Source organism: Comamonas sp. FG99 (genome assembly GCF_057808605.1).
Map to the genome: position 1 here is coordinate 55,800 of NZ_JBMDII010000018.1, position 45,887 is coordinate 101,686.

The following is a 45,887-nucleotide window of genomic DNA, read 5'->3' on the forward strand; positions in this document are numbered from 1 at the left end:
GGCGACGTCGTCGCCATCCTGCTGGAAAACCATGTCCGCTATTTCGAGATCATCTGGGCGGCCTATCGCATCGGGCTGTACTACACCACGATCAGCCGCCACCTGAAGACCGACGAGGTGCGCTACATCCTGCAGGACTGCGGCGCGCGGGCGGTGTTCTGCTCGGCGCGCACGCTGCAGGACGTGGATGCCGGCGCGCTGCAGGCATTGCCTGGACTGTCGGTAGAGCGCATCCTGCTCGACGGCGCGCGCCCCGGCTTCACCAACTACGAGGCCTTCATCGCCTCGCAGCCGCCCGGCGTGGCGCTGCCGCAGACATTGCCGGGCATGGACTTCTGCTACTCGTCCGGCACCACGGGCCTGCCCAAGGGCATCAAGCGGCCGCTGGCGGATGCGAACAAGTTCTTCGCCGCCAAGGACGACCCGCGCATGCGCTGGAAGAACTTCGACGCCGGCACCGTCTACCTGTCGACCGCGCCCTTCTACCATACGGCGCCGGTGCGCTGGAACATGAACGTGATGAAGGTGGGCGGCAGCTGCGTGATGATGGAGCGCTTCGACCCGCTGGTCGCGCTCGAGGCCATCGACCACTACCGCGTGACCCACGCGCAGTGGGTGCCCACCATGTTCATCCGCATGCTGCGCCTGCCCGAGGAAGACCGCGCGCGCTTCAGCCTGGCGAGCCTGCGCTATGCGGTCCATGCCGCGGCGCCCTGCCCGGCGGCGGTCAAGCAGCAGATGATCGCCTGGTGGGGGCCGATCCTGTACGAGTTCTACAGCGGCACCGAGCTGGTGGGGCGTACCTCGCTCGACTCGCACGAATGGCTGAGCCACCCCGGCTCGGTCGGCCGGGCCGAGTTCGGCCAGGTGCACATCGTGGGCGAGCAGGGCCGGGAACAACCCGTGGGCACGCCCGGCGTGGTGTATTTCTCGGGCGGCGGCCGCTTCGAATACCACAACGACCCGGACAAGACCCGCCAGGCCTACAACGACCGGGGCTGGGCCACCTATGGCGACATCGGCTACCTGGACGCCGAGGGCTACCTGTACCTGACCGACCGGCTGGCCAACACCATCGTCTCGGGCGGCGTGAACATCTACCCGCAGGAGGCCGAGAACGTGCTGGCCGCGCACCCGGCGGTGGCCGACGTGGCCGTGGTGGGCGTGCCGCATGCGGAGTTCGGCGAGGAGGTCAAGGCCGTGGTGCAGCTGCAGGATGCGGCCGCCGCCAGCGATGCGCTCGCGGCCGAGCTGATCACGCACTGCCGCAGCCAGATATCGGCCATCAAGTGCCCGCGCTCGGTGGACTTCGTGGCCGAGCTGCCCCGGGCCGAATCGGGCAAGCTGCTCAAGCGCCTGGTGAAGGCCCGCTACTGGCCCGAGCAAAGCCAGATCGCATATTGAGATGAAACACCCCCTGAGTCGCTTCGCGCCTTCCCCCTCTCTGGCGCTTCGCGCCGGAGGGGAACCACGCCAGCGCGGCGGGGCGGCCCTTGCGCGGCGTGCGTCGATGGGTTGCGCCAGTTTCATGGATCACGGGCTGAGCCCAATGTCATGGATGAAAAGGAAAGAAATCACATGGTTAGCCAGTCCTCTGATCAGTCAATGAAGCGCACCGCGTTCTCGGCCGACCACGAGCTGTACCGCGCCAGCGTGGCCCGGTTCATCGCCGAAAAAATCACCCCGCGCCACCAGGCCTGGGAAGCGCAGGGACTGGTGCCGCGCGAGCTGTGGCGCGAGGCCGGCGCGGCCGGCCTGCTGCTGCCGGGCACCCCCGAGGAGTACGGCGGCGGTGGCGGCGACTTCCTGCACAGCGCCATCGTGGTCGAGGAAATCGCGCGCGCCTTGGCCACCGGCGTCACCGGCTTCACCACGCACTCCGAGAACGTGGCGCCCTACCTGCTGGAGTTCGGCAGCGAGGCGCAAAAGCGCCAGTTCCTGCCCGGCATGGCCCGCGGCGACATCGTGGGCTCGGTGGCCATGACCGAGCCCGGCGCCGGCAGCGACCTCAAGGCCATCCGCACCACGGCCGTGGCGGTGGACGGGGGCTTTCGGCTCAACGGCCAGAAGACCTTCATCACCAACGGCTACCACGCCGACCGGGTGCTGGTGTTCGCCAAGACCGACCCGGCAGCCGGTGCCAAGGGCATCAGCCTGCTGTGGGTGGACACGCGCAGCGAGGGCTTCAGCCGGGGCCGCCTGCTCGACAAGCTCGGCCAGAAGGCGCAGGACACGGCCGAGCTGTTCTTCGACAACCTGTTCGTGCCCCGCGACATGCTGGTGGGCGAGCTGAACCGGGGGTTCGCCTACGGCATGAGCGGCCTGGTGCGCGAGCGGCTGCTGATCGCGCTGCGCTGCGCGGTGGCGCTGGAGGTGGCGCTGCAGTGGACGGTGGACTATGTGAAGCAGCGCCAGGCCTTTGGCCACGCACTGGTCGAGAACCAGTTCATCCGTTTCCGGCTGGCCGACATCAAGGCCCAGACCTGGGCCACGCGGGCACTGGTCGACAGCTGCCTGCAGCAGTACCTGCAGGGCGAGCTCACGCCCGACGGCGCGGCCATGGCCAAGCTCTGGGCCAGCGAGGCCACGCGCGCCATCGACGAGCTGATGCAGTTCTTCGGCGGCTACGGCTACATGCGCGAGTACCCCATCGCGCGGGCCTACACCGACGTGCGGCCCAACCGGATCTACGGCGGGTCTTCCGAAATCATGCGCGAAGTGATCGCGCGGGCTTTGTAATGGGAGTGGAATACATGAGCCAATCGCTGTCCCGGTCCGTCGCCATCGCCGGCGTGGCCGAATCCGATCTCGGCAAGGTGCCGGGCAAGTCGGCGCTGGAGCTGCAGGCCCAGGCCGCCAGGCTGGCCCTGGCCGATGCGGGCCTCGCGCTGCGCGACGTGGATGCGGTGTTCGCGCACACGGACGACCGCTTCTCCAGCCTGCAGGTGTCCGAGTTCCTGGGCATCCGGCCCCGCTATGTGGACTCGACCAACGTGGGCGGCATGTCCAACCTGCTGCACATCCGCCGCGCCATGGCCGCGATTGCCGCCGGCATGTGCGAGGTGGCGCTGATCACCTATGGCAGCACCCAGCTGTCGGATGGATCGCGCAAGGGCGGCGCCGTGGCGGCCGATGCGCCGCACACGCCGCGTGGCCAGTTCATCCTGCCCTATGGGCAGCTGAGCCCCATCGGCTACTACGCCATGGTGGCGCAGCTGCACATGCACCGCTACGGCACCACGCCCAGGGATCTGGCCGAGGTGGCGGTGGCCGCGCGGCGCTGGGCCCAGCTCAACCCCAAGGCCTACCGGCGCGAGCCCACCAGCATAGACGAGGTGATGGCCTCGCCCGTGGTGGCCGAGCCGCTGCGCCAGCGCGACTGCTGCCTGGTGACCGATGGCGGCGGCGCGCTGGTGGTGGTGTCCGCAGCGCGCGCCCGCGACCTGCGCAGCAAGCCGGTCTATGTGCTGGGCGCGGCCGAGACCCATGCCCACCACTACACGCCCTTCAACACCGGCGACTGGCTCGACACCGGCGTGGCACCCACCGCCGGCGAGGCCCTGCGCATGGCCGGTGTCACGCGGGAGGACATCGACGTGGTGCAGATCTACGACCACTTCACCATCGGCGTGCTCCAGTCGCTGGAGGAGCTGGGCTTTTGCAAGCGCGGCGAGGGCGGGGATTTCGTTGCCGGCGGCGCATTGGGCCCGGGCGGGCGCTTTCCCATCAACACCTCGGGCGGCGGCCTGTCGTACGGGCACCCGGGCATGTTCGGCATGTTCGTGGCCATCGAGGCCGTGCGCCAGCTGCGCGGCGAGTGCGGCGAGCGGCAACTGCCCAAGGCCGAGCTGGCGCTGTGCCATGCGCCGGGCCTGGTTTTCTCCTGCAATACCACCATGATCCTGGGAGTCTAGAAATGACTGATGTTGTGCGCCCTTTGCCCCAGGCCACCGACCTGACCCGCCCCTACTGGGAGGCCGCCGCGCGCGGCGAACTGCAGATGCAGCACTGCAGCGCCTGCGGCCGCTGGCAGTTCTATCCGCGCCCCTTCTGCATCCATTGCGAGGCCGATGCGCTGCAGTGGCAGCCCGTGTCGGGCCGGGGCAAGGTCTACACCTATACCGTGAACCACCGCGCGCCCAACCCGTTCATGAAGGTGCGCCTGCCCTACGTGGTGGCGATGGTGGAGCTCGACGAAGGCCCGCGCCTCATGGCCAATGTGCTGGATGCGCAGCCCGGCGACATGGCCATAGGCCGGCGCGTCGAAGTCGTGTTCGAGCGCGTGTCAGGTGACATGGCGTTGCCGCAGTTTCGGCTGCTGGCCGAATAGCATCTGGTTTCTCAGCCTTTGTGTTCTCCAGGAGATGAATGCCATGACCCATCCGTTCTTCCCTACCGCATCCCTGCGCCGCCGCTCCCTGCTGCTGGGCGGCGGCACGCTGCTGGGCGGGCTTGCGCTGCCAGCACGGAGCCAGGAGATCGCGCGCATCTATGTGGGCTTTGCCGCCGGTGGCGTAACCGATCTGGCGGCCCGGATGCTGGCACCGGCGCTGTCGGAGGAGCTGGGCCAGACTTTCATCGTGGAAAACCGGACGGGCGCATCGAGCGCGCTCGCGATCAAGGCGGTGGAGGGCAGCGCACCCGCCAGCAACACTTTCGTGCTCTATCCCACGCTGGCGCTGCTGGGCTTTCTGCTGAACGGGCAGCAGCCTGCGCTTGACAGAATCACGCCGGTCTCGCTGCTGTACGAGCAGTTCGCCGTGCTGGCCATCAACCCGCAGGTAGCCGGCCTCGAGAATGTGCGCACGCTGCAGGACCTGCTGCAGGTGGCCAAGGTGAAGGCGGGCGCATTGACCTACACCAGCTCGGGCGTGGGCAGCACCGGGCACCTGGCCATGGAGTGGGTCTGCAGCCTGGCGGGAGTCAAGATGCAGCACGTGCCCTACAAGGGCGGAGCGCCCGCGGTGACCGACGTGCTGGGCGGCCATGTGGGCACGATCTTTGCCGACTCCACCATCATCGCGCCCCACGTCAAATCGGGAAAGGTGCGTGCCCTGGCCGTCAACTACCCGGCGCGCGTGCCGGGCTTTGCCGATGTGCCCACGGTGGCGGAGCAGGGCTTCAAGGAAGTCTCGGCCGTGCCCTGGGTGGTTCTGGCCGGTCCGCCCGGCATGTCCGATGCGGCGGCCGGCCGGGTGGCCGCCGCCGTGGGCCGGGCGGTGGCCCGGCCTGATATCGCCCGCTCCATGCAGGAGCAGAACATGGTGCCCAGACATTCGACGCCGCAGCAGACCCGCCAGCTCATGCAGCGCGACATGCTGGCCTGGAAGAAGATCATCGACGACAACGGCATCAAGCTGTGAGGCGCCACAGGCCTCTTGGCGCCACTCAATCGATCTTGATCCCCGCATCCCTGATCAGCGTGGCCCAGGTGTCGGACTGGCCGTCCAGCCATTGCCGGTAGTCGGCGGCGCTGCCGGGCTGGAACTCGGCCTTGAGCTGCGCCAGGCGCCGGGCCATGTCGGGCGTGCCCAGCACCTGGCCCACCGCGGCATTGATGCGGGCCACGGTGTCCGCCGGCGTGCCGGCGGGCGCGAACAGGCCCTGCGAGATGAAGGATTCGAATCCGGCCAGGCCGGCCTCGCCCATGGTCGGCACCTCGGGGGCGAATGGCGAGCGCCGGGCGGCGGCGATCGCCACCGCCTTGAGCTTGTGGCCCTTGATGTATTCGGACACCGCCGGCAGGCCGCTGAACATCATGTCCACATGGCCGCTGATGAGGTCGGAGAAGGCCGGGCCGCTGCCCTTGTAGGGCACATGCGTGAGCGAGAAGCGGCCCAGGCGCTGCATCATCACCGCGCTCAGGTGGGTGCTGCTGCCGTTGCCGGAGGAAGCGATGGTGAGCTTGCCGGGTTCCTGCTGCGCGGCGCGGATGATGTCGGCCATGCTGCCGAGGGGCGAGCCGGCCGGCACGACCAGCACATTGGCGAAGCGGGCGATATCGATCACCGGCTGCAGCTGGCTGCTCTTGTAGGGCAGGTGGGGGTAGAGGTGCGGATTGATCGCATACGCGGACGCATCCGACAGCAGCAGCGTATGGCCGTCGGGCTTGGCCTTGACCACATAGTCCGTGCCGATCACGCCGCCGGCGCCGGGGCGGTTCTCGACGATCACCGAAGCCTTGAGCGCCTCGGACAGGCCGGGCGCGATCAGGCGGGCGAACAGGTCCGAGCCGCCGCCGGGGTTGAACGGCACCACGATCTTGATGAGCGGCCTGCTGTCCTGCGCGGCGGCCGGGGCCGCCAGCGGCAAGGCGATGGCGCCCAGGCACAGCGCCGCCAGGCGCTGGAGCCAATGTATTTTCATGGTCTTGTCTCCTGAAACGAGCTTGGGTCAGTAGGCGGCGCCCGGCCGCGCGGCCACGGCGGGGCTGCCGCCGGCGAACTGGCCGCGCAGGCGGCGCGCGGCGCCCACGAACATCAGCACATCCACGCCCACGGCCACGAAGCTGCAGCCCAGGTCCAGGTAGCGCTGCGCCAGCGCCGGGTCGGAGGTCAGCGTGCCGGCGGCCTTGCCGCTGGCGATGATGGTCTTCATCGCGCCTTCGATGGCGGCCTGCACCTCGGGGTGGCCGGGGTTGCCGCGGTGGCCCATCGAGGCCGCCAGGTCGGCCGGGCCGATGAACACGCCATGCACGCCGTCCACCGCGCAGATGGCTTCGAGGTTGGCCAGCGCGGTGGTGGTCTCGGCCTGCACCAGCAGGCAGATCTCGTCATCGGCCACGGCCAGGTAGTCGGTGCGGCTGCTCCACTGCGAGGCCCGGCCCACGGCGCTGCCCACGCCGCGCACGCCGTGGGGCGGGTACTGCGTGGCGGCCACGATGGCGCGGGCCTGTTCGGCCGTATCGACCATGGGCACGAGCAGCGTCCTGGCGCCTATGTCCAGCATCTGCTTGATCAGGGCCGTGCTGCCTTCCACCACGCGCACCACCGGCTGGCCGGGGTGGGGGGCCACGGCCTGCAGCGCGGCCAGCGTGCCGCGCAGGTCGTTGGGTGCATGCTCGCCATCGATCAGCAGCCAGTCGTAGCCGCAGGTGGCGGCGGCTTCGGCCAGGTAGGGATCGGCCATGGACAGCCACAGGCCGATGCGGGGCTGGCGGGCGGCCAGGGCGGTTTTGAAGGGGTTGTGTGCGGGCATGGCGGATGGGGGAGGGGGTCAGAGCAAATGCCCGGCGGGCAGGGGCCTGCCGGCCAGGTGGTCGACGATGTTGGCGGCGGTGAGGGTGGCCACGCGCAGCGCGGCCTGGCGCGTCACGCCGGCCACATGCGGGGTCAGCAACACCTGCGGCAGCAGGGTGAGCGGGTGGCCTTGCGGCAATGGCTCGGTGTCGAAGGTGTCGAGCCCCGCGCCGGCCAGATGGCCGCCTTGCAGCGCGGCCAGCAGCGCGGCCTCGTCAACGACCGGGCCGCGCGCGGTATTGACCAGCAGGCTGCCGGGGCGCAGCAGCGCCAGCTCGGGCGCGCCGATCAGGCCGCGCGTGCGCTCGGTCAGCGGGCAGTGCAGGCTCAGAATGTCCAGCTGCGGCAGCAGCCGGTGCAGCTCGGGCTCGCAGGCAAAGCCATCGGCCTGGCCCGCGGGGCGCAGCACCAGCACCTTGGCGCCCAGGGCGGCGGCCAGCTGCGCGGTGGCGCGGCCAATGGCGCCATAGCCGACGATGCCCACCGTGGAGCCGCGGAAGTCGCGGCCCTGCCAATGGCTGCCGGGCCAGTTGCCGGTCCAGTCGCCGGCGCGCACCTGGCGGTCGAGCTGCGGCAGCTGGCGCACCAGGGCCAGCGTCAGCGCCAGCGCATGCTCGGCCACGGCCGGGGCATTGGCGCTCAGCGCCACGGCCACGGCCACGTCTTGGGCGCGGGCCGCGTCGATGTCCACGCTGTCCACGCCGGCACCGTTCTTGGCCACGATGCGCAGCGCCGGGGCGGCCTGCAGCACCCGGGCGGTCACGGGCTTGGAGCCGCGCAGCACCAGGGCCTGGGCGCCGGTCTGCGCCAGCCGCGCGGCCAGGCTGTCCTCGGTGATGGGCTCGGCCATGAATTCGATCCGCCCGCCGGCGGCCTGTACCAGGGCCTGGGCCTCGGGCGCCCAGTGCTCGGCGGTGACGAGGACCTGAAATGAAGGATGGCTGCTGCTCATGCTGGTGTGTCCGCCCAGTCCGGCTGCACGCGCACATGGCGGATGTGCTGGCGGAACACGGTATAGGCCAGGTGCAGCGCGCCATCGGCGCCCTGCCGGATCGAGGGATAGGAGTATTCGCGGTTGCGGCCGTGCTCGGAGTCGTTGCTCATGCACCAGCCGTCGCCCACTTCGAGCTTGCGCTGCCAGGGCCAGGTCAGGCCGTCGTCCGCCGACAGCGCCAGCGTCAGCGGTGCGCGCGGCGCACCCCAGAATGCACGGCGCTCGGCGGCCGATGCCGGCGCGGGCTTGGCCGAGGCATCGCCCAGCTCGTCGTACAGCGACTCGCGCCGCTCGGTGGCGTCGGCGGCGCTGCTGGCATTGAAGATCATGGCCAGGCGGCCATCGGCCAGGCGCAGCGCCTGGATGGACGAGTTGTTGTTCGGCAGCGTGGTGGGCTCGGGCGCTTGCCAGCTCAGGCCGCCATCGTCGCTGCGGCTGCGGTAGACATGGTCGGCCCAGCGGCTGCGAAAGAACGCCAGCAGGCCGCCGCTCGGGCCGGCATTCGATGCCGCCACGATGTTCATGTGCACGCAGCCCAGGCTGCCGGGCACGGCGATGCGCTGCCAGCTGCGGCCTTGGTTTATGGAGCGCAGCACGCCGCTGTCGTCATGGCTGCCGTCCCACGCCTCGCCGGGCCGGCTGCGGCAGTGGAACACCGGCAGCAGCCAGCTGCCATCCGCGTGCACATGGATGGGCTGGCGCACGAAGGTGCCGGCCGGCGCGTCGGCCAGCGTCTCGGTGGGGCCCCAGCTGTGGCCATGGTCGCGCGATATGCGCCGGCGCACCACCGAGGTGTCCTGGTGGCCCGAATGCTGCGCGGTGTGCAGCAGCCACAGCGCGCCGTCCGGCGCGGGGAAGAGCACGGGGTTCTGTTCGGAGCGTTCGGCGTCGTGCGACAGCTGCACCGGCTCCGACCATTGGCTGGCGCCGGGCGCGAGCCGCGACATGAAGACCGAGATGTCGGAGCGGCCCTCCATCGAGCCGCCGAACCACACGCAGCCGAGCGCGCCGTCGCCCAGCACCATCAGGTTGGCGGCATGGGCCTGCACGCAGGGCGAGGGCAGGCCGGCCACCTGGCGCGCCGGGTCTTCGGGATGCGGGCGCAGCAGTCCATCGAGCATGTGCATCTCCTCAATCCGCCTTGATCTTGGCGGCCTTGATCAGCTCGCCGACCCGCTGGTACTCGCCGGGGAGGAAAGCGCGCAGCTCGTTCGCATCGCCGCTGCCCGGGCTCACGCCCAGGTCGCGCAGCTTGGCGATCACATCGGGCTGCTTCAGGGCCTTGGCCAGTGCGTCCGAGAGCTTGGCGCTCACGTCGGCGGGCGTCTTGGCCGGTGCGAACAGCGCATACCAGGCCGAGAACTGGAACTGCGGGTAGCCGGCCTCGGCGAAGGTGGGCACGTTGGGCAGTTCGGGCAGGCGCGCGGGTGCGCCCACGGCCAGCGCGCGCACCTTGCCGCTGCGCAGCAGCGGCATGGAGTTGGTGGCGGTGTCGAAGATCACCGGGATGCGGCCGCCGATCAGGTCGACGATGTGCGCGTTGCCGCCCTTGTAGGGCACGTGCGTCATCTGGACCTTGGCGATGGACACGAACAGCTCGCCGGCCAGGTGCAGCGGCGAGCCGTTGCCCGAGGAGCCGTACATCACCGCTTGCGGGTCCTTGCGCGCCGCCTCCGCCACGTCCTTGAGCGACTTGTAGGGCGAGTCGTTGGCCGTGATGGCGATGATGGGCGCGCTGCCGATCATGCCGATGGGCTCGAAATCCTTGAGCGGGTTGTACTCGGCCTTGATCAGATGGGGGCTGGCGGCATGCGTGGCCAGCCCGCCTACCAGCAGGGTGTAGCCGTCGGCCGGCGCGCGCGCCACGATGCCCGCGCCCAGCAGCGCCCCGGCGCCGGGGCGGTTGTCCACGATGGTCGAGGCGCCCAGCACCTCGCCCATCTTCTGGCCCACCAGGCGCCCGAGCATGTCGTTGGCGCCGCCCGCGGGGTAGGGCACCACGAAGGTGATGGGCTTGCTGGGGAAGGACCCCTGCGCGTGCGCCAGCGGCATGGCGCCGGCCAGGGCCAGCGTGCCGATTGCGCCGAGCACGCCGAGCGCACCGAGGAAGGGGCGGCGGGTGAAGTGGTGGGGGTTGTTCATGCTTTTGTCTCCTGTTGTGAATGGTTCTGGCGAACGGGCCGTGTCAATCCAGCTGTCCCTGGCAGACGTACTTGGTGTGCAGGTAGTCGTCGAGCCCGTGGGTGGAGCCCTCGCGGCCGTAGCCCGACTCCTTGACGCCGCCAAACGGCGCGGCCTCGGCCGATATCGCGCCTTCGTTGATGCCGACGATGCCGGTCTCCAGCAGCTCGGCCACGCGCCAGATGCGGCGCACGTCCTGGCTGTAGAAGTAGGCGGCCAGGCCGAACGGCGTGTCGTTGGCGGCGGCCAGCACCTCGGCCTCCTCGTCGAACACGGTCAGCGGGGCCACCGGGCCGAAGGTCTCCTCGCAGGCGCAGGCCATGGTGGCATCGGCGCCGGTGAGCACCGTGGGCGCGTAGTAGTTGGGGCCGAGCCCGGGCAGCCGCCTGGCGCCGGCGAGCACCCGGGCGCCCTTGGCGATGGCGTCCTGCACATGGCGCTCGATCTTCTCTACCGCGCGGGCATTGATCATCGGGCCGATCTGCGCGGCCGGATCGCTGGCCGGGCCCACCTGCAGCGCGGCCACGCGCGCGGCGAGCTTGTGCGCGAACGCATCGAACACGGCGCGCTGCACGAAAACGCGGTTGGGGCACACGCAGGTCTGGCCGCCGTTGCGGAACTTGGCGGCCATGAAGCCTTCGACGGCCGCATCCACATCGGCATCCTCGAAGACGATGAAGGGCGCATTGCCGCCCAGCTCCAGCGAGAGCTTCTTGAGCGTATCGGCGCCGCGCCGCGCCAGGTGCTTGCCCACGGGCGTGGAGCCGGTGAAGGTGATCTTGCGCACGCGCGCATCGGCGAGCCACACGTCCACCACCTCGGGTGTCTTCTCGCGCGAGGCCGTGACGATGTTGAGCACGCCGGCCGGCACGCCGGCTTCGTGCGCCAGCAGCACCAGGGCGAGCGAGGTCAGCGGCGTGTCTTCGGCGGGCTTGCAGACCACGGTGCAGCCGGCGGCCAGCGCGGGCGCGATCTTGCGCGCGATCATCGCGGCCGGAAAATTCCACGGCGTGATGGCGGCCACCACGCCCACGGGCTCGCGCAGCGCGAACATGCGCCGGCCCGGCACGGGCGCGGGAATGATCTCGCCGTTCATGCGCGTGGCCTCTTCGGCGAACCATTCGATATAGCTGGCCGCATAGGCCACCTCGCCCCTGCCCTCGGCCAGGGGCTTGCCCTGCTCCAGCGAGATCAGCGTGCCCAGGTCCTCCTGGTGGGCGATGACCAGATCGTTCCAGCGCTTGACGATGGCGGCGCGCTGCTTGGCCGGCAGCCTGCGCCACGCGGGAAAGGCGGCGTGGGCGGCATCGAGCGCGGCGCGGGCCTCCCGGGCGCCGCTGTCGGGTACTTCGGCGATCAAGGCGCCGGTGGCCGGATCGGTCACGGCCAGGCGGGGGGCGGGCGCATCGCTCCACTGGCCGGCAATGAAGTTGGCGCTGCGAATCAGTTCGGGGCGGGTAAGGGTGAGTGGCATGGAATCGTCACATGGAATGGGGGAAGGGCCTCAGCTCACGATGCCCAGGTGCCAGGGCACGAACTCGTGGTCGCCCAGGCCGAGCAGCTCGCTCTTGGTGGCCTCGCCGCTGGCGTGGCGCAGGATCTGCTCGAAGATGCGCTGGCCCATCTCGGGCACGGTGCATTCGCCGTCCACGATCAGGCCGCAGTTGATGTCCATGTCTTCCGACAGACGCTGGTACATGGGCGTGTTGCTGGCCAGCTTGATGGTGGGCGCGGGCTTGCTGCCGAACATGGAGCCGCGCCCGGTGGTAAAGCAGATCAGCTGGGCACCGCTGGCGATCTGGCCGGTGGAGGCCACGGGGTCGTAGCCGGGCGAATCCATGAAGACGAAGCCGCTCTCGGTGATGGGCTCGGCATATTCGTACACCGCGCGCAGCGGCGTGGTGCCGCCCTTCATGGCCGAGCCCAGCGATTTCTCGAAGATGTTGGCCAGCCCGCCGGCCTGGTTGCCATGGCCCACCACGCCGTTGAACTGGGCGTTCTGGCCGGCGGTGTATTTCTCCCACCAGGCCAGGCGGTCCAGCAGCTTCTGGCCCACGGCCGGCGTGATGGCGCGGCGCGTGAGCATGAATTCCACGCCGTGGATCTCGGGCGTTTCGCTCAGGATCGCGGTGCCGCCGTGGCGCACCAGAATATCCATGGCCGCGCCCAGCGCCGGGTTGGCGGTGATGCCCGAGAAGCCGTCCGAGCCGCCGCACTCCAGGCCGATCTTGAGATGGCTGGCGCTCACCGTCTGGCGCCGCGCCTGGTTGGCAAGCGGCAGCATCTCCTCGATGGCCTTGATGCCGGCCGCGATGGTGGCACGCGTGCCGCCCACGTCCTGCATCACGAAGCTGCGCAGCAGCTTGCTTTCGTGCAGGCCCTGCGATTCCATCAGCCCATCGACCTGGTTGCGCTCGCAGCCCAGGCCCACGATGAGCACGCCCGCCAGGTTGGGGTGGCGCGCGTAGCCGGCCAGGGTGCGGCGCAGCACGTCGAAATGCTCGCTGGGCGAGGACATGCCGCAGCCGCTGGTCTGCGCGAAGGCGGCCACGCCATCCACGTTGGGAAAGGCCGCCAGCCGCTCGGGCGTGAAGTGCGCGGCAATGTTCTTGATCACCGTGGCCGAGCAGTTCACCGACGACAGGATGCCGATGAAGTTGCGCGTGCCCACGCCACCGCCCGCGCGCACAAAGCCCTGGAACGTGGCGCGCTGCTCTTCAGGCACATAGTCCACCGGCCGCACGTCGGCGCCGAAGGCCGGGTCGCGGTAGTAGTCCACCAGCTGCAGGTTGTGGCTGTGCACATAGTCGCCAGGCTCCAGCGCGCGCGTGGCCACGCCGATCACCGTGTCGTACTTCTTCACCTGCTCGCCCTGGGCGATGCGGCGCGCGGCGATCTTGTGGCCCGCCGGCACCTGGGCGCGCGCGCGCACGCTCAGCCCGGGAATCTCCTGGCCCAGCGCCAGCGCGGTCTTGGCGACGAGCACGTTGTCGTTGGGGTGCAGGTGAAGCAGAGGGGAGGCGGGGGGACGGGAGGTCATGTTCAACCCTTCATCAATTCACGCAGTTTCAGCCTGTCGATCAGCACCGTCTCCTTCTGGTAGACCGCGGCCACGTATTTTTCGTAGTCGGGGCCGTCCAGGTACATCACCGGGGCGTCGATCTTGTCGGTCACGGCCTTGAATTCGGGGCTGGCCACCGCCTGCCTGAAGGCTTCGCGCAGCTTGGCCAGGATGGCCGGCGGCACGCCCCGGGGCGCGCCGATGCCGTTGGGCGCATCGACCACCACGTTGTAGCCCAGCTCCTTGAGCGTGGGCGTGTCCTTGAAGCGCGGCGGGCGCTGCTCGCCCCAGGTGGCCAGCAGGCGCAGCTTGCCGGCCTCGACATGCGGGGCCCACGAGCTGGAGTCGGCCAGCGCATCCACATGCCCGCCCAGCACGCCGGCCAGCGCCTCGGCGCCGCCCTTGTAGGGCACCGGGTTCAGCTGGATGCCGGCCACGCCGGCGAACTCTTCCATGCCCACGTGGGTGGCGCCGCCCACGCCGGCATGGGCATAGGTCACCAGGCCGGGGCGGGCCTTGGCCGCCTCGACAAAGTCCTTCAACGTCTTGAAGGGCGAGTGGGCCGGCACCGCGATGCCGAAGGTCTGGCCCGAGGTGCGGGCGATGTAGCTGAAATCCTTGCGCGGATCGGCCGCCAGCATGCCCAGCTGCGAAAAGCGCGTCACCGAGATCGGTATCTGGCCGATGGTGTAGCCGTCGGGCTTGGCCGAGGCCAGCGCCTTGGTGCCGATCATGCCCGAGGCGCCGGCGCGGTTTTCCACCACGATGCCCTGGCCCAGCACCTTGCCGGCCACGGTGCACAGCGCGCGCATCGACTGGTCGGCCGTGCCGCCCGCGGGCCAGGGGCAGATGAAGACGATGGGCCGCTCGGGCCAGGCCTGCGCCATCAGCGGGCGCGCTGCCGCCAGGGTGGCGGCGCCGACGGCGGTGCACAGAAAATCGCGGCGGCTGGGCCGAAGGGGCTGCATGCGTGGGTCTCCTTGTTTTGTCGAACGCTTGTCGTACAGCCGTGATTGTTCAAAAATGCGCCATGACAATCCAATGAAAATGTGGACTGTCTTCATAACCAGAAGGTAATAAACCTACATCCGGCAGTTGACCGCTTGCTTTCCTCTTGGAGTCCACATGAATGCTTGCTTTTGTTGCTTTGTTCCCGTTCATCTGTGTGGCAGGCAGCGCTATGCGCCCGCCAGCACCGCTCTCGACGCGCCATGCTGTGTTGCTCCTCCTTGCAGGCAGAAGCCTGCCGCGTCGTCGCGCCTTGCCTGGCACACCGATAGCGGCACCGGCGAGTGCATCCAACTGCCGGATGTAGATTGATGAGCAAGATCGACCGCGTGCTGCGCAGCAACCTCAAGCTGCGCCACCTGCAGCTGCTGGTGGCGCTGGACCAGTTCCGCCATGTCGGCCGGGCGGCGGAGTTCCTGTCGGTCACGCAGCCGGCCGTCTCCAAGACCCTGGCCGAGGTGGAGCGCATGCTGGGCATGGCGCTGTTCGAGCGCAGCACGCGCGGCACCGAGCCCACCGCCGCCGGCGCGAGCCTGGTGCGCTTTGCACGCTCGGTGCTGGCGGGCTTCGAGCGCACCCGCGACGAGATCGCCGCCGAGGCCAGCGGCGCGCGCGGCCGCACCAGCGTGGGCGCCATGGTGGTGGCCACCCCGGTGCTGCTGGCCCAGGCGGTGGAGGGGCTCAAGGCCCGCTCGGCCCAGACCACGGTGCTGGTGGAAGAGGGCGACCTCACGCGCCTGCTGCCCAAGCTGCGCCTGGGCGAGCTGGATCTGTTCGTGGGCCGGCTCGAACCCGGCTACGCCGCGCCCGACCTGGAAACCGAGGCGCTGTACGAAGACCCGATGGTGGCCGTGGTGCGGGCCGGCCACCCGCTGGCGCGCAAGCGCCAGCCGTGCTGGGCCGACATCGCCGGCCAGCCCTGCGTGATGCCCCCGCCCTGGGCGTCGCTGCGCGTCAAGCTGGAGCAGCAGTTCTTCGCCCACGACCTGCATCCGCCGGCCGACATCGTGGAGTCGGCCTCGTTCCTGTCGCAGATCACCTTCCTGCACCAGCGCGGCGCCGTGGCCTTCATGGCGCGCACGGTGGCGCGGCATTTTGCGCAGCTGGGCATGGTGGCGGTGCTGAAGCTGCCGGTACGCATCGAGCTGCCGCCCGTGGGCCTGATCACGCTGCGCGGCCAGCCGATGACGCCGGTGACCGGGCTGCTGGTGGAGCGCCTGCGCGAGGTGGGGCAAGGGTTGCGCTGAGTGGCGGTGCGCAGCCGCCGCCGGATCGGCGCGCCCCGCCGCGCCTGCTACCATGTTGCATCGCAACATGGCTTGCGCAATGGAAATCATGCACCTCGACGACCCTTACCACGAACTTGGCCTGGCACCGGGCTCCAGCGATGCCGAGGTGAAGGCGGCGTGGCGCCGCCTGTCCGCGCGCTGGCACCCCGATCGCAACGACAGCCCGCAGGCGCTGCGAAAGATGCAGCGCATCAACCGGGCGCTGGAAGCGATCCGCCAGGCCCGCACCGAGCCGGAGGCTGAAGCCGAGGACTCCGCCCCCGGTGCGGAGGACTTCACCGTCGAGCACTCCGTGAGCCTCACGCTGGAGGAGGTGGTGAGCGGCTGCGCCCGGGAGGTGCGGGGCGAGGTGGTCGAAGACTGCGCCGACTGCGAAGGCAACGGCCTGCAGCCGCAGGCTGCCGAGTGCAGCGCATGCCATGGCGCCGGCCATATCCGGCAGCACCTCTGGTTCGCCTGGGTCTCGTCCACCACCGAGTGCACCGCCTGCCGGGGGCAGGGGAAGATGCGCCCAGCCTGCGCCGCCTGCGCGGGCAGCGGCAAGGCGCCGGCGCGCCAGTACCGCTGCCGGGTGCAGGTCGCGCCGGGTGCGCGCGCTGGCGACCTGCTCCATGCCATCGCCGGCGTGCAAGGCAGCCAGCGCAGGTTGGCGCTGCGCCTGCGCGTGGAACTGCAGCCGCACGAGTTCTTCGCGGCCGAAGCCGACGGCACCCTGAAGTGCGAGCTGCCGGTCGACGGCTTTGCATGGATGGCCAATCGCTGGATCGAGGTTCCAACCCCGCGCGGACTGCAACAGATGAAGCTGCGCCGGGGCGCGCTGAGCTATCGCATCAAAAATGCGGGCCTGCCGTGGACGGGCGCGGCAGAGGCCGCGGACTGCATCGTCACCGTCGTGCCGATGTTTCCGCAAGAGTTCAGCCCCGAGCAGGAGGCCGCGATCGACCAGCTGGTGAGCAGCAACTCCGGAGCGGCCGGCACCTCGGCCGGCGACCGCATGGCGGCATGGGCACGGTTGCTGGACCGCTGGCGGGAGCGGCGCGGGTGAGGCCCCTGAGCGCCATTGGATGGCAGGCGGATGATGGCCCGCCTTGGGTCGGAAGCGGCTGGGGCCGAGGCGTGCTCATGGCCCCAAGCGGTCTTCCACCCCGTGCAATAGCAGCCATCCCAAGCATCACCAGTCGATAAAAAAGCCACCTTTCGGTGGCTTGGTGTGCTTGCTTAGCAGCGCCTAGGCGTTGGCCTGCCTGCGCCTCCAGCGCAGCCCCAGAGCCGTCAACACCGCAGCCATCAAGTTCAGCAGCACGATGCCCAGCGCGCTCAGCGATGGAACCGGTGTTGGCGCCGTTGAACACGGCTTACGGCAATCTGCGCAAGCTGCTCAATCCCGCCCAGCAAAATTCGCTGAAGACGGGGCAGGTGGCGTGGATCAAGGAGCGCGACGACCAGTGCAGCTACGAAAAGCCGAATGGCTACTACGTCAACCTGACTTGCGCTGTGGCCCTGACCCGGCTGCGCCTGGATTTCCTCAAGGAGCGCGAGCGTGAATGCCGCAGCACCGGCTGCGAGGATGGCAAGCTGGGCGGGCAGTAAGCCCGGCCCTGGTCGCATGCCACGGCATTGCGGCATGCGCCGGCTCGTCCCATTTCGGGCGGGCCCATTCGGCGGGTGCCCGCTTCGGGATGGCGCTGCCGAACCCATATGGGCAGTGGCCGCGCGAATGACACGCCGACCAGCAGCCCAGCAGGCGCCAGGAGCCCGATCGCAGCGACAGGCGCCGCGATCCCCGCGGAGCCACGTCCGGCCGGATGGCTCGGACCTGCCATGTGCTATGGCCTATGCCTGGCTGGCCGCCTTCAAGGCAGCGTGCAGCCGCGCGGCGGCTGGGGAAAGCAGGCGGTCGTTGCGCGTGATGAGGCCGTAGTCATCCATCTGGCAAGGCATGGGCAGCGGCAGGATGGTAACCAGGCCATGCGCCGCATAGTACTGGGCGACGTCGGCGGCCAGCACGGCGAGCATGTCGCTGCGCTCCAGCAACCGGGTGATGAATAGCGGTGCCGAAGTCTCGACCACGCGGGTGGGTGGGCGCAGGCTGGCGCGCTGGAACATCAGTTCGAAGCGATGGCGCAGCACGGAGCCGGTGGGGGGCACGATCCAGGTGGAGTGTTCCAGCTGCCCCAGTGTGAGCGCCGCATGCTCCAGCAGCGCATGGCCGGGCCGGGCCACGGCATTCACGGGCTCAAAGGTCAGCGGCTCGTAGTTCAGGGCCAGCTTGTCGTGCTCGACCGATAGCCGGCCGATGACGAGGTCGAGCCTTTCCTGTGCCAGGCGCTCCAGCAGCAGGTTGCTGCTTTCCACCTCGACCGTGACGGTCAGGTTCGGCCACTGGTGCTTGAGCCGGGCCACCACGTCGGGCAGCAGGCACACGGCGGGCGAGGTGATGGCGCCCACGCGGACATGGCCGGCATGTCCGTCCTTGAGCCCGGCGATCTCGTCCTGGGCCTGATCCAGGCTTTCGACCAGCAGGCGCGCATGGCGGATCAGCGCCTGGCCGTAGTCGGTGGGTCGCACGCCGCGCGGCAGGCGCTCGAACAATGGCACGTCCAGCATCTGCTCCAGCTCGCGCAGCATCTTGGATGCGGCGGGCTGGGTCATGGACAGCACCTCGGCGGCACGGTGGATATTGCCTTCGTCCGCCAGGGCTACGAGCAGCAGCAGCTGGCGGGTCTTCAGGCGCGAGCGGATATACCGGGTGCCAGGGGTATTCATAGGGTTTTCATCGATATCGAAATTGATATCAAAAACGGTTTGATTTTCATTAGAAGAATAACAAAAGAATATCTACAGTAGCGCCATCCACCGCATGAGCGGCACCTGTAGACCCCACGGAGGCATCACGATGAACGACCAGCAAAAGCCCAGGCTGCGCTCCACAGAATGGTTTGGAACCAACGACAAGAACGGCTTCATGTACCGCAGCTGGATGAAGAACCAGGGCTTGCCGGACCATGCATTCGACGGCCGCCCGGTGATCGGCATCTGCAATACCTGGTCGGAATTGACGCCCTGCAATGCGCACTTCCGCAAGATCGCAGAGCACGTCAAGCGCGGCGTGTATGAGGCAGGCGGTTTCCCGGTCGAGTTTCCGGTGTTCTCCAATGGCGAGTCGAACCTGCGCCCCACCGCCATGCTCACGCGCAATCTGGCGGCCATGGATGTGGAGGAGGCCATCCGCGGCAATCCGATCGACGCCGTGGTGCTGCTGTGCGGCTGCGACAAGACCACGCCGGCCCTGCTCATGGGGGCCGCCAGCTGCGATGTGCCGGCCATCGTGGTGACGGGTGGCCCCATGCTCAACGGCAAGCTCGATGGCAAGAACATCGGCTCGGGCACGGCCGTGTGGCAGCTGCACGAATCACTGAAGGCCGGTGAGATCAATCTGCACAAGTTCCTCTCGGCCGAAGCGGGCATGTCGCGCTCGGCGGGCACTTGCAACACCATGGGCACGGCCTCGACCATGGCCTGCATGGCCGAGGCGCTGGGCACCAGCCTGCCGCACAACGCAGCGATCCCGGCGGTGGACTCGCGCCGCTATGTGCTGGCGCACATGTCGGGCATGCGCATCGTCGAGATGGCGCTGCAGGGCTTGACGCTGTCGAAAATCCTGACCCGCGAGGCCTTCGAGAACGCGATCCGCGTCAATGCCGCCATCGGCGGCTCGACCAATGCGGTGATCCACCTGAAGGCCATTGCCGGGCGCATCGGCGTGCCGCTGGAGCTGGAAGATTGGAGCCGCGTGGGCCAGGGCATGCCGACGATTGTCGACCTGATGCCGTCGGGGCGCTTCCTGATGGAGGAGTTCTACTACGCGGGCGGCCTGCCCGCCGTGCTGCGCCGCATGGGCGAGGCCGGGCTGCTGCCGCATCCGCAGGCGTTGACGGTCAATGGCCAGTCGATCTGGGATAACGCCAGGCAGGCCCCGATCTACGACGACGAGGTGATCCGTACGCTGGACAAGCCGCTGATCGCCGATGGCAGCATTCGCATCCTGCGCGGCAACCTGTCGCCGCGCGGCGCCGTGCTCAAGCCCTCGGCGGCCACGCCCGAGCTGCTGCGGCACCGGGGGCGCGCGGTGGTGTTCGAAAACCTGGAGCACTACAAGGAGCGTATCGTCGACGAGAGCCTCGACGTCGATGCCGACTCGGTGCTGGTGCTCAAGCACTGCGGCCCGCGCGGCTATCCCGGCATGGCCGAGGTGGGCAACATGGGGCTGCCCCCGAAGCTGCTGCGGCGCGGGGTCAAGGACATGGTGCGCATCTCCGACGCGCGCATGAGCGGTACCGCCTACGGCACCGTGGTGCTGCATGTGGCGCCCGAGGCCTCGGCGGGCGGGCCGCTGGCCATCGTGCGCGACGGCGACTGGATCGAGCTCGACAGCGATGCCGGCCGCTTGCACCTGGACATTCCCGAAGACGAATACCAGCGTCGCATGGCCGAGGTCCAGAAGAATGCCGCGCCCGCCGATGGCGGCTACCGGCGCCTGTATGTCGATCATGTGCTGCAGGCCGACGAAGGCTGCGATCTGGACTTCCTCGTCGGCTGCCGCGGGTCGGCAGTGCCGCGCCATTCCCATTGACTGCGGAGACTGCAGATGACGATCACCGGATCACTCCTCATCGCCGGCCAGGCCCGGCGTGGCCTTGGAGCCGAGTTTCAAGCCATGGATGCTGCCAGCGGCCAGCCTGTTGCGCAGCCTCTGTTCGCCAGTGCCACGCGGGACGACGTGGAGCAGGCCGCGCATGCCGCCCAGCAGGCCTTCGATGGCTACCGCAACACTGGCCTGCAAGCCAGGGCGGCCTTTCTTGACGACGCGGCTGCACGCATCGACGCATTGGGCGATGCGCTGACCGAGCGCGCCATGGCCGAGACCGGCTTGCCGCGCGCCCGGCTCGAAGGCGAGCGGGCCCGCACCGTGGGGCAGTTGCGCATGTTCGCCGCGCTGGTGCGTAGTGGCGATGCACTCGATGCCCGCATCGAGCCCGCCTTGCCCGAGCGCCAGCCGCCGCGCAGCCTGCTGGCAATGCAGCGCATCGCCATCGGGCCGGTGGCGGTGTTTGGCGCCAGCAATTTTCCGCTGGCCTTTTCCGTGGCTGGCGGAGACACCGCTGCCGCCCTGGCCGCGGGCTGCCCGGTTGTCGTAAAGGCGCATCCGGCCCATCCGGGCACGTCGGAAATGGTGGGGCGCGCCATCCAGGCGGCCGTGGCCGCGGCGCAGCTGCCCGCCGGAGTGTTCTCCATGCTGACCGAGGCCGGGCATGAGATGGGCGCCGCGCTGGTGGCGCACCCGGCCATTCAGGCGGTAGGCTTTACCGGTTCGCGTGCGGGCGGCCTGGCGCTGATGCGCATTGCCGCCCAGCGGCCGCAGCCGATCCCAGTCTATGCCGAGATGAGCAGCATCAACCCGACCATCTTTTTGCCCGCCGCGCTGGCCGCCCGCACCGAAGCCCTGGCGCGCGAGTATGTTGCATCGCTGACGATGGGCTCGGGCCAGTTTTGCACCAATCCGGGCCTGGCACTGGCGCTGGCCGGGCCTGAGCTCGACCGCTTCCTGGCGGTTGCGGCGGATGCCGTGGAGGCATGCGCGCCCGGTGTCATGCTGACGGCGGGCATTGCGCGCGCTTTCGAGGCGGGCGTGCAGCGCGAGGCCAGCCAGCCAGGGGCCGAGATCATCGCGCGCGGCGCGGCTCAGGCCGGCCGCGCGCAGGCGACCTTGATTCGCCTGCGCGCCGCCGATCTGCTGCAGGGCGGGCGTTTGCCTGAAGAGGTCTTCGGCCCGCAGAGCAGCTTCGTCGTCTGCAGCAGCCCGCATGAACTGTGCGCCGTGTTGCAGATGCTGGATGGCCAGCTGACGGCCACCATGCAGATGGACACCGGCAATGCGGCGGACCTGGCGCTGGCCGGCGCTCTTTTGCCCATCCTGGAGCGCAAGGTGGGCCGCATTCTGGTCAACGGCTTTCCCACGGGAGTCGAGGTCTGCGATGCGATGGTGCACGGCGGCCCGTTTCCCGCCACGTCCGACGGGCGCAGCACGTCGGTGGGCACGGCTGCGATCGAGCGCTTCCTGCGCCCGGTCTGCTACCAGAACCTGCCGCAGCAACTGCTGCCGCCTGCGTTGCGGGATTCCAACCCTTTGCACTTGCGCAGGCGCATTGCGGGCCGCAGCACCACCTGAGCCTGCGGCCGGAACACAAACCACAACAGGAGACTTTCCATGAGCATTTCCGCATCCGGCGGCCAGATGGCCACGCCCGTCGCAGCCGAGCGCAGCAAGGAGCAACGCATCATCGCGATGCTGGTGCGCAAGCTGCTGCCGTTTCTGGCGCTGATCTATGTCGTTGCCTATGTCGACCGCGCCGTGGTCGGCTTTGCCAAGCTGCACATGAATGCCGACCTCGGCATCAGCGAGACCGCCTATGGCGTTGGCGCGGGCTTGTTCTTCATCGGCTATTTTCTCTTCGAGGTGCCCAGCAATCTGGCGCTGGACCGGTTTGGAGCGCGGCGCTGGTTCGCGCGCATTCTGTTCACCTGGGGCGCGATCACCATGGCCATGGCCTTGATCCACGACGCCACCACGTTCTACATCGCGCGCTTTCTGCTCGGCGCGGCCGAGGCGGGGCTGTACCCGGGCATCCTGTACTTTCTGACCAAATGGTTTCCGCTGCGCCACCGTGCACGCATCATCGGCCTGCTGGTATTGGCCCAGCCGATTGCGCTGATCGTTACCGGGCCATTGGCTGGCATGCTGCTGCAAAGCGGGGGCTGGCTGGGCATGTCGGCATGGCAGACGCTGTTTGTCGTCAGCGGCCTGCCCGCCGTGCTGCTGTGCCTGCCCACGCTGCGCATCCTGCCCGAGTCGCCGGCCAATGCGCGCTGGCTGGCGGCCGAAGACCGCGCCTGGATAGAGCGCGAGCTGGCCGCCGATGCCACCGAGCATGGCCTGCGTTCGCACGGCAATCCTTTGCGAGCCCTGGCGGACAAGCGCGTGCTGATGCTGGCGCTGCTGTTCCTGCCGTTTCCGCTGGCCATCTATGGCCTGTCCATGTGGCTGCCAACCATCATCAAGCAGTTTGGCGTGAGCGACATGGCCACAGGCTTCCTGTCCGCCGTACCCTATCTTTTCGCGGTGGCCGGGCTGCTCATCGTGCCGCGGCATTCCGATCGCCGTGGTGAGCGCTACTGGCATATCGCCATCGTCTCCTGCGCGGCGGCGGTGACCATGGCCGCGAGCGCCTGGTTCAGCGCACCTGCCCTGCAGTTCCTGTTCATCTGCCTGACGGCGTTCTCGATCTACTCGATCCAGGCCGTCGTCTGGGCGCTGCCGGGCCAATTCCTGACCGGCGCCAGCGCCGCCGTCGGCATTGCCATGATCAATTCGCTGGCCAACCTGGGCGGCTACATCGGGCCGTTCGGCATCGGCTATATCAAGGACGCCACTGGCAGCACGGCCGGCGGCCTCTACTTTCTCGCCGTCATGCTGCTGTTCGCGGTGTTCATGACGTTTGTCGTGCGCGCTTCGCTCGATGGCAAGCGCTGAGCTCATTCCATCCACCGAACCAGGAGATCCAGCCCCATGGCCCATCCAGCGACGCCGTATGGCGGCATTTTTCCCGTCGTGCCAACCACCTTCCATGAAGACGGGACGCTTGATCTCGCCAGCCAAAGGCGTGCACTCGACTTCATGATCGACGCGGGTGTTGACGGCCTTGCGCTTTTGGCCAATTTTTCCGAGCAATTCTCGCTGTCGGACGACGAGCGCGAGACCATCACCCGTACCGCGCTTGAACATGTGGCCGGCCGGGTGCCGGTGATCGTGACCACCTCGCACTACGCCAGCCAGATCTGCGCCGCGCGCAGCCGCCGCGCACAGGACATGGGCGCAGCCATGGTGATGGTGATGCCGCCGTACCATGGCGCCACTTTCCGCGTGCCCGAGGCGCAGATCAGCGAGTTCTACGCCCGCGTCTCCGATGCCATCGGCATTCCGATCATGGTGCAGGACGCACCGGCCAGCGGCACCGTGTTGTCGCCAGCCTTGCTGGCGCGCATGGCGCGCGAGATCGAACATGTCTCTTACTTCAAGATGGAAACGCCGGGCGCCGCCAACAAGTTGCGCGAACTGATCCGTTTGGGCGGCGAGGCCATTGAAGGCCCGTGGGACGGAGAGGAGGCCATCACCTTGCTGGCCGACTTGCATGCCGGTGCCACCGGCGCGATGACGGGCGGCGGCTTCCCCGACGGCATACGCCCCATCATCGAGGCTTACCGGCGGGGCGACGCCGATGGCGCCTTTGCTCAGTACCAGCGCTGGCTGCCGCTGATCAACCACGAAAATCGCCAGGCGGGCATGCTGGCAGCCAAGGCATTGATGAAGGCCGGTGGCGTGATCGCCTGTGAGGCGCCCCGCCACCCGCTGCCCCCCATGCATCCCGAGACCCGGCGGGAGCTGCTGGAAATCGCACGCCGGCTTGAGCCGCTGGTATTGCGCTGGGGGCGTTGACCAGCCCTGGCAGCCAGGCTTGCGCAATCAGCGCCGCGATTGTCTTGGTCCCGGCACGGGCAGGGCCCGTGGTCAGACCCGGATCCGGCTCAAAGCGGCCGCTCCAGCTCCGCCACGCCGGCCCAGGGCTCGCGCGAGAACGATTGCACCAGGTGCTCGATGAAGGCCTGCACGCGCGCGGGCCGGTTGCGGCCCGGGGGCGTCAGGATGTGCAGCGTGATCGGCTCTACCTGCCAGTCTTGCATCACCACCTCCAGCGCGCCCGTCTGCAGCTCCTGCCAGACCAGGAAGGCCGGCTGCAGCGCCACGCCGAGGCCTGCAAGCAGCGCGGGCGTCAGGGCCTCGGCATTGTTGGCCTGCATTTGCACCGCCATCGCTTGGCTGAATTCACCGTGCTGCGGATGCTTGAAGCGCCAATCGGTGCCGCTGCGCTGATAGCTGTACTGCAATGCCTTGTGGTGCACCAGGTCGCTGGGGTGGCGCGGCCGGCCGTGGCGCTTGAAATACTCCGGCGAGCCCACCAGCAGAATCCGCACCTTGCACAGCTGGCGCGCCCGCAGGCTGGAGTCTTCCAGCTGGGCGATGCGCAGGGCCAGATCAAAGCGGTCGGCGACCAGGTCCACCTGCTGGTCGTCGAACTGCACGTCCAGCTCCACATCGGGCTGGGCCTGCAGGAAGCCGGGCAGCGCCGGCGCCAGCCGTGCAAGGCCGAACGACATGGGGGCGGACAGGCGTATCAGACCCCGCAGGCTGGTGGAGTGCTCCGCTACCTCGGACTCGACGGCCTGGCCTTCTTCCAGGATGCGCCTGGCGCGCTCCAGGGCCGTATGGCCGTTGGCGGTCAGCGAGACGCGGCGCGAGGTACGGTGCAGCAGCGTGGCCTTCATGCGCGATTCCAGCCGCGAGATGGCCTTGGAAACCGTGGCCTGCGACAGCGAGAACTCGGCCGCGGTGCGTGCGAAAGAGCCGGTTTCCGCAACCTTGGCAAAGATCGCCCATGCCTGCAGATCTGGCAGTTTGTTCATTGAGGAAACGAGTTAGCCTAAACCCCACAATATGCCAGCTATGCGCTGCCGGGAGCATGCAAAAAATGGAAAAGCTGGAATTCCATTTCTTGTCTTCTCAATGCTATATCCGGCTTATAGACTGGCATTATCGTTTTCGATATTTCTATCAGAGAATTTGCTGAAGTGCGCCATTTACTGGCCGATGCCGCCAAGCCGCGCTGAGCCAAATGGGCGCTGGTCTCTTCAGCATGCCATCACATCGGAAGCGGGGGCTTTGCACGGCAGCCCTCGCAGTCTGGCCTGGCGCAGGGCAGTTCGGCTCCGCGCGGGCAGCAAGCCGCCGTTGTCTTTCCATCCCCAAAGAGAGAAACCATGTCCAGCAAGTACCTTGAAGTCCTGACGCCGCAAAACAGCCAGATCATCTTCATCGACCAGCAGCCGCAGATGGCCTTTGGCGTGCAGTCCATTGATCGCCAGGTGCTGAAGAACAACGTGGTCGGCCTGGCCAAGGCGGCCAAGGTTTTCGGCATTCCGGCCACCATCACCACGGTGGAAACCGAGGGCTTTTCCGGCTACACCTACCCTGAGCTGCTGGGCGTGTTCCCGGACCACAAGATCCTGGAGCGCACCTCGATGAACTCGTGGGACGACCAGAACGTGCGCGACGCGCTGGCGGCCCATGCCGCGCAGGGCCGCAAGAAGGTGGTGGTCTCCGGCCTGTGGACCGAGGTGTGCAACACCACCTTCGCGCTGTCGTGCCTGCATGACACCGACTACGAGATCTACATGGTGGCCGACGCCTCGGGCGGCACCTCGCTGGATGCGCACAACTACGCCATGGACCGCATGGTGCAGGCCGGCATCGTGCCCGTGACCTGGCAGCAGGTGCTGCTGGAGTGGCAGCGCGACTGGGCCCACAAGGACAGCTATGACGCGGTGATGAACATCGTGCGCGAGCACTCCGGCGCCTACGGCATGGGCGTGGACTATGCCTACACCATGGTGCACAAGGCCGCCGAGCGCGTGCAGCACGGCGAGCGCATCGGCCCCAACCCTGCCAAGTAAGGCCGAGGCCGCCCCGCTCCGGGGCCGGCCCGGCGCGCGGGCCTCGGGGCCATCCATTTCCCGATTCCCGAGGCAAGCAATGAAACTCTATGCGTTATCACTCGGCGCCGGCCTGCTGGTCGGCATCGTCTACAGCCTGCTGAGCGTGCGCTCGCCCGCGCCGCCGCTGGTGGCGCTGGTGGGCCTGCTGGGCATCCTGGTGGGCGAGCAGATCATTCCCGTCGGCAAGCAGCTGCTGCAGGGCACCGCCTTCAGCACCGCGTGCGAGAAGGAGCAGGCCACCAGCCATGTGCTCGGCCAGCTGCCGGGCCGCAATGCCAAGGCCAAGGACGAGCAGGCATAGCAGGCCTTACAAGAGAGGAACACACCATGTCCGAGCATCCCGACATCATTTTCCGCAACGGCCAGATCATGACGCTGGACCGCTCCAAGCCGGTCGCCAGCGCGGTCGCCATCCGCGCAGGCCGCTTCGTTGCCGTGGGCGACGACGAGGAGATCATGCCCCTGGCGGGCAGCAGCACCCGCATCGTCGATCTCAAGCGCCGGCTGGTGGTGCCGGGCCTGTTCGACAACCATACCCACGTGGTGCGCGGCGGCCTCAGCTACAACCTGGAGCTGCGCTGGGACGGTGTGCGCTCGCTGGCCGATGCGCTCGACATGCTCAAGCGCCAGGTGGCCATCACCCCGGCGCCGCAATGGGTGCGCGTGGTGGGCGGCTTCACCGAGCACCAGTTCGTCGAAAAGCGCCTGCCCACGCTGCAAGAGATCAACGCCATCGCGCCCGACACGCCGGTGTTCCTGCTGCACCTGTACGACCGCGCGCTGCTCAATGCGGCCGCGCTGCGCGCCGTGGGCTATACCAAGGACACGCCCGAGCCGCCCGGCGGCGAGATCGTGCGCGATGCCTCGGGCAACCCCACGGGCCTGCTGATCGCCAAGCCCAATGCCACCATCCTCTACGCCACGCTGGCCAAGGGCCCCAAGCTGCCGCTGGACTACCAGGTCAACTCCACGCGCCATTTCATGCGCGAACTCAACCGCCTGGGCGTGACTGGCGTGATCGACGCGGGCGGCGGCATGCAGAACTACCCCGAGGACTACGAAGTCATCCAGAAGCTGGCCGACGCGGACCAGATCACCGTGCGCATGGCCTACAACCTGTTCACGCAAAAGCCCAAGCAGGAGAAGGAGGACTTCCTCAAGTGGACCTCCTCGGTCAAGTACAAGCAGGGCGACGACTACTTTCGCCACAACGGCGCCGGCGAGATGCTGGTGTACTCGGCCGCGGATTTCGAGGATTTCCGCCAGCCGCGCCCCGACATGCCGCCGCAGATGGAGAGCGAGCTGGAGGACGTGGTGCGCGTGCTGGTGCAGAACCAATGGCCCTGGCGCCTGCATGCCACCTATGACGAAACCATCTCGCGCGCGCTCGACGTGTTCGAGAAGGTTCACCAGGAAACGCCGCTCACGGGGCTGAACTGGTTCTTCGACCATGCCGAGACCATCTCCGACAAGTCGATCGACCGCATCGCGGCGCTGGGCGGCGGCATTGCCGTGCAGCACCGCATGGCCTACCAGGGCGAGTACTTCATCGAGCGCTATGGCGCACGCGCGGCCGAGGCCACGCCGCCCATCAAGCGCATCATGGAAAAGGGCGTCAAGGTCTCGGCCGGCACCGATGCCACGCGCGTCGCTTCGTACAACCCCTGGGTGTCGCTGTCGTGGATGGTCACCGGCAAGACGCTGGGCGGCACGCAGATGTACCCGCAGCGCAACCTGCTCGACCGCGAGACCGCGCTGCGCATGTGGACCGAGAACGTCGCCTGGTTCAGCAACGAGGAGGGCAAGCGCGGCCGCATCGCGGTGGGCCAGCTGGCGGACTTCATCGTGCCGAGCAAGGACTACTTCTGCGTGCCCGAAGACGAGATCGCCTTCCTGAGCTCGCACCTGACCGTGGTCGGCGGCCGCGTGGTCTATGGCGAGGGCGAGTTCGCCGAGCACGACGACAACCCGCTGCCGCCGGCCATGCCCGACTGGTCGCCCACGCGCAGCTTCAAGGGCTATGGCGCCTGGGGCGAGCCCGAAGGCGCGGGCCGCAACTCGCTGCACCCGCTGAACTACCGCAATCTGGCCGCCTGCGGCTGCGGCACCAGCTGTGGGCTGCACGGCCACAGCCATGCCAACGCCTGGGCGTCCAGCGTGCCGGCCTCCGATCCGAAGAGCTTCTTCGGCGCGCTGGGCTGCTCGTGCTGGATGGCCTGAGGCCCCGGAGCGCTGCGATGACAAGCCTTCGCATGCAAGACCGCCTGTCGGCCATGGCACGCCCCGTTTTCGGCGCCGCCGCCGTGCGCTGGCTCGCCTATCTGGGCCTGTGCGCAGCCTACCTGCAGGGCGGCCTGGTCAAGCTCACCGATTTTCCCGGAGCCATCGGCGAGATGCAGCATTTCGGCCTGGCGCCGGCGCCCTGGTTCGCGGCGCTGGTGATCGCGCTGGAGCTGGGCGCATCGGCGCTGGTGCTGGCCGGGCGGCTGCGCTGGCTCGGCGCCCTGCTGCTCGCGGGCTTCACCTTGCTGGCCACGTTCCTGGCGCTGCGCTTCTGGGAGCTGCCCGTGGGCCAGGAGCGCTTCATGGCGGCCAATTCCTTTTTCGAGCATCTGGGCCTGGTCGGTGGCTTTATGCTGGTGGCCTGGCTGGATCTGCAGGACAAGGAGGTTTCGTGACGGCTGCCGGCAACGCATCTCCCTCTTCACCCCAAGCGCCCGCCCCGGGCCTGTGGGCGCAGTGCCGCGCCCCGGTGCTGCTCACCATCGTGGGCGGCGCCATCGACACCATAGGCTTCATCGCGCTGCTGGGCTTTTTCACCGCCCATGTGACCGGCAACCTGGTGCTGGCCGGCGCGGCCTTCGTCAAGGGCGGGGCGGGCCTGTGGATCAAGCTCGGCGCGATCCCGCTGTTCATCGCCACCATCATGCTCACCAAGGCCTGGATCGACCGCTGCAGCCAGCTCCACCAGCCGCACAAGACTCTGGGCTGGCTGTTCGTGGCCGAGGCGGTGTTTCTCGCCGCCTTCATGCTGGCGGGCCTGCGGCTTGAGCCGTTTCGCGACCCCAATGCCGGCGCGCTGGCGCTGACCGGCGGCCTGGGCCTGATGGCGCTGGCCATCCGCAACACGGCCAGCAAGACGCTGATCAAGCACATCAGCCCCAGCACCATGATGACGGGCAATACCACGCAGTTCGGCATCGACCTGTCCCACTATGTGCGCAGCCCCGGCCGCGAGCAGGCGCAAGCCCTGTTCAAGAGCGGCAGCATCGTCGGCGGCTTCGTGCTGGGCGCCTTTCTGGGCGCGGTGCTCTACATGCGCCTGGGCTTTTGGAGCGTGCTGCCCTTCATGCTGGCCATCCTGTACCTGGCCAGCCTGTCTTTTCGCAAGCAGTTCATCTGATGCAGGCCGCGGCCATGAACAAGAGCCGGCTGGAGTCCTTCAGCGACGGCGTCATCTCGGTGAGCCTGACGCTGATGCTCTACCAGATCCAGCTGCCGTCCGAATTCACCTGGAACGGACTGTGGAAGGAGGCGCACAACTTCTTCGGCTATGTGCTCAGCTTCATCTATGTCGGCATCTACTGGAACAACCACCACCACATGTTCCAGGTGGTGCGCGGCATCAACGGGCGGATCATGTGGGCCAACCTCAACCTGCTGTTCTGGCTGACCATGATCCCCATCACCACCACCTGGGCCGGCAAGTCGGGGCTGCTTGCCTTTCCGACGGCGCTGTATGCCGCGGTGCTGTTCATGTGCGCGGCCTCGTACTGGATGCTGGAGCGCGTCATCATCGTCTCGGAGGGCCGGGACTCGGCGCTCGCCAGCACCATCGGCAAGGACTTGAAGGGCAAGATATCCCTGCCCGTATACGCCCTGGCCATCGCCGTCAGCTTCTACAGCACCACGGCGGCGTTTACCATTTTCACCGCGATGGCCGCGCTCTGGTTCTGGCCCGATTCGCGCATCGAGAAATACCTGGCGCAGCAGGGCGGCAAGCAGCCCTGAGCGCCTTTTGCCCGGAGCCTTCATCCATGCCCGAAACCCGCGCCGCCCCCACTCCCTTGAGCCATCTGCTGGGCTTCAACGCCGGCTATGTGGATACCGCCGGCTTCCTGGCGCTGAACGGCCTGTTCACCGCGCATGTGACCGGCAACTTCGTCACCTTGGGCGCGGCGCTGATCCATGGCAGCGCGGGCGCGCTCTCCAAGCTGCTGGCGCTGCCGGTGTTCTGCGTGGCCGTGGCGCTGGCGCGCCTGGCCAGCAACGCGCTGGCGGCGCGGCAGAAGGCGCCGATGCGCAGCCTGATCGCGGCCCAGGTGCTGCTGCTGGCGCTGGCGGCGGCGCTGATGCTGGGCTTCGGCCCGTTCAGCGACAGCGACGCGCCGCCCGCGTTTGCCGCCGGCATGCTGATGGTCTGCGCCATGGCGGTGCAAAACGCCATGCAGCGCATGCACCTGCCCCAGCTGCCGCCCTCGACCCTGATGACGGGCAACACCACCCAGGTGATGATCGATCTGGCCGACCTGCTCAAGGGCCTGCCGGGCGATGCGCGCGGCGCCGCCACCGGGCGCCTGCGCAAGATGCTGCCCGCCATCGCGAGCTTTGCGCTGGGTTGCGCGCTGGCGGCCCTGGCCTATGTGGCCCTGGGCATGTGGTGCTTCGCGCTGCCGCCGCTGGTGGCGGCGCTGACGCTGCGCCACAGCGCGGCGGCCTAGCGCCGCGCCCTGTCAGCCCTGGGCGATCAGCGCCGCGATCGCTTCGCCCACTTGCGTGGTATTGGCCGTGCCGCCGAGGTCGGGCGTGCGCGGGCCGCTCTTGATGGCCTCTTCGATGGCGGCCACGATCGCGTCGTGCGCCTGGCGGCCGGCGCCCTGGCCCTGGGTCAGGAAGTCCAGCATCAGCGCGCCCGACCAGATCATCGCGATCGGGTTGGCGATGTTCTTGCCGTAGATGTCGGGCGCAGAGCCGTGCACCGGCTCGAACAGGCTGGGGAAAGTGCGCTCGGGGTTGAGGTTGGCCGAGGGCGCCAGGCCGATGGTGCCGGTGGTGGCCGGGCCCAGGTCGGAGAGGATGTCGCCGAACAGGTTGGTGGCGGCCACCACGTCGAAGCGGCCCGGCTGCAGCACGAAGCGCGCGGTGAGGATGTCGATGTGCTGCTTGTCCAGCGTGACCTCGGGGTAGGCCTGGGCCACCTCCTCGGCGCGCTGGTCCCACCAGGGCATGCTGATGGCGATGCCGTTGCTCTTGGTGGCCAGGGTGACATGCTTGCGCTGGCGGCTCTGGGCCAGGTCGAAGGCGTACTTGAGCAGGCGCTTGGCGCCGTGGCGCGAGTAGACCGATTCCTGGATCACGATCTCGCGCTCCGTGCCCTCGTACATGATGCCGCCCAGCGACGTGTACTCGCCCTCGGTGTTCTCGCGCACCACGTAGTAGTCGATGTCGCCGGGCTTGCGGCCGGCCAGCGGGCAGGGCACGCCCTCGAACAGGCGCACGGGGCGCAGGTTGATGTACTGGTCGAACTCGCGGCGGAACTTGAGCAGCGAGCCCCACAGCGACACATGGTCGGGCACGGTGGCGGGCCAGCCTACGGCGCCGAAGAAGATCGCGTCCATGCCCTGCAGCTGTGCCTTCCAGTCGTCGGGCATCATCTGGCCGTGCTCGGCATGGTAGTCGCAGCTGGCCCACTCGAAGTGGTGGAAGTCGAGCTGCAGGCCGAAGCGCCGGGCGGCGGCCTGCAGCGCGCGCAGGCCCTCGGGCATGACTTCCTTGCCGATGCCGTCGCCGGCGAGGACTGCGATCTTGTACGCGGTGGGATGGGTGGTGGTGGTGGACATGGGCGGTTTGCGTCGTTGAAAGTGCTGGGCGGTATTTTCAGACCAGCAGATATTGAAGACAATCCCGGATTGGTAGTCTGATTATTTACGATTTGTGTTTAAAAACCTGTTGCCCGAAGACCTGCGCGTCTTTCTTTCGGTGGTGCGCCGCGCCGGTTTTGCCGCGGCGGCGCAGGAGCTGGGCGCCTCGCCCGCCTATGTGAGCAAGCGCATACGCCTGCTGGAGGCGGAGCTGGGCGTGCAGTTGCTGTACCGCACCACGCGGCGCGTGGCGGTGACGGAAGACGGCGAGCGCGTGTTCCGCTGGGCGCAGCGCATCCTCGATGACATCGACCACCTGGTGCAGGACGTGAGCACCACGCCCGGCGAGCCGCGCGGCCTGCTGCGCATGAGCAGCAGCTTCGGCTTCGGCCGCAACGTGGTGGCGCCGGCCATGTCGCAGCTGGTGGCGCGGCATCCGGGCCTGCAGGTGCGGCTGGAGGTGTTCGACCGCCTGGTCGACGTGGCGGCCGAGGGGATCGATCTCGATGTGCGCGTGGGCGACGAGATCGCGCCGCACCTGATCGCCCGCAAGCTGGCCGAGAACCACCGCGTGCTGTGCGCCGCGCCCGCCTATGTCCAGCGCCGCGGTTGGCCGCGGGCCATCAGCGAGCTGGCCGCGCACGACTGCCTGGTCATCAAGGAGCGCGACCACCCGTTCGGCGTCTGGAAACTGCGGGCCGGCACCGAGGAGCGCACGGTGAAGGTGACCGGGCCGCTGTCGGCCAACCATGGCGAGATCGCGGTGCAGTGGGCGGTGGACGGCCATGGCATCGTGCTGCGCTCGGTCTGGGACGTGGCCGCGCTGCTGCAGTCCGGCCAGCTGCTGCAGCTGCTGCCGGAATGGCGGCAGCAGGCCAATGTCTGGGCCGTCTACCCCACGCGGCTCGACCGCTCGGCCAAGGTGCGGGCCTGCGTGGAGTTCCTGCAGGAATATTTTGCCCAGGCCATGCCGGCGCCGGCCGATAACTTGCAGATTCCTGCAAGTAAACATTGATATTTCACTATTTGACGAAGAAAGCTTCGCGCCCACAATCCGGGTACGACGCAATGCGGCCCGTGGCCGCAGCGATGCATTCCCAGGAGGTCACCATGAGCTTTGTGCAGATCGACGATTCCACCACCGCAGTGCGCCAGGACGCCGCCTGGCTGGATGCCCACTGGATGCCGTTCACCGGCAACCGCGACTTCAAGGCCAACCCGCGCATGATCGTGGGCGCCCAGGGCGCCTACTACACCGATGGCGAAGGCCGCAAGATCTTCGACGGCCTGTCGGGCCTGTGGTGCGCCGGCATCGGCCACGGCCGCCGCGAGGTGAGCGAGGCGGTGAGCCGGGCTGTGGCCACGCTGGACTATGCGCCGGCCTTCCAGTTCGGCCACCCGGCGTCGTTCGCGCTGGCCAACAAGATCAAGGATCTCACGCCCGCCGGGCTGGATTATGTGTTCTTCACCGGCTCGGGCTCCGAGGCCGCCGACACCGCGCTGAAGATGGCCCGCGCCTACTGGCGCGCCAAGGGCCAGGGCACGAAGACGCGCCTGATCGGCCGCGAGAAGGGCTACCACGGCGTGAACTTCGGCGGCATCTCCGTCGGCGGCATGGTGGGCAACCGCAAGACCTTCGGCCAGGGCGTGGAGGCCGACCACCTGCCCCACACCCAGCCGGCGATGGGCTCGTTCTGTAAGGGCATGCCCGAGCAGGGCGGCCGCGAGCTGGCCGACAAGCTGCTGGATGTGATCGCGCTGCATGACGCGAGCAATATCGCGGCGGTCATCGTCGAGCCCTTCTCCGGCTCGGCCGGCGTGGTGATTCCGCCCCAGGGCTACCTGCAGCGCCTGCGCGAGATCTGCACGCAGAACAACATCCTGCTGATCTTCGACGAGGTGATCACCGGCTTTGGCCGCTGCGGCGCCTGGACCGGCTCCGACGCCTTCGGCGTGGTGCCCGACGTCATGACCTTCGCCAAGCAGGTGACCAACGGCGCGCAGCCGCTGGGCGGCGTGATCGCCACCAAGGAGATCTACGGCACCTTCATGGCGCAGGGCGGCCCGGACTACATGCTGGAGTTCCCGCACGGCTATACCTACTCGGCCCATCCGGTGGCCTGCGCGGCCGGCCTGGCGGTGCTGGACATTCTGGAGAAAGAAGACATGCCCGGCCGCGCGCGCGCGCTGGCACCGTACTTCGAGCAGGCGGTGCACAGCCTCAAGGGCGCCAAGCATGTGCTGGACATCCGCAACTATGGCCTGGCGGCCGGCTTCACCATCGCGCCGCTGGCGGGCGAGGCGGCCAAGCGGCCCTACGAGATCGCGCTGAAGTGCTGGGAAAAGGGCTTCTATGTGCGCTATGGCGGGGACACCATCCAGCTCGCTCCGCCCTTCATCAGCGAACAATCCGAGATCGACCGCCTGGTGAATGCGTTGGGCGATGCGCTGGCCGAGACGGCATAAGACACCTTTCCAATCCGAGACATCCATGAACCACGACAAGAACGTCACCGCCACCGTCGGCCACCTGATCGACGGCAAGATTGTCCATGACAACGGCCGCTCGCAGCCGGTGTTCAACCCCGCCACCGGCCAGTCCTCCACCAGCGTCGAGCTGGCCGGCAAGGCCACGGTCGAGGCAGCCATCGCCTCGGCCGAGAAGGCCTTCCCGGCCTGGCGCAACACGCCGCCGCTCAAGCGCGCCCGGGTGATGAGCCGGCTCAAGGTGCTGCTGGAAGAAAACGCCGACAAGATCGCCGCGATGATCACCGCCGAGCACGGCAAGGTGCTGGCCGATGCGCATGGCGAGCTGCAGCGCGGCATCGAGAACGTGGAATACGCCAGCTACGTGACCGAGCTGCTCAAGGGTGAGCTCAGCCGCAACGTCGGCCCCGGCATCGACAGCTGGAGCGAGTTCCAGGCGCTGGGCGTCACGGCCGGCATCACGCCGTTCAACTTCCCGGCCATGGTGCCGCTGTGGATGTGGCCCATGGCGGTGGCCTGCGGCAACTGCTTCATCCTGAAGCCCTCCGAGCGCGACCCGAGCAGTGCGCTGTTCGTGGCCCAGCTGGCGCTTGAAGCCGGCCTGCCGCCCGGCGTGCTCAACGTGGTCAACGGCGATAAGGAGGCGGTGGATACGCTGCTGGCCGACCCGCGCGTCAAGGCGGTGAGCTTCGTCGGCTCCACGCCGATCGCCGAATACATCTACGCCGAGGGCTGCAGGCACGGCAAGCGCGTGCAGGCCCTGGGCGGCGCCAAGAACCATGCGGTGGTCATGCCCGATGCCGACATCGGCAACGCGGTCAACGCCATGATGGGCGCGGCCTATGGCTCCTGCGGCGAGCGCTGCATGGCGGTGCCGCTGATCGTGGCCGTGGGCGACGACACCGCCGACGCGATGATCGCCGGCCTCTCGGCCGAGATCGCCAAGATGAAGGTCGGCCCCGGCACCGACAACGCCAACGACATGGGCCCGCTGGTCACCAAGCCGCATTTCGAGAAGGTGCAGGCCTATGTGGACAGCGGCGTGGCCGAAGGCGCGAAGTTGCTGGTCGACGGCCGCGGCCTGAAGGTGGCCGGCCATGAGGAAGGCTACTTCCTCGGCCCCTGCCTGTTCGACGAGGTGAAGCCCGGCATGAAGATCTACCAGGAAGAGATCTTCGGCCCGGTGCTCGGCATCGTGCGCGTGAAGACGCTGCAGGAGGCCATGAAGCTCATCGACGAGCACGAATACGGCAACGGCACCTGCATCTTCACCCGCGACGGCGAGGCGGCGCGCTACTTCAGCGACCACATTCAGGTCGGCATGGTGGGCGTGAACGTGCCGCTGCCGGTGCCGGTGGCCTACCACAGCTTCGGCGGCTGGAAGCGCTCGCTGTTCGGCGACCTGCACGCCTACGGCCCCGACGCGGTGCGCTTCTACACCAAGCGCAAGACCATCACCCAGCGCTGGCCCTCGGCCGGCCTGCGCGAAGGCGCGGTGTTCAGCTTCCCGAGCAGCCGCTGATCCCCGCCCCGCCCATGCACCCAGCCCAGGAGCCTCTCCTGGGCTTTTATTTTGATAGCTTCCAGCGCCTATTATTGCTTGTTTTCAGATATAAAAATATATGAAAACTAGAATTTATAAGCGCGAGCAGCTATCAAAAATGATTGTTCTCAATCCTGCGCCTTGCGTGCCATTGCCGGCCGCGGGCTGCGCAGCGAATCGGCATCGAGGATCAGCCGGCCCTGGATGCGGCCCTTCATGCGCTTGACCGCATGCGTGGCGTCCTGCATGTGCCTGAGCATCAGCTCGCGCACGCGCTCGGCGTCGCGCGCGCGCGCGGCCTGCACGATCTCGCGGTGGTAGTTGGCGTTTTCCTCGCCGAAGCGGCGGTGCTCGGCCTTGGGCGTGCGGTTGCCGAAGACGATGAGCTGGCGGATCATCTCGTTGATCAGCTCGCAGGTGAAGCGCAGGAACGGGTTGGGGTTGGCGGCCGCGAGGATGTCGTGGAAGTTCACGTCCTCGCGGCGCTGCACCAGCAAGTCGCTGCCGCTTGACGAGGGGTCGCAGCAGGAGATGCTGTGCTCCAGCGCCTCGAAATCCGCCTCGCTGAGATGCGGCACCGCGCCGGCCGCAAGCTCGGGCTCCAGCTTCAGGCGCACCGCGTAGATGTCGTCGATCGTCACCTCCTTGAAGAACAGGTAGTTCTGCATGAACTGCAGCGTGCGCTCCAGCGGCACCTCGACGATGGTGCCGCCGCCCGAGGGGCCGGTCGAGATCGTGATCAGCCCTTGCACTTCGAGCGACTTGAGCGCTTCGCGCACCGTGCCCTTGCTCACCTGGAACTGCTCTTGCAGCTCGCTCTCGCGCGGCAGGCGGTCGCCGGGGCTCAAGTTGCGCTCGGTCACCATGCGCTTGATTTCCTGCGCGACCAGGTCCGAGCGCTTGAGCTGCCGGATCGCCAGGGGGGAAGACTTCTTGGTTGCCATGTTGCTAGTGTTTGCTGTGCGTGCCCAGGCCGGTGCAGGACCCCGCCGCGCTTTTCGTGCAGTATGCACCGCGATCGTGCAATCGCCCACGCGTCTAGGGTTTATCCGCGTCATATTTGTTCTATTTATCACTATAAATATGAATAAGGAGCCTGTGCACGCGCCAAGCTGACGAGCTGCAAGCTGGCATGCATCGTGCTCTGAGAAGAAAGCAGGCCAGCCTCGGCCGCCACCCACCAAGGAGTCACCACCATGCATCGTCGCAACTTCCTGCAACTGTCCGCGCTCGGCGCGCTGCCTGCCGCGCTGGGCCTGTCGCACCAGGCGTTTGCCCAGGCCAAGGGGGCCATCCAGTTCGGCTGCCCGGTGCCGATGTCGGGCGCCTTCGCGGCCAACGGCAAGTTCGCCGACCTGGGCATGAAGCTGGCGATCGAGCAGTACGGCAAGGCGCTGGAGCGCCCGCTCGCCTACACCCTGCTCGACACCGAGGGCAAGCCCGCCACCGCGATCCGCAAGGTGCAGGACGCCTCGCAGCAGGGCGCGAAGTTCTTCGCCGGCGGCATCCTGTCGTCCGAGGCGCTGGCCATGGGCAAGGAGGCCGAGAAGGCCGGCGGCATCTTCATCACCACCGCCGGCGCCGACGAGATCACCGGCAAGGACTGCAACAGCGCCACCTTCCGCTGGTCGGTACCCACCTTCGGCGCCATCGAGCAGACGGTGCGCCCGCTGATCGAGGCCAATCCCAAGGCCAAGCGCTGGTACACGATCACGCCGCAGTACGTGTTCGGCGACGGCCTGCTCGGCGCGGCCAAGAACATCTTCAAGGAAAAGGGCATCGAGCATGTGGGCAACAGCTACCACTCGCTCACCGAGAAGGAGTTCAGCGGCTACCTGACCAACGCGGTCGCGGCCAAGCCCGATGTGCTGCTGATCCTGAACTTCGGCCAGCAGTCGTCCGACACGCTGCGCCAGGCCATCAGCTTCGGCATGAACAAGAACATGACCATCCTGATCGCCTGGGCCTCGGGCCTGGAGCAGTTCGAGTCGCTGGGCGCCGACCTGTGCGACGGCGTGTATTTCGGCGCGCAGTACTGGCACTCGGTGGATGCGCCGCTGAACCTGGAGCTGGTCAAGCGCAGCAACGACAAGCTCAAGTTCAACCCCAACTACAGCCTGGCGGGCTCGTACATCTGCACCAAGCTGCTGATCGACGCGATCATCAAGGCCGGCACCGTGGACCAGAAGGCGGTGGTCGCCGCGCTGGAGGGCATGAAGTACCAGGGCCTGACCGGCGAGGAGGAGGTGCGCAAGGCCGACCACCAGGTGCTCAAGAACTACTACTTGCTCAAGGGCAAGGCCAAGTCCAGGATGAAGAACAAGGACGACTACGCCGACATCGTGAGCTCGGGCAAGTCCTTCCTTCCGGTGGAGCAGACCGGCTGCAAGCTGGCTTGAGATGGAGGGCTCCCCCTGAGCGGCTGTGCCGCTTCCCCCTCTCTACCCGCTTCGCGGGGAAGGGGGACGACACCATCGGTGCGGGGCGGCGCGGCCGGCATAGGCCCTTCCTCGGTGTCCCTGGGTTAGGTCAGGCCAGTTTCATAGGCATCGCACGATGACCCTCGGCATGTCAGAGCCACCGGGCGCTTCTTCCCCCTTTGTCCATCGTTTCGGACCCTTTATGAGCATCTATCTGCTTCAGACGATCAACGGGATCGGCATCGGCATGCTGTACTTCCTGTTGGCAGTGGGCCTGTCCATCGTCTTCGGCCTGCTGCGCTTCGTGAACTTCGCGCACGGCACCTTCTACCTGCTGGGCGCCTATTTCTGCTACCAGATGACCCAATGGGGCATGAGCTTCTGGCTCGCGCTGGCGGTGGTGCCGCTCGCGGTCGGCGCGCTCGGCTGGCTCACCGAGAAACTCGTGCTGCGCCATGTGTACGCGAAGGCGCACGAGTTCCACATCCTCGTCACCGTGGGCTTCGCGCTCGTGGTGCAGGAGATCGTGATCATCATCTGGGGCCCGCTGGGCGACAGCGTCGCGGTGCCCGAGCTGCTGAACGGCGTGGTCATGTGGGGCAGCTTCGTCTATCCCAAGTACCGCCTGTTCGTGATCGGCTTCAGCGCGGTGCTGGCGGTGGTCATCTGGTATGTGCTCGAAGGCACGCGCCTGGGCAGCGTGGTGCGCGCAGGCAGCGAATCGACCGAGATGGTCTCGCTGCTGGGCATGAACGTGTTCGGCATCTTCAGCCTGGTGTTCGGCCTGGGCGTGGGGCTGGCGGCGCTGGCCGGCGTGCTGGCCGCGCCGATACGCGGGGTGAGCCCGTTCATGGGCGTGGAGGCGCTGGGCGTGGCCTTCGTGGTGGTGGTCGTGGGCGGCCTGGGCAGCTTCAGCGGCGCGCTGGTCGGCGGCCTGCTGATCGGCATCGTGCAGAGCCTGATGAGCACGGTCTGGCCCGAGGGCGCGAGCCTGATGATCTATGTGGCGATGGCCGCGGTGCTGCTGCTGCGCCCCAATGGCCTGCTGGGCCGCGCGGTTTGAGCGAAATGGGCACTACATCCATGTCAAAGCATATTCAATTCCTCGTCGCGTTGGCGATCGTGCTCGCCATGCCGCTGTTCATGAAGTCGGGCTCGCTGGCCAGCGAGGTGCTGATCTATGGCCTGGCCGCCATGGGCTGCAACCTGCTGCTGGGCTACACCGGCCTGCTGTCGTTCGGCCAGGGCATCTTCTTCGGCCTGGGCAGCTACACGCTGGGCATCCTGCTCACGCGGCTGCCAGCATTCATAAATCTTCCGATGCCGGTTGCGCTGGCGAGTGCCGTGCTCATGGGCGCCCTTGGCGCGGCCATCGTCGGCTGGGTCGCCATCCGCCAGCGCGGCACGTATTTCGTGATGCTCACGCTCGCCTTCGCGCAGATGTTCTACTTTCTGGCCTACAGCCTGCCCGGCCTCACCGGCGGCGACAACGGGCTGATGGACATCCCGCGCAAGTCGCTCGCGGTCGCGGGCCGGACCCTCGTTCCACTGGACTCGCCCTGGCAGTACTACGGCTTCGTGGCGGTGCTGTTCCTGATCGTCTATGCGCTGCTGCGCCGCGTGTGCGATTCGATCTTCGGCCGCACGCTGCTGGCGGTGCGCGACAACGAGGAGCGCGCCGCCGCCGTAGGCTACAACCTGCGCTTGCTGAAGCTGCAGGCCTTCGTGATCTCGGGCGCGGTCACCGGCCTGGCCGGCGCCCTGCATGCGCTGATGACCGGCATCGCGCCGCTGTCGAACGCCGAATACCACACCAGCGAGATGATCCTGGTGATGACCGTGATCGGCGGCACCGGCAATCTGCTGGCATCGCTGCTGGGCGCCGCGTTCTACGTGCTGCTGGGCGACTGGCTGTCCACGCTGTGGCCGCGCTGGCTGCTAATCCTTGGCGTGGTGCTGATGGCGGTGAGCCTTGGCATGCAGGGCGGCCTGTGGGGTCTGTGCCAGCGGCTGGGGCGGCTGGTGGGCGGCAAGGGCCACGATCGGGATGACGCCGCGCCGCATGGCGAGGCATCGGCGAAGGGAGGCCGCGCATGAACGCAGGCACAACGCGGCAGCCGGCGGTGCTGCTCGAAGCGGTGGGCGTCGAAAAGCGCTACGACAAGTTCGTCGCGCTTGGCGGCGTGAACCTCCAGGTCCGCGCCAACACCGTGCATTCGGTGATCGGGCCGAACGGCGCGGGCAAGACCACGCTGTTCCACATGCTCACCGGTACCAAGACCGTGAGCGGCGGCAGGATCGTTTTCGACGGCCACGACGTGACGCGCGAGCCCGACTACATGCGCGTGCGCCGCGGCATGGCGCGCTCGTTTCAGGTGACCAGTCTGTTCCTCACGCTGCCGGTGCGCGAGAACCTGCGCCTGGCGGCGCAGGGCATCGATCCGGCCAAGGCGCTCAATGGCTGGAGCGCGCCGCTGGGCCGGCTCTCGTGCGCGCAGACGGTGGATGCGGTGCTGCAGCGCGTGGGCATGCAGCGCCATGCGAACACGCCGGTCGGCAACCTGTCGCACGGCCAGCAGCGCCGCCTCGAAGTGGGCATGGCGCTGGCGGCCCGGCCCAAGGCCATCTTCCTTGATGAGCCGACCTCGGGCATGGGCATCGACGATCTGGACGAGATGAAGCACCTGATCAAGAGCCTCAAGCAGGACCACACCGTGGTGCTGATCGAGCACAACATGAACATCGTCATGGACATCTCCGACACCATCACCGTGATGCAGCAGGGCCGCGTGCTCGCGGAGGGCCTGCCGGCCGATATCCGCAACGACGAGCGCGTGCGCAAGGCCTATCTGGGCAACATGATCACCGGAGGCAAGGCATGAGCGGCAATGCACTCACGCAAGTCGAGAACGTGCACGCGCACTACGGCAAGAGCCATGTGCTGCAGGGCGTGACGCTGCAGGTGCGGGATGGCGAGCTGGTCACGCTGCTGGGGCGCAACGGCGCCGGCAAGACCACCACGCTCAAGACCATTGCCGGCGTGCTGCCGCCCACGCAGGGCCAGGTGCGCTTCGGCGGCGAAGCGCTGGGCCGGCTGGTCACGCACCAGGTGGCGCAGCGCGGCATCTGCCTGGTGCCCGAGCACCGCGGCATCTTCAAGCTGCTCACGGTCGAGGAGAACCTGCTGCTGGGCCAGCGCCGGCAGTCCAAGTGGCAGCTGGAGGACATCTACCGGATCTTTCCGCGCCTCAGGGAGCGCCGCAGCAACGGCGGCGGCCAGCTCTCGGGCGGCGAGCAGCAGATGCTGGCCATCGGCCGCGCGCTGATGAATGCGCCGCGCCTGCTGATGCTCGACGAGCCGGTGGAGGGGCTGGCGCCGGTGATCGTGGAGGAGATCGTCGCCCAGCTCAAGGTGATCAAGGCGGCGGGCGTCTCGATCCTGCTGGTGGAGCAGAACCTCGAAGTCTGCACCCAGCTGGCCGACCGGCACTACATCATCGAGCAGGGCAGCATCGTCTACGAAGGCTCGAACAGCGACTTCCTCGCCAACGAGGAGGTGAAGGACCGGTATCTCGGCGTGGGCATGGCCTGACGCGCAGATGGCATAGCACTGGAGTTTTCAGCATGGATACGAACCCCCTCGCCCCGGCGGCATCCCCGGACATCAAGGCGCTGCGCGTGAATGGCGCGCGCCTGTGGCAATCGCTCATGGAGCTGGCGCAGATCGGCGGCACCGAAAAAGGCGGCGTCTGCCGCCTGGCGCTCACCGAGCTCGACCGCCAGGGGCGCGACCGGTTCTCGCAATGGGCGCGCGAAGCGGGCTGCACGCTGCGCGTCGACGCCATCGGCAACATCTTCGCGCGCCGCGCCGGCGCGGACGACAGCCTGCCGCCGGTGATGACCGGCAGCCACATCGACACCCAGCCCACGGGCGGCAAGTTCGACGGCAACTATGGCGTGCTCGCGGGCATCGAGGTGCTGAGAACCTTGAACGATGCCGGCATACGCACGCGCGCGCCGCTCGAAGTGGCGGTATGGACCAACGAGGAGGGCTCGCGCTTCGTGCCGGTGATGATGGGCTCGGGCGTATTCGTGGGCGCGTTCACGCTGGAGCATGCGCTCAAGGCCGAAGACCACGAGGGCACCAGCGTGCGCGATGCGCTCAGGCAGATCGGCTATGCCGGCGAGGCCGGCGCGGCGCACCCGGTGGGCGCCTACTTCGAGGCGCATATCGAGCAGGGCCCGGTGCTGGAGAATCACCGCAAGGTGATCGGCGTGGTGCAGGCCGCGCTCGGCCAGCGCTGGTACGACGTTACCGTGCAAGGCATGGAGGCGCATGCGGGCCCGACGCCGATGGAGCTGCGCAAGGACGCGCTGCTGGCCGCCAGCGAGCTGGTGCGCGAGGTCAACCGCATCGCGCTCGAGCGCAAGCCGCATGCGCGCGGCACGGTCGGCTCGATGGAGGTGTTTCCCAATTCGCGCAACGTGATCCCGGGCAGCGTGAAGTTCAGCGTCGACCTGCGCGCGCCCGATGACGAGCAGCTCGGCGGCATGGACGCCGCGATCCGCGCCGCCTGCGCGCGTGTCGCGCAGGCCAGCGGCCTGAAGATCGATATCGAGCAGGTGGTCTACTTTCCGCCGCAGCCGTTCACGCCCGCGCTGGTCGAGGCGGTGCGCGCCAATGCGGCGGAGCTTGGCTACAGCGCCATGGACTGCGTGAGCGGCGCAGGCCACGACGCGGTGTATGTGGCCCGCGTCGCGCCGGCGGCGATGATCTTCGTGCCCTGCGCCGACGGCATCAGCCACAACGAGATCGAGGACGCCGAGCCCGAGCACCTGGAGGCCGGCTGCAACGTGCTGCTGCGCGCCATGCTGGCCAGCGCCGGAGTCGCGGCATGAGCGCAGCGCACAAGGCCCGGCCGCGGTTCCTCATCGCGCGGCTGAACCACGAGACCAATACCTTCTCGCCGGTGCCCACGCCCATCGAGGCCTTCGCGCCGGCCTATGGCGAGGACGCCTACCGCGCCAACAAGGGCATGCGCACCGCGATGGCCGCGTTCATCGAGCTCGCGCAGGCCGAGGGCGCGGAGCTGGTGACGCCGGTGTCCGCCATGGCCAACCCCAGCGGCCCGGTGCATGCCGATGCCTATGGCGAGCTCACCCGCCGCATCGTCGAGGCGGTGCCCGGCTGCGACGCCATCCTGCTCGACCTGCATGGCGCGATGGTGGCCGACAACAGCCTCGACGGCGAGGGCGACCTGCTGGAGCGGGTGCGCGCCGCCGCGCCCGGGGTGCCGATCGGGGTGGCGCTCGATTTGCACGGCAACATCACCGAGAAGATCGTGCGCAATGCCGACGTGGTGGTGGGCTTCAAGACCTATCCGCACATCGACATGTACGAGACCGGCGAGCACGCCGCCCGCCTGCTCATCGAGATGTGGCGCGGGCAGGCGCAGTACCAGGTCATCTGGAAGCCGCTGGCGCTGATGAGCCACACGCTGCGCAGCACCACGCTCGGCGGCGCGATGAAGGACGCCTGCGAGCGCGCCAGCCAGCTGGAGGCGCAGCAGGGCCTGCCCGCGGTCTCGGTCTTCGGCGGCTTCTCGCTGGCCGACATTCCCGCACCGTGCATGAGCGTGGTCGCCACCGTGCAAAAGGAGCGGGCCGGCGCGCAGCAGGCGCTCATCGATGCGTTTGCCGACGCTATCTGGCAGCGCCGCGCCGAGTTCGTCTACCGCAGCGAGCCGCTGGAGGCCTCGCTGCGGCAGGCGCGGCAGCTTGCCGCCACCGAAGGCCTGGCGCAGCGCAAGCCGGTGCTGCTGCTCGACCATGGCGACAACTGCATGTCCGGCGGCAGCTGCGACACCATGGACGTGCTGCAGACCGCGCTGGCGCTGGGCATGGACGGCATTGCCGTCGGCCCGCTGTGCGACCCGCAGGCGGTGGCGCAGATGTTCGCCGCGGGCGAAGGCGCCGGGATCGACATCGCGCTGGGCAACAAGCGCTCGCTGCAGCACCTGGGCATGCACAAAGAGCCGCTGCAGCTGCGCGGCACGGTGCGCCGGCTCGGCGATGGCCGCTACACCGTCTGCGGCCCGATCTACAACGGCATGCAATGCCATATGGGCCGCACGGCGCTGCTCGATATCGGCGCGGCGCAGATCGTGGTGACCGAGCAGACGCACGAGCCCTGGGACCTGGGCGTGTTCCACTGCGTGGGGCTCGACCCCACGCAATGGCGCTACCTGCTGCTCAAGTCGCGCATGTACTGCCGGCCGGTGTTCGTGCCGCTGTCGGCCGGCCTGGTCGAATGCGACAGCCCCGGCGCGACCACCTCGGACTACGCGCGCTTTGCGTTCAGGCAGGTGCGGCGGCCGGTGTTTCCGCTGGACGCCATTTGAGCCGCGCTGGGGCGGCTACCTGGCGCCGGTCAGCGCCAGGTAGGCCTGCCGGGTCTCGGGCGACACGCTTTGCAGCACCTGCTCGTAGCTGGTCTGGTTGCGCAGCTGCATGCGGGCCGAGGCCACGGCGCGCGACTTGCAGAACCAGTGGCAGGTGTGCTGCATCAGGTACAGCTCGGCCAGCAGGGTGTAGGCCTTGTCCTTGGGCGCGAGCCCGGCGGCGTTCTGCGCCACGCGGCTGATGCCGTCGGCATGCAGGTTGATCGCGGTGCGCAGGTCGAACCCGCCGCGGCTGCCCTGCAGCCTGGCGAGCAGCCGCGAGAACGGAAAGGCCAGCGGCTGGTTGTCGATGCGAAAGCCGCTGCCGCCGGGCTCGGGCGCCTGGGCCAGGGTGCCGGCAAAGCTGTTGAACTGGCTGGACAGGCTTTTTTCCACCGGCAGCTGCAGCTCCCAGATCTGCGCCTGCCGCGCCGCATCAGATTCGCCCAGGGCCCGCATGTAGCCGCCCACCAGGCGCTCCATGAGCTTTTCGATGTCGTAGTTGCGCAGGTAGTGCGCCAGCAACTGGATGCGCTGCTTCTGCGCCTTGGCGCGCAGCACGAAGGCGGCGCCCAGGGCTAGAACGACCAATAGCAGTAAATCCATAGGCAACGCGGCATCTCGGAGGCTGAAACCAGGCTGATTCTAGGGCCTGTTCACACAAAGCACGGGGATCGCGTTGAGTCCTCTTGGGAGG

At 68.1% G+C, this 45,887-nt stretch carries 43 protein-coding genes (1 of these 43 only partly in view); 29 read left to right on the plus strand and 14 right to left on the minus strand.

Annotation, left to right across the window (positions count from 1 at the left end; all coding sequences use genetic code 11):
- From ACODRX_RS13830 to ACODRX_RS13850, 5 genes are all read left to right on the plus strand, one after another.
- Nucleotides 1–1,404 carry the 3' portion of an AMP-binding protein gene (locus ACODRX_RS13830; RefSeq protein WP_488872093.1) on the plus strand. 147 nt of this gene lie to the left of the window's left edge, so the window shows 1,404 of its 1,551 coding nt (coding positions 148–1,551); its start codon lies beyond the left edge, outside the window; it ends in the stop codon at nucleotides 1,402–1,404.
- A gap of 201 nt (nucleotides 1,405–1,605) precedes the next feature.
- Complete coding sequence (locus tag ACODRX_RS13835) at nucleotides 1,606–2,739, plus strand: acyl-CoA dehydrogenase family protein (RefSeq protein ID WP_488872094.1); 1,134 nt, start codon at nucleotides 1,606–1,608, stop codon at nucleotides 2,737–2,739.
- A 14-nt stretch (nucleotides 2,740–2,753) separates the two neighbouring features.
- A complete protein-coding gene (locus tag ACODRX_RS13840) occupies nucleotides 2,754–3,914 on the plus strand; it encodes an acetyl-CoA acetyltransferase (RefSeq protein WP_488872095.1) in 1,161 nt (386 codons plus the stop codon).
- A 2-nt stretch (nucleotides 3,915–3,916) separates the two neighbouring features.
- Nucleotides 3,917–4,330 carry a Zn-ribbon domain-containing OB-fold protein gene (locus ACODRX_RS13845; protein ID WP_488872096.1) on the plus strand — a complete coding sequence of 138 codons (414 nt, stop codon included), beginning with the start codon at nucleotides 3,917–3,919 and terminating at the stop codon, nucleotides 4,328–4,330.
- Between the two features lie 43 nt (nucleotides 4,331–4,373).
- Nucleotides 4,374–5,363 (plus strand): Bug family tripartite tricarboxylate transporter substrate binding protein, encoded by a 990-nt coding sequence (locus ACODRX_RS13850; protein ID WP_488872097.1) that lies wholly within the window; start codon nucleotides 4,374–4,376, stop codon nucleotides 5,361–5,363.
- A gap of 25 nt (nucleotides 5,364–5,388) precedes the next feature.
- Here the strand turns inward: ACODRX_RS13850 and ACODRX_RS13855 are convergent, their stop codons facing one another.
- Genes ACODRX_RS13855 through ACODRX_RS13895 form a run of 9 tightly spaced genes read right to left on the minus strand, consistent with a single transcriptional unit; the run spans nucleotide 5,389 to nucleotide 14,776 of the window.
- Nucleotides 5,389–6,366 (minus strand): Bug family tripartite tricarboxylate transporter substrate binding protein, encoded by a 978-nt coding sequence (locus ACODRX_RS13855; protein WP_488872098.1) that lies wholly within the window; start codon nucleotides 6,364–6,366, stop codon nucleotides 5,389–5,391.
- A 27-nt stretch (nucleotides 6,367–6,393) separates the two neighbouring features.
- Nucleotides 6,394–7,197, minus strand: coding sequence for a 4-hydroxy-2-oxoheptanedioate aldolase (gene hpaI / locus ACODRX_RS13860; RefSeq protein ID WP_488872099.1), 804 nt, complete (start codon nucleotides 7,195–7,197; stop codon nucleotides 6,394–6,396).
- A gap of 18 nt (nucleotides 7,198–7,215) precedes the next feature.
- Nucleotides 7,216–8,190 (minus strand): NAD(P)-dependent oxidoreductase, encoded by a 975-nt coding sequence (locus tag ACODRX_RS13865; protein ID WP_488872100.1) that lies wholly within the window; start codon nucleotides 8,188–8,190, stop codon nucleotides 7,216–7,218.
- Nucleotides 8,187–9,353, minus strand: a complete 1,167-nt coding sequence (locus tag ACODRX_RS13870) for a sialidase family protein (protein WP_488872101.1) — start codon at nucleotides 9,351–9,353, stop codon at nucleotides 8,187–8,189. The genes ACODRX_RS13865 and ACODRX_RS13870 overlap by 4 nt, the downstream gene beginning before the upstream one ends.
- A gap of 10 nt (nucleotides 9,354–9,363) precedes the next feature.
- On the minus strand, nucleotides 9,364–10,374 hold the full coding sequence (locus tag ACODRX_RS13875) for a Bug family tripartite tricarboxylate transporter substrate binding protein (protein WP_488872102.1): 1,011 nt from the start codon (nucleotides 10,372–10,374) through the stop codon (nucleotides 9,364–9,366).
- Nucleotides 10,375–10,417: 43 nt separating this feature from the next.
- The gene (locus ACODRX_RS13880) at nucleotides 10,418–11,887 is read right to left on the minus strand and encodes an NAD-dependent succinate-semialdehyde dehydrogenase (protein WP_488872103.1); all 1,470 of its coding nucleotides are present in this window, start codon (nucleotides 11,885–11,887) and stop codon (nucleotides 10,418–10,420) included.
- A gap of 30 nt (nucleotides 11,888–11,917) precedes the next feature.
- Nucleotides 11,918–13,453 carry a UxaA family hydrolase gene (locus ACODRX_RS13885; protein ID WP_488872104.1) on the minus strand — a complete coding sequence of 512 codons (1,536 nt, stop codon included), beginning with the start codon at nucleotides 13,451–13,453 and terminating at the stop codon, nucleotides 11,918–11,920.
- A gap of 2 nt (nucleotides 13,454–13,455) precedes the next feature.
- Entirely contained in the window at nucleotides 13,456–14,442 is a 987-nt protein-coding gene (locus tag ACODRX_RS13890; RefSeq protein ID WP_488872105.1) for a tripartite tricarboxylate transporter substrate binding protein, read from the minus strand.
- A gap of 49 nt (nucleotides 14,443–14,491) precedes the next feature.
- Entirely contained in the window at nucleotides 14,492–14,776 is a 285-nt protein-coding gene (locus tag ACODRX_RS13895) for a hypothetical protein (protein ID WP_488872106.1), read from the minus strand.
- Between the two features lie 17 nt (nucleotides 14,777–14,793).
- Between ACODRX_RS13895 and ACODRX_RS13900 the strand changes: the two genes are divergently transcribed.
- The 3 genes from ACODRX_RS13900 to ACODRX_RS13910 all read left to right on the plus strand — a co-directional run bounded on the left by ACODRX_RS13900 (nucleotide 14,794) and on the right by ACODRX_RS13910 (nucleotide 17,361).
- Entirely contained in the window at nucleotides 14,794–15,729 is a 936-nt protein-coding gene (locus tag ACODRX_RS13900; protein WP_488872107.1) for a LysR substrate-binding domain-containing protein, read from the plus strand.
- Nucleotides 15,730–15,808: 79 nt separating this feature from the next.
- Nucleotides 15,809–16,816, plus strand: coding sequence for a DnaJ domain-containing protein (locus ACODRX_RS13905; RefSeq protein WP_488872108.1), 1,008 nt, complete (start codon nucleotides 15,809–15,811; stop codon nucleotides 16,814–16,816).
- A 290-nt stretch (nucleotides 16,817–17,106) separates the two neighbouring features.
- Nucleotides 17,107–17,361, plus strand: coding sequence for a lysozyme inhibitor LprI family protein (locus ACODRX_RS13910; protein WP_488872109.1), 255 nt, complete (start codon nucleotides 17,107–17,109; stop codon nucleotides 17,359–17,361).
- 243 nt (nucleotides 17,362–17,604) lie between these two features.
- Here ACODRX_RS13910 and ACODRX_RS13915 read toward each other — a convergent pair whose 3' ends face one another.
- The gene (locus tag ACODRX_RS13915; RefSeq protein ID WP_488872110.1) at nucleotides 17,605–18,537 is read right to left on the minus strand and encodes a LysR substrate-binding domain-containing protein; all 933 of its coding nucleotides are present in this window, start codon (nucleotides 18,535–18,537) and stop codon (nucleotides 17,605–17,607) included.
- A gap of 130 nt (nucleotides 18,538–18,667) precedes the next feature.
- Between ACODRX_RS13915 and ACODRX_RS13920 the strand changes: the two genes are divergently transcribed.
- From ACODRX_RS13920 to ACODRX_RS13935, 4 genes are all read left to right on the plus strand, one after another.
- On the plus strand, nucleotides 18,668–20,404 hold the full coding sequence (locus tag ACODRX_RS13920; protein ID WP_488872111.1) for an IlvD/Edd family dehydratase: 1,737 nt from the start codon (nucleotides 18,668–18,670) through the stop codon (nucleotides 20,402–20,404).
- A 15-nt stretch (nucleotides 20,405–20,419) separates the two neighbouring features.
- Nucleotides 20,420–22,000 carry an aldehyde dehydrogenase (NADP(+)) gene (locus ACODRX_RS13925; RefSeq protein ID WP_488872112.1) on the plus strand — a complete coding sequence of 527 codons (1,581 nt, stop codon included), beginning with the start codon at nucleotides 20,420–20,422 and terminating at the stop codon, nucleotides 21,998–22,000.
- A gap of 66 nt (nucleotides 22,001–22,066) precedes the next feature.
- Nucleotides 22,067–23,362, plus strand: coding sequence for an MFS transporter (locus ACODRX_RS13930; RefSeq protein ID WP_488872137.1), 1,296 nt, complete (start codon nucleotides 22,067–22,069; stop codon nucleotides 23,360–23,362).
- Between the two features lie 36 nt (nucleotides 23,363–23,398).
- Nucleotides 23,399–24,325, plus strand: a complete 927-nt coding sequence (locus ACODRX_RS13935; RefSeq protein WP_488872113.1) for a dihydrodipicolinate synthase family protein — start codon at nucleotides 23,399–23,401, stop codon at nucleotides 24,323–24,325.
- Between the two features lie 89 nt (nucleotides 24,326–24,414).
- Here ACODRX_RS13935 and ACODRX_RS13940 read toward each other — a convergent pair whose 3' ends face one another.
- A complete protein-coding gene (locus ACODRX_RS13940; protein ID WP_488872114.1) occupies nucleotides 24,415–25,350 on the minus strand; it encodes a LysR family transcriptional regulator in 936 nt (311 codons plus the stop codon).
- A gap of 354 nt (nucleotides 25,351–25,704) precedes the next feature.
- On the opposite strand from ACODRX_RS13940, the gene ACODRX_RS13945 reads away from it, so the two are divergent.
- The 7 genes from ACODRX_RS13945 to ACODRX_RS13975 all read left to right on the plus strand — a co-directional run bounded on the left by ACODRX_RS13945 (nucleotide 25,705) and on the right by ACODRX_RS13975 (nucleotide 31,160).
- Nucleotides 25,705–26,397 (plus strand): hydrolase, encoded by a 693-nt coding sequence (locus ACODRX_RS13945; protein ID WP_488872115.1) that lies wholly within the window; start codon nucleotides 25,705–25,707, stop codon nucleotides 26,395–26,397.
- Nucleotides 26,398–26,476: 79 nt separating this feature from the next.
- Nucleotides 26,477–26,740 (plus strand): XapX domain-containing protein, encoded by a 264-nt coding sequence (locus tag ACODRX_RS13950; protein ID WP_488872116.1) that lies wholly within the window; start codon nucleotides 26,477–26,479, stop codon nucleotides 26,738–26,740.
- A gap of 26 nt (nucleotides 26,741–26,766) precedes the next feature.
- The gene (locus ACODRX_RS13955) at nucleotides 26,767–28,659 is read left to right on the plus strand and encodes an amidohydrolase (RefSeq protein ID WP_488872117.1); all 1,893 of its coding nucleotides are present in this window, start codon (nucleotides 26,767–26,769) and stop codon (nucleotides 28,657–28,659) included.
- 32 nt (nucleotides 28,660–28,691) lie between these two features.
- Nucleotides 28,692–29,117 (plus strand): DoxX family protein, encoded by a 426-nt coding sequence (locus tag ACODRX_RS13960; RefSeq protein WP_488872138.1) that lies wholly within the window; start codon nucleotides 28,692–28,694, stop codon nucleotides 29,115–29,117.
- A complete protein-coding gene (locus ACODRX_RS13965; RefSeq protein ID WP_488872118.1) occupies nucleotides 29,114–29,842 on the plus strand; it encodes a YoaK family protein in 729 nt (242 codons plus the stop codon). The genes ACODRX_RS13960 and ACODRX_RS13965 overlap by 4 nt, the downstream gene beginning before the upstream one ends.
- Nucleotides 29,842–30,450 carry a TMEM175 family protein gene (locus ACODRX_RS13970; RefSeq protein WP_488872119.1) on the plus strand — a complete coding sequence of 203 codons (609 nt, stop codon included), beginning with the start codon at nucleotides 29,842–29,844 and terminating at the stop codon, nucleotides 30,448–30,450. The genes ACODRX_RS13965 and ACODRX_RS13970 overlap by 1 nt, the downstream gene beginning before the upstream one ends.
- A 26-nt stretch (nucleotides 30,451–30,476) precedes the next feature.
- Nucleotides 30,477–31,160 carry a YoaK family protein gene (locus ACODRX_RS13975; protein WP_488872120.1) on the plus strand — a complete coding sequence of 228 codons (684 nt, stop codon included), beginning with the start codon at nucleotides 30,477–30,479 and terminating at the stop codon, nucleotides 31,158–31,160.
- A gap of 12 nt (nucleotides 31,161–31,172) precedes the next feature.
- On the opposite strand, the gene ACODRX_RS13980 is transcribed toward ACODRX_RS13975, so the two are convergent.
- On the minus strand, nucleotides 31,173–32,279 hold the full coding sequence (locus tag ACODRX_RS13980; RefSeq protein WP_488872121.1) for a tartrate dehydrogenase: 1,107 nt from the start codon (nucleotides 32,277–32,279) through the stop codon (nucleotides 31,173–31,175).
- Nucleotides 32,280–32,388: 109 nt separating this feature from the next.
- Here ACODRX_RS13980 and ACODRX_RS13985 point away from each other — a divergent pair, with 109 nt between their 5' ends.
- The 3 genes from ACODRX_RS13985 to ACODRX_RS13995 all read left to right on the plus strand — a co-directional run bounded on the left by ACODRX_RS13985 (nucleotide 32,389) and on the right by ACODRX_RS13995 (nucleotide 36,309).
- Nucleotides 32,389–33,315 (plus strand): LysR substrate-binding domain-containing protein, encoded by a 927-nt coding sequence (locus ACODRX_RS13985; RefSeq protein ID WP_488872122.1) that lies wholly within the window; start codon nucleotides 32,389–32,391, stop codon nucleotides 33,313–33,315.
- A 95-nt stretch (nucleotides 33,316–33,410) separates the two neighbouring features.
- Nucleotides 33,411–34,766: an omega-aminotransferase AptA gene (gene aptA, locus ACODRX_RS13990; RefSeq protein WP_488872123.1), complete on the plus strand. Its 1,356-nt coding sequence runs from the start codon at nucleotides 33,411–33,413 to the stop codon at nucleotides 34,764–34,766.
- A gap of 25 nt (nucleotides 34,767–34,791) precedes the next feature.
- Nucleotides 34,792–36,309 carry a CoA-acylating methylmalonate-semialdehyde dehydrogenase gene (locus tag ACODRX_RS13995; protein ID WP_488872124.1) on the plus strand — a complete coding sequence of 506 codons (1,518 nt, stop codon included), beginning with the start codon at nucleotides 34,792–34,794 and terminating at the stop codon, nucleotides 36,307–36,309.
- Nucleotides 36,310–36,458: 149 nt separating this feature from the next.
- Here the strand turns inward: ACODRX_RS13995 and ACODRX_RS14000 are convergent, their stop codons facing one another.
- Entirely contained in the window at nucleotides 36,459–37,274 is an 816-nt protein-coding gene (locus ACODRX_RS14000) for a FadR/GntR family transcriptional regulator (RefSeq protein ID WP_488872125.1), read from the minus strand.
- A gap of 252 nt (nucleotides 37,275–37,526) precedes the next feature.
- Here ACODRX_RS14000 and ACODRX_RS14005 point away from each other — a divergent pair, with 252 nt between their 5' ends.
- The 7 genes from ACODRX_RS14005 to ACODRX_RS14035 all read left to right on the plus strand — a co-directional run bounded on the left by ACODRX_RS14005 (nucleotide 37,527) and on the right by ACODRX_RS14035 (nucleotide 45,151).
- Complete coding sequence (locus ACODRX_RS14005; RefSeq protein WP_488872126.1) at nucleotides 37,527–38,729, plus strand: ABC transporter substrate-binding protein; 1,203 nt, start codon at nucleotides 37,527–37,529, stop codon at nucleotides 38,727–38,729.
- Between the two features lie 223 nt (nucleotides 38,730–38,952).
- The gene (locus ACODRX_RS14010) at nucleotides 38,953–39,813 is read left to right on the plus strand and encodes a branched-chain amino acid ABC transporter permease (protein WP_488872127.1); all 861 of its coding nucleotides are present in this window, start codon (nucleotides 38,953–38,955) and stop codon (nucleotides 39,811–39,813) included.
- Nucleotides 39,814–39,833: 20 nt separating this feature from the next.
- Entirely contained in the window at nucleotides 39,834–40,847 is a 1,014-nt protein-coding gene (locus ACODRX_RS14015) for a branched-chain amino acid ABC transporter permease (RefSeq protein ID WP_488872128.1), read from the plus strand.
- Complete coding sequence (locus tag ACODRX_RS14020; protein WP_488872129.1) at nucleotides 40,844–41,632, plus strand: ABC transporter ATP-binding protein; 789 nt, start codon at nucleotides 40,844–40,846, stop codon at nucleotides 41,630–41,632. Before ACODRX_RS14015 ends, ACODRX_RS14020 begins: the two co-directional genes overlap by 4 nt.
- Nucleotides 41,629–42,342 (plus strand): ABC transporter ATP-binding protein, encoded by a 714-nt coding sequence (locus tag ACODRX_RS14025; RefSeq protein WP_488872130.1) that lies wholly within the window; start codon nucleotides 41,629–41,631, stop codon nucleotides 42,340–42,342. The genes ACODRX_RS14020 and ACODRX_RS14025 overlap by 4 nt, the downstream gene beginning before the upstream one ends.
- 32 nt (nucleotides 42,343–42,374) lie before the next feature.
- Nucleotides 42,375–43,649: a Zn-dependent hydrolase gene (locus ACODRX_RS14030; RefSeq protein ID WP_488872131.1), complete on the plus strand. Its 1,275-nt coding sequence runs from the start codon at nucleotides 42,375–42,377 to the stop codon at nucleotides 43,647–43,649.
- On the plus strand, nucleotides 43,646–45,151 hold the full coding sequence (locus ACODRX_RS14035) for a M81 family metallopeptidase (protein ID WP_488872132.1): 1,506 nt from the start codon (nucleotides 43,646–43,648) through the stop codon (nucleotides 45,149–45,151). The genes ACODRX_RS14030 and ACODRX_RS14035 overlap by 4 nt, the downstream gene beginning before the upstream one ends.
- Before the next feature lie 15 nt (nucleotides 45,152–45,166).
- Here the strand turns inward: ACODRX_RS14035 and ACODRX_RS14040 are convergent, their stop codons facing one another.
- Nucleotides 45,167–45,781 (minus strand): hypothetical protein, encoded by a 615-nt coding sequence (locus tag ACODRX_RS14040; protein WP_488872133.1) that lies wholly within the window; start codon nucleotides 45,779–45,781, stop codon nucleotides 45,167–45,169.
- Nucleotides 45,782–45,887: the final 106 nt, after the last annotated feature.

Coding starts and splice junctions, on each gene's coding strand:
- ACODRX_RS13970 (WP_488872119.1), top strand. CDS start 29,842: ATGCAGGCCGCGGCCATGAACAAGAGCCGGCTGGAGTCCTTCAGCGAC.
- ACODRX_RS13915 (WP_488872110.1), bottom strand. CDS start 18,537: ATGAATACCCCTGGCACCCGGTATATCCGCTCGCGCCTGAAGACCCGC.
- ACODRX_RS13845 (WP_488872096.1), top strand. CDS start 3,917: ATGACTGATGTTGTGCGCCCTTTGCCCCAGGCCACCGACCTGACCCGC.
- ACODRX_RS13960 (WP_488872138.1), top strand. CDS start 28,692: ATGCAAGACCGCCTGTCGGCCATGGCACGCCCCGTTTTCGGCGCCGCC.
- ACODRX_RS13885 (WP_488872104.1), bottom strand. CDS start 13,453: ATGACCTCCCGTCCCCCCGCCTCCCCTCTGCTTCACCTGCACCCCAAC.
- ACODRX_RS14020 (WP_488872129.1), top strand. CDS start 40,844: ATGAACGCAGGCACAACGCGGCAGCCGGCGGTGCTGCTCGAAGCGGTG.
- ACODRX_RS13920 (WP_488872111.1), top strand. CDS start 18,668: ATGAACGACCAGCAAAAGCCCAGGCTGCGCTCCACAGAATGGTTTGGA.
- ACODRX_RS13995 (WP_488872124.1), top strand. CDS start 34,792: ATGAACCACGACAAGAACGTCACCGCCACCGTCGGCCACCTGATCGAC.
- ACODRX_RS14005 (WP_488872126.1), top strand. CDS start 37,527: ATGCATCGTCGCAACTTCCTGCAACTGTCCGCGCTCGGCGCGCTGCCT.
- ACODRX_RS13930 (WP_488872137.1), top strand. CDS start 22,067: ATGGCCACGCCCGTCGCAGCCGAGCGCAGCAAGGAGCAACGCATCATC.
- ACODRX_RS14025 (WP_488872130.1), top strand. CDS start 41,629: ATGAGCGGCAATGCACTCACGCAAGTCGAGAACGTGCACGCGCACTAC.
- ACODRX_RS13905 (WP_488872108.1), top strand. CDS start 15,809: ATGGAAATCATGCACCTCGACGACCCTTACCACGAACTTGGCCTGGCA.
- ACODRX_RS13890 (WP_488872105.1), bottom strand. CDS start 14,442: ATGCAGCCCCTTCGGCCCAGCCGCCGCGATTTTCTGTGCACCGCCGTC.
- ACODRX_RS13935 (WP_488872113.1), top strand. CDS start 23,399: ATGGCCCATCCAGCGACGCCGTATGGCGGCATTTTTCCCGTCGTGCCA.
- ACODRX_RS13950 (WP_488872116.1), top strand. CDS start 26,477: ATGAAACTCTATGCGTTATCACTCGGCGCCGGCCTGCTGGTCGGCATC.
- ACODRX_RS14000 (WP_488872125.1), bottom strand. CDS start 37,274: ATGGCAACCAAGAAGTCTTCCCCCCTGGCGATCCGGCAGCTCAAGCGC.
- ACODRX_RS13835 (WP_488872094.1), top strand. CDS start 1,606: ATGAAGCGCACCGCGTTCTCGGCCGACCACGAGCTGTACCGCGCCAGC.
- ACODRX_RS13940 (WP_488872114.1), bottom strand. CDS start 25,350: ATGAACAAACTGCCAGATCTGCAGGCATGGGCGATCTTTGCCAAGGTT.
- ACODRX_RS13850 (WP_488872097.1), top strand. CDS start 4,374: ATGACCCATCCGTTCTTCCCTACCGCATCCCTGCGCCGCCGCTCCCTG.
- ACODRX_RS14035 (WP_488872132.1), top strand. CDS start 43,646: ATGAGCGCAGCGCACAAGGCCCGGCCGCGGTTCCTCATCGCGCGGCTG.
- ACODRX_RS13865 (WP_488872100.1), bottom strand. CDS start 8,190: ATGAGCAGCAGCCATCCTTCATTTCAGGTCCTCGTCACCGCCGAGCAC.
- ACODRX_RS13880 (WP_488872103.1), bottom strand. CDS start 11,887: ATGCCACTCACCCTTACCCGCCCCGAACTGATTCGCAGCGCCAACTTC.
- ACODRX_RS13840 (WP_488872095.1), top strand. CDS start 2,754: ATGAGCCAATCGCTGTCCCGGTCCGTCGCCATCGCCGGCGTGGCCGAA.
- ACODRX_RS13855 (WP_488872098.1), bottom strand. CDS start 6,366: ATGAAAATACATTGGCTCCAGCGCCTGGCGGCGCTGTGCCTGGGCGCC.
- ACODRX_RS13925 (WP_488872112.1), top strand. CDS start 20,420: ATGACGATCACCGGATCACTCCTCATCGCCGGCCAGGCCCGGCGTGGC.
- ACODRX_RS13870 (WP_488872101.1), bottom strand. CDS start 9,353: ATGCTCGATGGACTGCTGCGCCCGCATCCCGAAGACCCGGCGCGCCAG.
- aptA (WP_488872123.1), top strand. CDS start 33,411: ATGAGCTTTGTGCAGATCGACGATTCCACCACCGCAGTGCGCCAGGAC.
- ACODRX_RS13955 (WP_488872117.1), top strand. CDS start 26,767: ATGTCCGAGCATCCCGACATCATTTTCCGCAACGGCCAGATCATGACG.
- ACODRX_RS14015 (WP_488872128.1), top strand. CDS start 39,834: ATGTCAAAGCATATTCAATTCCTCGTCGCGTTGGCGATCGTGCTCGCC.
- ACODRX_RS13875 (WP_488872102.1), bottom strand. CDS start 10,374: ATGAACAACCCCCACCACTTCACCCGCCGCCCCTTCCTCGGTGCGCTC.
- ACODRX_RS13980 (WP_488872121.1), bottom strand. CDS start 32,279: ATGTCCACCACCACCACCCATCCCACCGCGTACAAGATCGCAGTCCTC.
- hpaI (WP_488872099.1), bottom strand. CDS start 7,197: ATGCCCGCACACAACCCCTTCAAAACCGCCCTGGCCGCCCGCCAGCCC.
- ACODRX_RS13945 (WP_488872115.1), top strand. CDS start 25,705: ATGTCCAGCAAGTACCTTGAAGTCCTGACGCCGCAAAACAGCCAGATC.
- ACODRX_RS13975 (WP_488872120.1), top strand. CDS start 30,477: ATGCCCGAAACCCGCGCCGCCCCCACTCCCTTGAGCCATCTGCTGGGC.
- ACODRX_RS13900 (WP_488872107.1), top strand. CDS start 14,794: ATGAGCAAGATCGACCGCGTGCTGCGCAGCAACCTCAAGCTGCGCCAC.
- ACODRX_RS14010 (WP_488872127.1), top strand. CDS start 38,953: ATGAGCATCTATCTGCTTCAGACGATCAACGGGATCGGCATCGGCATG.
- ACODRX_RS14030 (WP_488872131.1), top strand. CDS start 42,375: ATGGATACGAACCCCCTCGCCCCGGCGGCATCCCCGGACATCAAGGCG.